Annotated in this window: 67 protein-coding genes, 1 other RNA gene and 1 pseudogene (1 of these 69 cut by a window edge); 8 read left to right on the top strand and 61 right to left on the bottom strand. The window is 58.4% G+C overall.

Annotated features, from left to right (window positions below):
* Positions 1-366 precede the first annotated feature (366 nt).
* Entirely contained in the window at positions 367-1,341 is a 975-nt protein-coding gene (locus AC1Q6I_RS14450; RefSeq protein WP_069076168.1) for a LysR family transcriptional regulator, read from the bottom strand.
* Between the two features lie 183 nt (positions 1,342-1,524).
* On the opposite strand from AC1Q6I_RS14450, the gene AC1Q6I_RS14455 reads away from it, so the two are divergent.
* The 4 genes from AC1Q6I_RS14455 (at position 1,525) to AC1Q6I_RS14470 (ending at position 4,730) form a co-directional block, all read left to right on the top strand.
* Positions 1,525-1,947 (top strand): RidA family protein, encoded by a 423-nt coding sequence (locus AC1Q6I_RS14455; protein WP_024076555.1) that lies wholly within the window; start codon positions 1,525-1,527, stop codon positions 1,945-1,947.
* A complete protein-coding gene (locus AC1Q6I_RS14460; RefSeq protein WP_102623651.1) occupies positions 1,944-2,924 on the top strand; it encodes an NAD(P)H-quinone oxidoreductase in 981 nt (326 codons plus the stop codon). The genes AC1Q6I_RS14455 and AC1Q6I_RS14460 overlap by 4 nt, the downstream gene beginning before the upstream one ends.
* 13 nt (positions 2,925-2,937) lie before the next feature.
* On the top strand, positions 2,938-3,378 hold the full coding sequence (locus AC1Q6I_RS14465) for a type II 3-dehydroquinate dehydratase (RefSeq protein ID WP_024076557.1): 441 nt from the start codon (positions 2,938-2,940) through the stop codon (positions 3,376-3,378).
* 101 nt (positions 3,379-3,479) lie between these two features.
* A complete protein-coding gene (locus AC1Q6I_RS14470; RefSeq protein ID WP_024076558.1) occupies positions 3,480-4,730 on the top strand; it encodes a flavin-containing monooxygenase in 1,251 nt (416 codons plus the stop codon).
* Between the two features lie 94 nt (positions 4,731-4,824).
* Here the strand turns inward: AC1Q6I_RS14470 and AC1Q6I_RS14475 are convergent, their stop codons facing one another.
* The 11 genes from AC1Q6I_RS14475 to AC1Q6I_RS14525 form a co-directional block, all read right to left on the bottom strand.
* Positions 4,825-5,904 (bottom strand): protein-glutamate methylesterase/protein-glutamine glutaminase, encoded by a 1,080-nt coding sequence (locus AC1Q6I_RS14475; protein WP_024076559.1) that lies wholly within the window; start codon positions 5,902-5,904, stop codon positions 4,825-4,827.
* On the bottom strand, positions 5,897-6,400 hold the full coding sequence (gene cheD, locus AC1Q6I_RS14480; RefSeq protein WP_024076560.1) for a chemoreceptor glutamine deamidase CheD: 504 nt from the start codon (positions 6,398-6,400) through the stop codon (positions 5,897-5,899). The genes AC1Q6I_RS14475 and cheD overlap by 8 nt, the downstream gene beginning before the upstream one ends.
* Complete coding sequence (locus AC1Q6I_RS14485; RefSeq protein ID WP_024076561.1) at positions 6,397-7,206, bottom strand: CheR family methyltransferase; 810 nt, start codon at positions 7,204-7,206, stop codon at positions 6,397-6,399. The genes cheD and AC1Q6I_RS14485 overlap by 4 nt, the downstream gene beginning before the upstream one ends.
* A gap of 9 nt (positions 7,207-7,215) precedes the next feature.
* Positions 7,216-7,755, bottom strand: coding sequence for a chemotaxis protein CheW (locus tag AC1Q6I_RS14490; RefSeq protein ID WP_024076562.1), 540 nt, complete (start codon positions 7,753-7,755; stop codon positions 7,216-7,218).
* A 36-nt stretch (positions 7,756-7,791) separates the two neighbouring features.
* Complete coding sequence (locus AC1Q6I_RS14495; RefSeq protein WP_024076563.1) at positions 7,792-9,450, bottom strand: methyl-accepting chemotaxis protein; 1,659 nt, start codon at positions 9,448-9,450, stop codon at positions 7,792-7,794.
* A gap of 29 nt (positions 9,451-9,479) precedes the next feature.
* Positions 9,480-11,513: a chemotaxis protein CheA gene (locus AC1Q6I_RS14500; RefSeq protein ID WP_102623650.1), complete on the bottom strand. Its 2,034-nt coding sequence runs from the start codon at positions 11,511-11,513 to the stop codon at positions 9,480-9,482.
* A gap of 41 nt (positions 11,514-11,554) precedes the next feature.
* Positions 11,555-11,842, bottom strand: a complete 288-nt coding sequence (locus AC1Q6I_RS14505) for an STAS domain-containing protein (protein WP_024076565.1) — start codon at positions 11,840-11,842, stop codon at positions 11,555-11,557.
* A 23-nt stretch (positions 11,843-11,865) separates the two neighbouring features.
* Complete coding sequence (locus tag AC1Q6I_RS14510) at positions 11,866-12,234, bottom strand: response regulator (protein WP_024076566.1); 369 nt, start codon at positions 12,232-12,234, stop codon at positions 11,866-11,868.
* A 9-nt stretch (positions 12,235-12,243) separates the two neighbouring features.
* The gene (locus tag AC1Q6I_RS14515; RefSeq protein ID WP_102623649.1) at positions 12,244-13,458 is read right to left on the bottom strand and encodes a methyl-accepting chemotaxis protein; all 1,215 of its coding nucleotides are present in this window, start codon (positions 13,456-13,458) and stop codon (positions 12,244-12,246) included.
* A 282-nt stretch (positions 13,459-13,740) separates the two neighbouring features.
* Entirely contained in the window at positions 13,741-15,087 is a 1,347-nt protein-coding gene (locus tag AC1Q6I_RS14520) for a hypothetical protein (RefSeq protein ID WP_102623648.1), read from the bottom strand.
* Positions 15,088-15,194: 107 nt separating this feature from the next.
* Positions 15,195-15,701, bottom strand: coding sequence for a hypothetical protein (locus AC1Q6I_RS14525; RefSeq protein ID WP_143036974.1), 507 nt, complete (start codon positions 15,699-15,701; stop codon positions 15,195-15,197).
* A gap of 413 nt (positions 15,702-16,114) precedes the next feature.
* On the opposite strand from AC1Q6I_RS14525, the gene AC1Q6I_RS14530 reads away from it, so the two are divergent.
* Positions 16,115-16,666 (top strand): FIST N-terminal domain-containing protein, encoded by a 552-nt coding sequence (locus AC1Q6I_RS14530; RefSeq protein ID WP_371858342.1) that lies wholly within the window; start codon positions 16,115-16,117, stop codon positions 16,664-16,666.
* 16 nt (positions 16,667-16,682) lie between these two features.
* Here the strand turns inward: AC1Q6I_RS14530 and AC1Q6I_RS14535 are convergent, their stop codons facing one another.
* The 23 genes from AC1Q6I_RS14535 to AC1Q6I_RS14645 form a co-directional block, all read right to left on the bottom strand.
* The gene (locus tag AC1Q6I_RS14535; RefSeq protein ID WP_102623647.1) at positions 16,683-17,423 is read right to left on the bottom strand and encodes a gp53-like domain-containing protein; all 741 of its coding nucleotides are present in this window, start codon (positions 17,421-17,423) and stop codon (positions 16,683-16,685) included.
* 70 nt (positions 17,424-17,493) lie between these two features.
* Positions 17,494-17,748 (bottom strand): hypothetical protein, encoded by a 255-nt coding sequence (locus AC1Q6I_RS14540; protein ID WP_102623646.1) that lies wholly within the window; start codon positions 17,746-17,748, stop codon positions 17,494-17,496.
* Positions 17,749-17,767: 19 nt separating this feature from the next.
* On the bottom strand, positions 17,768-19,609 hold the full coding sequence (locus AC1Q6I_RS14545) for an SGNH/GDSL hydrolase family protein (protein WP_146015747.1): 1,842 nt from the start codon (positions 19,607-19,609) through the stop codon (positions 17,768-17,770).
* The gene (locus tag AC1Q6I_RS14550; protein WP_177429292.1) at positions 19,599-19,757 is read right to left on the bottom strand and encodes a hypothetical protein; all 159 of its coding nucleotides are present in this window, start codon (positions 19,755-19,757) and stop codon (positions 19,599-19,601) included. The genes AC1Q6I_RS14545 and AC1Q6I_RS14550 overlap by 11 nt, the downstream gene beginning before the upstream one ends.
* 1 nt (position 19,758) lies before the next feature.
* Positions 19,759-20,367 carry a putative phage tail protein gene (locus AC1Q6I_RS14555; protein WP_102623644.1) on the bottom strand — a complete coding sequence of 203 codons (609 nt, stop codon included), beginning with the start codon at positions 20,365-20,367 and terminating at the stop codon, positions 19,759-19,761.
* Positions 20,364-21,431 (bottom strand): baseplate J/gp47 family protein, encoded by a 1,068-nt coding sequence (locus AC1Q6I_RS14560; protein WP_102623643.1) that lies wholly within the window; start codon positions 21,429-21,431, stop codon positions 20,364-20,366. Before AC1Q6I_RS14560 ends, AC1Q6I_RS14555 begins: the two co-directional genes overlap by 4 nt.
* Positions 21,431-21,778 (bottom strand): phage GP46 family protein, encoded by a 348-nt coding sequence (locus AC1Q6I_RS14565; protein ID WP_102623642.1) that lies wholly within the window; start codon positions 21,776-21,778, stop codon positions 21,431-21,433. Before AC1Q6I_RS14565 ends, AC1Q6I_RS14560 begins: the two co-directional genes overlap by 1 nt.
* 69 nt (positions 21,779-21,847) lie before the next feature.
* Entirely contained in the window at positions 21,848-22,408 is a 561-nt protein-coding gene (locus tag AC1Q6I_RS14570) for a phage baseplate assembly protein domain-containing protein (RefSeq protein WP_102623641.1), read from the bottom strand.
* A complete protein-coding gene (locus AC1Q6I_RS14575) occupies positions 22,408-23,520 on the bottom strand; it encodes a phage baseplate assembly protein (protein WP_102623640.1) in 1,113 nt (370 codons plus the stop codon). Before AC1Q6I_RS14575 ends, AC1Q6I_RS14570 begins: the two co-directional genes overlap by 1 nt.
* A complete protein-coding gene (locus AC1Q6I_RS14580; protein WP_102623639.1) occupies positions 23,510-24,835 on the bottom strand; it encodes a DNA circularization protein in 1,326 nt (441 codons plus the stop codon). The genes AC1Q6I_RS14575 and AC1Q6I_RS14580 overlap by 11 nt, the downstream gene beginning before the upstream one ends.
* Positions 24,832-27,144 carry a phage tail tape measure protein gene (locus AC1Q6I_RS14585; RefSeq protein ID WP_102623638.1) on the bottom strand — a complete coding sequence of 771 codons (2,313 nt, stop codon included), beginning with the start codon at positions 27,142-27,144 and terminating at the stop codon, positions 24,832-24,834. Before AC1Q6I_RS14585 ends, AC1Q6I_RS14580 begins: the two co-directional genes overlap by 4 nt.
* A 179-nt stretch (positions 27,145-27,323) precedes the next feature.
* Positions 27,324-27,707, bottom strand: a complete 384-nt coding sequence (locus AC1Q6I_RS14590; RefSeq protein ID WP_074846233.1) for a hypothetical protein — start codon at positions 27,705-27,707, stop codon at positions 27,324-27,326.
* A 4-nt stretch (positions 27,708-27,711) separates the two neighbouring features.
* Positions 27,712-28,083 (bottom strand): phage tail protein, encoded by a 372-nt coding sequence (locus tag AC1Q6I_RS14595; protein WP_074846230.1) that lies wholly within the window; start codon positions 28,081-28,083, stop codon positions 27,712-27,714.
* A gap of 13 nt (positions 28,084-28,096) precedes the next feature.
* Positions 28,097-29,194, bottom strand: a complete 1,098-nt coding sequence (locus AC1Q6I_RS14600) for a phage tail sheath C-terminal domain-containing protein (RefSeq protein ID WP_102623637.1) — start codon at positions 29,192-29,194, stop codon at positions 28,097-28,099.
* The gene (locus tag AC1Q6I_RS14605) at positions 29,191-29,382 is read right to left on the bottom strand and encodes a DUF2635 domain-containing protein (RefSeq protein WP_102623636.1); all 192 of its coding nucleotides are present in this window, start codon (positions 29,380-29,382) and stop codon (positions 29,191-29,193) included. The genes AC1Q6I_RS14600 and AC1Q6I_RS14605 overlap by 4 nt, the downstream gene beginning before the upstream one ends.
* A complete protein-coding gene (locus tag AC1Q6I_RS14610) occupies positions 29,382-29,945 on the bottom strand; it encodes a phage protein Gp37 (RefSeq protein WP_074846223.1) in 564 nt (187 codons plus the stop codon). Before AC1Q6I_RS14610 ends, AC1Q6I_RS14605 begins: the two co-directional genes overlap by 1 nt.
* A complete protein-coding gene (locus AC1Q6I_RS14615) occupies positions 29,945-30,436 on the bottom strand; it encodes a phage protein Gp36 family protein (RefSeq protein WP_102623635.1) in 492 nt (163 codons plus the stop codon). The genes AC1Q6I_RS14610 and AC1Q6I_RS14615 overlap by 1 nt, the downstream gene beginning before the upstream one ends.
* Entirely contained in the window at positions 30,436-30,957 is a 522-nt protein-coding gene (locus AC1Q6I_RS14620) for an HI1506-related protein (RefSeq protein ID WP_102623634.1), read from the bottom strand. Before AC1Q6I_RS14620 ends, AC1Q6I_RS14615 begins: the two co-directional genes overlap by 1 nt.
* Positions 30,958-30,966: 9 nt before the next feature.
* Positions 30,967-31,872, bottom strand: coding sequence for a Mu-like prophage major head subunit gpT family protein (locus AC1Q6I_RS14625; protein WP_102623633.1), 906 nt, complete (start codon positions 31,870-31,872; stop codon positions 30,967-30,969).
* Between the two features lie 29 nt (positions 31,873-31,901).
* Positions 31,902-32,297 carry a hypothetical protein gene (locus AC1Q6I_RS14630; protein ID WP_256581255.1) on the bottom strand — a complete coding sequence of 132 codons (396 nt, stop codon included), beginning with the start codon at positions 32,295-32,297 and terminating at the stop codon, positions 31,902-31,904.
* Positions 32,298-32,300: 3 nt separating this feature from the next.
* Entirely contained in the window at positions 32,301-33,287 is a 987-nt protein-coding gene (locus AC1Q6I_RS14635; RefSeq protein ID WP_102623631.1) for a phage protease, read from the bottom strand.
* A gap of 251 nt (positions 33,288-33,538) precedes the next feature.
* Positions 33,539-34,102 (bottom strand): phage virion morphogenesis protein, encoded by a 564-nt coding sequence (locus AC1Q6I_RS14640; RefSeq protein ID WP_102623630.1) that lies wholly within the window; start codon positions 34,100-34,102, stop codon positions 33,539-33,541.
* Between the two features lie 9 nt (positions 34,103-34,111).
* On the bottom strand, positions 34,112-35,374 hold the full coding sequence (locus tag AC1Q6I_RS14645; protein ID WP_102623629.1) for a PBECR2 nuclease fold domain-containing protein: 1,263 nt from the start codon (positions 35,372-35,374) through the stop codon (positions 34,112-34,114).
* 31 nt (positions 35,375-35,405) lie between these two features.
* Here AC1Q6I_RS14645 and AC1Q6I_RS14650 point away from each other — a divergent pair, with 31 nt between their 5' ends.
* Positions 35,406-35,603: a hypothetical protein gene (locus AC1Q6I_RS14650; RefSeq protein WP_102623628.1), complete on the top strand. Its 198-nt coding sequence runs from the start codon at positions 35,406-35,408 to the stop codon at positions 35,601-35,603.
* On the opposite strand, the gene AC1Q6I_RS14655 is transcribed toward AC1Q6I_RS14650, so the two are convergent.
* The 26 genes from AC1Q6I_RS14655 to AC1Q6I_RS14780 all read right to left on the bottom strand — a co-directional run bounded on the left by AC1Q6I_RS14655 (position 35,600) and on the right by AC1Q6I_RS14780 (position 51,597).
* The gene (locus AC1Q6I_RS14655) at positions 35,600-37,156 is read right to left on the bottom strand and encodes a DUF935 domain-containing protein (protein ID WP_102623627.1); all 1,557 of its coding nucleotides are present in this window, start codon (positions 37,154-37,156) and stop codon (positions 35,600-35,602) included. The genes AC1Q6I_RS14650 and AC1Q6I_RS14655 overlap by 4 nt on opposite strands.
* Positions 37,156-38,709, bottom strand: a complete 1,554-nt coding sequence (locus AC1Q6I_RS14660) for a hypothetical protein (protein ID WP_102623626.1) — start codon at positions 38,707-38,709, stop codon at positions 37,156-37,158. The genes AC1Q6I_RS14655 and AC1Q6I_RS14660 overlap by 1 nt, the downstream gene beginning before the upstream one ends.
* Entirely contained in the window at positions 38,706-39,476 is a 771-nt protein-coding gene (locus AC1Q6I_RS14665) for a hypothetical protein (RefSeq protein WP_102623625.1), read from the bottom strand. The genes AC1Q6I_RS14660 and AC1Q6I_RS14665 overlap by 4 nt, the downstream gene beginning before the upstream one ends.
* Positions 39,473-39,985, bottom strand: a complete 513-nt coding sequence (locus tag AC1Q6I_RS14670) for a DUF3486 family protein (RefSeq protein ID WP_102623624.1) — start codon at positions 39,983-39,985, stop codon at positions 39,473-39,475. The genes AC1Q6I_RS14665 and AC1Q6I_RS14670 overlap by 4 nt, the downstream gene beginning before the upstream one ends.
* A gap of 4 nt (positions 39,986-39,989) precedes the next feature.
* The gene (locus AC1Q6I_RS14675; protein ID WP_102623623.1) at positions 39,990-40,301 is read right to left on the bottom strand and encodes a hypothetical protein; all 312 of its coding nucleotides are present in this window, start codon (positions 40,299-40,301) and stop codon (positions 39,990-39,992) included.
* Positions 40,301-40,609, bottom strand: coding sequence for a hypothetical protein (locus AC1Q6I_RS14680; protein WP_074846184.1), 309 nt, complete (start codon positions 40,607-40,609; stop codon positions 40,301-40,303). The genes AC1Q6I_RS14675 and AC1Q6I_RS14680 overlap by 1 nt, the downstream gene beginning before the upstream one ends.
* Complete coding sequence (locus AC1Q6I_RS14685) at positions 40,609-40,827, bottom strand: TraR/DksA C4-type zinc finger protein (RefSeq protein WP_102623622.1); 219 nt, start codon at positions 40,825-40,827, stop codon at positions 40,609-40,611. The genes AC1Q6I_RS14680 and AC1Q6I_RS14685 overlap by 1 nt, the downstream gene beginning before the upstream one ends.
* Positions 40,814-41,455, bottom strand: a complete 642-nt coding sequence (locus AC1Q6I_RS14690; RefSeq protein ID WP_102623621.1) for a DNA-packaging protein — start codon at positions 41,453-41,455, stop codon at positions 40,814-40,816. The genes AC1Q6I_RS14685 and AC1Q6I_RS14690 overlap by 14 nt, the downstream gene beginning before the upstream one ends.
* A complete protein-coding gene (locus AC1Q6I_RS14695) occupies positions 41,452-42,084 on the bottom strand; it encodes a transglycosylase SLT domain-containing protein (RefSeq protein ID WP_102623620.1) in 633 nt (210 codons plus the stop codon). Before AC1Q6I_RS14695 ends, AC1Q6I_RS14690 begins: the two co-directional genes overlap by 4 nt.
* 2 nt (positions 42,085-42,086) lie before the next feature.
* On the bottom strand, positions 42,087-42,380 hold the full coding sequence (locus AC1Q6I_RS14700; RefSeq protein WP_083381358.1) for a putative holin: 294 nt from the start codon (positions 42,378-42,380) through the stop codon (positions 42,087-42,089).
* Entirely contained in the window at positions 42,377-42,718 is a 342-nt protein-coding gene (locus AC1Q6I_RS14705; RefSeq protein ID WP_146015746.1) for a hypothetical protein, read from the bottom strand. Before AC1Q6I_RS14705 ends, AC1Q6I_RS14700 begins: the two co-directional genes overlap by 4 nt.
* Positions 42,719-42,821: 103 nt before the next feature.
* Positions 42,822-43,367: a hypothetical protein gene (locus AC1Q6I_RS14710; RefSeq protein ID WP_102623618.1), complete on the bottom strand. Its 546-nt coding sequence runs from the start codon at positions 43,365-43,367 to the stop codon at positions 42,822-42,824.
* A 23-nt stretch (positions 43,368-43,390) separates the two neighbouring features.
* Positions 43,391-43,828 carry a Mor transcription activator family protein gene (locus AC1Q6I_RS14715; protein ID WP_102623617.1) on the bottom strand — a complete coding sequence of 146 codons (438 nt, stop codon included), beginning with the start codon at positions 43,826-43,828 and terminating at the stop codon, positions 43,391-43,393.
* The gene (locus AC1Q6I_RS14720; RefSeq protein ID WP_102623616.1) at positions 43,825-44,241 is read right to left on the bottom strand and encodes a gp16 family protein; all 417 of its coding nucleotides are present in this window, start codon (positions 44,239-44,241) and stop codon (positions 43,825-43,827) included. The genes AC1Q6I_RS14715 and AC1Q6I_RS14720 overlap by 4 nt, the downstream gene beginning before the upstream one ends.
* 36 nt (positions 44,242-44,277) lie before the next feature.
* A complete protein-coding gene (locus tag AC1Q6I_RS14725; RefSeq protein ID WP_102623615.1) occupies positions 44,278-44,949 on the bottom strand; it encodes a DUF2786 domain-containing protein in 672 nt (223 codons plus the stop codon).
* Positions 44,950-44,954: 5 nt separating this feature from the next.
* Positions 44,955-45,024: hammerhead ribozyme type II (locus AC1Q6I_RS14730), an RNA gene on the bottom strand.
* A 219-nt stretch (positions 45,025-45,243) separates the two neighbouring features.
* Positions 45,244-45,660: a hypothetical protein gene (locus AC1Q6I_RS14735; RefSeq protein WP_074846160.1), complete on the bottom strand. Its 417-nt coding sequence runs from the start codon at positions 45,658-45,660 to the stop codon at positions 45,244-45,246.
* A 2-nt stretch (positions 45,661-45,662) separates the two neighbouring features.
* Positions 45,663-45,932, bottom strand: coding sequence for a host nuclease inhibitor protein (locus AC1Q6I_RS14740; protein WP_102623614.1), 270 nt, complete (start codon positions 45,930-45,932; stop codon positions 45,663-45,665).
* A 1-nt stretch (position 45,933) separates the two neighbouring features.
* Complete coding sequence (locus AC1Q6I_RS14745) at positions 45,934-46,554, bottom strand: DUF3164 family protein (protein WP_102623613.1); 621 nt, start codon at positions 46,552-46,554, stop codon at positions 45,934-45,936.
* A 10-nt stretch (positions 46,555-46,564) separates the two neighbouring features.
* The gene (locus tag AC1Q6I_RS14750) at positions 46,565-46,888 is read right to left on the bottom strand and encodes a hypothetical protein (protein ID WP_074846151.1); all 324 of its coding nucleotides are present in this window, start codon (positions 46,886-46,888) and stop codon (positions 46,565-46,567) included.
* Positions 46,872-47,252, bottom strand: coding sequence for a hypothetical protein (locus AC1Q6I_RS14755; RefSeq protein WP_102623612.1), 381 nt, complete (start codon positions 47,250-47,252; stop codon positions 46,872-46,874). Before AC1Q6I_RS14755 ends, AC1Q6I_RS14750 begins: the two co-directional genes overlap by 17 nt.
* Positions 47,249-47,860: a hypothetical protein gene (locus AC1Q6I_RS14760; RefSeq protein WP_256581256.1), complete on the bottom strand. Its 612-nt coding sequence runs from the start codon at positions 47,858-47,860 to the stop codon at positions 47,249-47,251. Before AC1Q6I_RS14760 ends, AC1Q6I_RS14755 begins: the two co-directional genes overlap by 4 nt.
* 3 nt (positions 47,861-47,863) lie before the next feature.
* Complete coding sequence (locus AC1Q6I_RS14765) at positions 47,864-48,583, bottom strand: AAA family ATPase (RefSeq protein WP_074846143.1); 720 nt, start codon at positions 48,581-48,583, stop codon at positions 47,864-47,866.
* A gap of 24 nt (positions 48,584-48,607) precedes the next feature.
* Positions 48,608-50,662, bottom strand: coding sequence for a Mu transposase C-terminal domain-containing protein (locus AC1Q6I_RS14770; protein ID WP_102623611.1), 2,055 nt, complete (start codon positions 50,660-50,662; stop codon positions 48,608-48,610).
* 156 nt (positions 50,663-50,818) lie between these two features.
* Positions 50,819-51,256 (bottom strand): hypothetical protein, encoded by a 438-nt coding sequence (locus AC1Q6I_RS14775; RefSeq protein ID WP_102623610.1) that lies wholly within the window; start codon positions 51,254-51,256, stop codon positions 50,819-50,821.
* A gap of 2 nt (positions 51,257-51,258) precedes the next feature.
* Complete coding sequence (locus tag AC1Q6I_RS14780) at positions 51,259-51,597, bottom strand: helix-turn-helix domain-containing protein (RefSeq protein WP_102623658.1); 339 nt, start codon at positions 51,595-51,597, stop codon at positions 51,259-51,261.
* Between the two features lie 184 nt (positions 51,598-51,781).
* On the opposite strand from AC1Q6I_RS14780, the gene AC1Q6I_RS14785 reads away from it, so the two are divergent.
* Together AC1Q6I_RS14785 and AC1Q6I_RS14790 are read left to right on the top strand one after the other, a co-directional pair.
* A complete protein-coding gene (locus AC1Q6I_RS14785; protein WP_256581257.1) occupies positions 51,782-52,489 on the top strand; it encodes an XRE family transcriptional regulator in 708 nt (235 codons plus the stop codon).
* 219 nt (positions 52,490-52,708) lie between these two features.
* Positions 52,709-53,317 (top strand): annotated as a pseudogene (locus AC1Q6I_RS14790) (methyl-accepting chemotaxis protein) (its annotated part continues 945 nt past the right edge of the window); the annotation flags it as partial.

The raw sequence follows: 53,317 nt of genomic DNA on the forward strand, positions 1-53,317 counted from the left end.
CCGTTACCGCAGCAACGGATATGTACCCGGTCCAAACCAAAAAAATAGTCGGCCCAGAGGCCGCCATCGGGGGCAAGTCGAATCGTCGCACCGCCCGCTCCCACATTTAGGTCGCGATGCATCAGTTAGATAGTCGTCGGCTCCCGAGCCGTCACGGGAGCAAGCTCCCTCGCCACAGGTTCAGGGCCATGCCAAAAGTTGTGTAGATACCCATGCCCCGATAGCGGTGCATCAGCACCCCATCATCCGGCTGCCCCTCCGCAATCGGGAGCAAGCCCCCTCCTACAGTGAACAGACTGTGTGGTTTGGCTAAAAGGGTGCACGCTGCAATTCAGCGTGCCGCGAACGCCACCTTCTGGTGCATTCTCAGTTCACACTGCTGAGCGAGCGCACCGCATGGGGGTCAAAAAAGCTCGGCGGCGCCATGCCGGGGATGTACTGGTCGGACACAAACATGCGGCAGCGCTCGGCAAATGCCGACACCACGCGCGACAGCTGGGTGTTGCTCGCAGTGGCATAGCCCAGCTTCATCGGCCGATGCGCCCCGGCCAGGCGCAGGCGGATCACCCGCTTGCCGTCCTGGGACATGTTCGATTTGGGCCGCGCATTCGCGAAGGAATAGCCAATGCCATTGCCCACCATCGCCCGCACCGTTTCCAGGTTGGTGGAGCGCATGATGATGTTCGGCGTGGTGCCCGCCTGCATAAACAGGCTGAGGAAATAGTCGCGGCTCCAGGGCGTGTCGAGCAGCACCACCGGGTACGCTTCCAGGTCCTGCATGCTGACCGCCGACAGGCTGGCCAACGGGTGATACTCGCCGACCATCACATAGGGCGGCAGGTGCGCGAGGGGTTGGAAGTCGATGTCCGGGCTGGTTACCAGGTCGTAGGTCAGGGCGATATCCAGCTCGCCGCTGCGCAGTTTTTCCAGCAGTTCCTCATGGTTGCCTTCGGTTTGGGTCAACCGCACGCCGGGAAACGCGCGACCAAAACCAAACACCAATTCGGGCGTGATCATCGGCGCCAGCGACTCCAGGCAGCCCACCCGCAACGGCCCGCGCACCGTGTTCAATGATTCCGAGGCGATGGTATAGAGGTTGCTCATCTGCTCCAGGATCTGCTTGGCCTCTTGCATCACCAAGCGCCCCACGGCGGTCAGGGAAATACCCTGGGCGTGATGACGGATAAACAACTGGATGCCCAGTTCGGCTTCCATATGGGTGATCGCCGCCGAGATCGACGGCGATGACACATGAATGCGCTCAGCGGCCGCACTGATGCTGCCCGCCTCTCCCGACGCCACAAAATACTCCAGTTGACGCTGAGTAATACGACTGAGCATCACACCTGCCCCTCAACAATGACTGTGCAGGCGACGTTGCAGGGTTCGTGCCGGGTCCTGCGCGCGCCGATGACCTGCACGGGCTTCGGATTTTCCTAAGCACTACCCCGCGCAAATGCTGGTTTCGCGAGAACGGAGGCGATGTGAAGCTGAACTCATCCCGCTTGCAATGAGTTGCCTGCTATGCCGACCCACACCCGTATCCGCATGTTCAATACCAAAGAAACCTACCCCAACCAGGCGCTGGACAACGACCTGTGCCAGGCCGTGCGCGCCGGCAATACCATCTATGTGCGCGGCCAGATCGGCACCGACTTCGACGGCAACCTGGTCGGCCTCGGCGACCCGCGCGCCCAGGCCGAACAGGCGATGAAAAACGTCAAGCAACTGTTGGAAGAAGCCGGTTCCGACCTGTCGCACATCGTCAAGACCACCACCTATTTGATCGACCCGCGCTACCGCGAGCCGGTGTACCAGGAGGTTGGCAAATGGCTCAAGGGCGTGTTCCCGATTTCCACCGGGCTGGTGATTTCCGGCCTGGGCCAGCCCGAGTGGCTGATGGAGATCGATGTGATCGCCGTGGTGCCGGACGATTGGACCGTATGAACGCGGTGATCGCCCGCGAGCCCGGTGGGCCAGAGGTGTTGCAGTTAGTGCAACGCCCGGTGCCGTCGCCCCAGCCTGGCGAAGTGCTGATTCGTGTCGCGGCCGCGGGTGTCAACCGCCCGGACCTGATGCAACGCAGCGGCTTGCCGACACCGCCCGGTGTCACCGACGTACTGGGCCTGGAAGCGGCAGGCATCGTGGTTGCACGGGGTTGCGATGTGGACGAATTTGCCGTGGGCGATCGCGTGATGGCGCTGCTCAACGGCGGTGGCTACGCCGAGTACTGTGTGGCCGAGGCGGCGCACTGCCTGCCGGTACCCGTGGGCGTGTCATTGCACCACGCCGCCGGCATACCGGAAGCCGCGTTTACGGTATGGCACCACCTGTTTGAACTGGGGCGCCTGCGCAGTGGCGACAGCGTGCTGATCCACGGCGCCGCCAGTGGCGTCGGCAGCTTCGCCGTGCAGTGCGCCCAGGCTGCCGGTGCGCGGGTGATCGCCACCGCTGGCGGCGCGCAGAAAGTCGCGATGCTGCAAGCGCTCGGCGTTTGGCGCGCGCTCGACCGCCACACGGAAGACTTCGTCCGGGTGGTGCAGGACTGCACCGAAGATCGCGGCGTGGACGTGGTCCTGGATAACGTCGGTGGCCCCTACGTGGCGCGCAACCTGGCGGCGCTGGCGATGGGGGGTCGGCATGTGAGCCTGTCGTTCCTGCAAGGCGCGCACATTGAGCTGGACCTGGGCCTGTTGATGCGCAAAAGCCTGAGCCTCACCTCATCGTCCCTACGCCCTAAAAGCCACGCCGAAAAAGCCCGCCTGGCGGTGTGCATCCGCTCCCGCGTTTTGCCCTGGCTGGCGTCCGGCCTGGTCAGCCCGCAGCTGCATGCGCAAATCCCCCTCGCCCAGGCTGCCGAAGCTCATCGGCTGCTGGAAGCCAACGCCAATGTCGGCAAAGTCGTGCTGAGCGTCGCGCACTAAGCAGGAGAACCCCATGCCCCACACCGTGTATTTCCTCAATGGGCCCAACGCCAACCTGTATGGGTTGGATAGCAACGGCACCTACGGCAATGAGAGTTTTGCCAGCATCGAAGCACGCTGCCAACGCCACGCCGCCGAACTGGGCTTGAGGCTGGACTTTCGCCAGAGCAACCACGAAGGCGTGCTGGTGGACTGGATTCAAGAAGCGCGCCTGCACGCTGACGCCCTTGTGATCAACGCCGCCGGGCTGAGCTACAGCTCGGTGCCGATCCTCGACGCGCTGCTGGCCTTCGACGGCCCGATCATCGAGGCGCACATGAGCAATATCTGGAAGCGCGAACGCTTCCGGCATCACTCCTACCTCTCCAAGGCCGCCACCGGCGTCATCGCCGGGCTCGGGGCGTTGGGTTACGAACTGGCACTTACCGCCGTGGCCGAGTTGCTCAAGCCTTGAATGCGCACTCGAAAACACAGCAGCTCCCCGCGGGCGCTCGACAACGCTCGCATCGGAACGTCGGCGTCGCTGATAAACCTCTCACTTTCCAGGAAACGCACATGTCAGTAGAAACCATCAACACCCTGGTCGTCGGCGCAGGCCAGGCCGGTGTCGCCATGAGCGAACACCTGTCCCTGATGGGCGTGCCGCATATCGTGCTGGAACGCCACCGCATCGCCGAACGTTGGCGTTCGGAGCGCTGGGACTCGCTGGTCGCCAATGGCCCGGCCTGGCACGACCGCTTCCCCGGCCTGACGTTCGAAGGCATTTCCCCCGAAGCCTTCCCGCCCAAGGAGCGCATGGCTGACTACTTCGAAGCGTACGTCGAGCGGTTACAGGCGCCCGTGCGCACCGGCGTAGAAGTGCACCAAGTGGAGCGTCATGTCGGCCGCCCCGGCTTCAAAGTCACCACCTCGGCCGGCGTGATCGAGGCTGCCAACGTGGTGGCCGCCACCGGCCCGTTCCAACGCCCCGCCATCCCGAACATCGTCCCCGCCACCGCACCGCTGCACCAACTGCACTCCTCCACCTATAAAAACCCCGGCCAACTGCCCGAAGGCGCCGTCCTGGTAGTCGGTGCCGGCGCCTCCGGCGCGCAAATCGCCGAAGAACTGCAAAAGGCCGGCAAGACCGTGTACCTCTCGGTCGGCGAACACTACCGCCCTCCCCGCGCCTACCGCGGCCGCGACTACTGCTGGTGGCTCGGCGCCCTAGGCCTGTGGGACGAAGTCAAAATCCAGCCGAAGAAAAAACACGTTGCCTTCGCCGTCAGCGGCTACGAAGGGGGCAAGACCGTCGACTTCCGGCGCCTGGCGCACCAAGGCATCCACCTGGTGGGCGTCACCCAGGGCTGGAACGACGGCATCATGACCTTCCAACCCGGCCTGGCCGAGAACGTGGCCGAAGGGGATCGTGCGTACTTTGACGTCCTGCGTGAGGCGGATGCCTATATCGAGTCGAACGGCCTGGCATTTCCACCGGAACCCGAAGCCTGGAAGCTGCTGCCCGACCCGGCATGCCTGATTAACCCGACCCTCAGCCTGAACCTGGCCGAAGCCGGCGTGACCACGATCCTCTGGGCCACTGGCTTCACGTTTGATTTCGGCTGGTTGAAGGTGGATGCATTCGACGAGAACGGCGAGCCGTTCCACAAACGCGGGATCTCGGCGCAGAGCGGCATCTACTTCCTGGGCCTGCCAAACCTGGTGAACCGCGCATCGTCGTTTATCTATGGGGTTTGGCATGACGCGAAGTACCTGGCCGATCACATCGTGTTGCAGAACGAGTACATGGCCTATAAGAAGCCTTAGCGCCTTGCTCCGTAGCCTGCAGTTGCGTCCAGATCCGCCGGTTTGTGCGCTTGAGTGGGACTCGTCGATGTTTATGACTGGCTGGCGTTCACCTTCACTTGTACAAGATCGCCTGATGAATGTCCTCCAGCGCCATGATGCGCTGGGCGGCGTTGAGCTTGATCGCCTCCTTGGGCATGCCGAACACCACGCAACTGGCCTCGTCCTGGGCCACCGTGGCGGCTCCGGCCTCAAGCATCTCCTTGAGCCCGCGTGCGCCGTCGTCGCCCATGCCGGTCATGATGATGCCGGTGGCATTCCTGCCGGCGAACTTGGCCACCGAGCGAAACAGCACATCCACTGACGGCCGATGCCGGTTGACCAGCGGCCCGTCGATCACCTGGGCGTGATAATAGGCACCACTGCGGGTGACCATCAGGTGCTTGCCGCCAGGCGCGATCAAGGCCAGGCCGGGCAGGATGCGGTCGTTGTTGCGCGCCTCGCGTACCTCGATCTCGCAGACGCTGTTGAGGCGCTCGGCAAAGGAGGCGGTGAATTTCTCGGGCATGTGCTGCACGATCACCATGCCGGGGCACACCCTCGGCAATGCTGTCAGCACCGCCTCCAGTGCCTGGGTACCGCCGGTGGAGGTGCCAATGGCGACGATACGTTCCGTGGTCTGTGCCATGGCGTGGCCATTGGCGGGCAGGATCGCATCCGCACTGAGCTTGCTGGGCGGGGCCAGTGACGGCGCCGGGCTGGCGGCGCGCTTTCCCAGGTTCTTGACGTTGGAGTTCGCCGCGGCACGGATCGCGGCCACCAACTCGGCCGCCGACTCGATCAGGAAACTCTTCAGCCCGGTCGTGGGCTTGGTGATGATTTCCACGGCACCGGCCGACAGCGCTTGCAGGGAGGTCTCCGCGCCTTTCTGGGTCAGCGAGGAACAGATCACCACCGGCGTCGGCCGCTCGCTCATGATTTTCTTCAGAAAGGTGATGCCGTCCATGCGCGGCATTTCCACGTCCAGTACGATCACATCCGGCCATTCCCGGGCGAGTTTGTCCATGGCAAAGATCGGGTCAGAGGCGGCACCCATCACGTGGATATCCGGTGTATCGCTGAGAATCGCCAGCAGCACCTGGCGTACTACGGCCGAGTCATCGACCAGCAGCACACTGATTTTTTTGTTAGGCATTTTGTTGAAGTGTTCCCATTGGTTGGTGCCGAACCCAGACGTTGCCGTTCCACAGGTCGAACATGATCGTGCGGTAACCGGTACTGCCCATGTCCTGGGCCGCCAAGTGCAGGTGATAGCGCTCGGCCAAGGCCAGCGCCGCGCGAATATTCAGGCTGGCCACGTCCTGCGTCGGCCGCTGGCGTTGCTGTTCGGGAAACATCCTGCCGCCACCGAACAGCTTGACCTGGTAATCCTGTGCCTGCGTGCCATTGAGGTGGGCGTGTTGCACCAGCAGTTCCAGGGCCTCATCGGCATACTTGCCGTCCAGGGACTGATGGTTGCGCAAGCGCCCCGGCAGCATGAAGTGGCACATGCCGCCGATCTGCCGTTGCGGGTGCCAAAAGGTGATAGCTACGCAGGAACCGAGCAAAGTGCGCAGGCGCGTCGGCCGCGTCGCAAAGCTGACCTGCCCAGGTGCCAATACCACTTCGGCCACGCCGACAGGCTTTTTCATGGCTTGCGGTAAATCGACGGTGCCACCAGCTTCAAGGTGTCATTCACACCGTGGAGGCTTTCCGAATGACTGATGATGAAGTAACCGCCGGGCTTGAGCAGCGGCAACAGGCGCGCAACCACCTGGCTCTTGGTCGGCTGGTCGAAATAAATCATCACGTTGCGCAGGAAGATCACCTCGAACTCGCCGAGTGCGGGCAGCGCTTCGTTGAGGTTGACCTGGACAAAATTGACCCGGTTACGCAAGGTCTTGTCGATCAGGAAGGTGCCTTCCTGGCGACCAATGCCCTTGAGGCAGTACTTGGTCAGCAGCGGCTGGGGCAGCGTCTCGGTGCGCTCCATGGTGTAATGACCACTGCGCGCCTTGGCCAGCATCTGGGTACTGATGTCCGAACCGACCACTTCCCAGGGGGTGGTGCCCAGGCTCTCGGCCAGGGTCATCGCCAGGCTGTAGGGTTCTTCGCCCGAGGAGCTGGCCGCACTCCACACACGAAACACCTTGCCCGGCACGACCTTGGGCAGCACCTGTTGACGCAGGAAGTCGAAGTGCTTGGGCTCACGGAAAAAATAGGTTTCGTTGGTGGTCAGCAAATCCAGGGCAACCTGCAGTTCGCCCGTGCGTTGGTCATTCATGATCAGCTTGAAATACTCACCATAGCTCTGCAGCTCATAGTGCTTGAGACGCTTGAACAGGCGCCCGGCCACCAGGGCTTTCTTGGCCGGCGACAGGTTGATGCCGGCAGCGCGGTACAGCCAGGATTGGAACTGGCCGAATTCACGATCGTCGATAACGGCGGTGTCTGGCATGGTCGGGCCTCAACGCAGGTCAAGGTCGAGAGCCGGCGCCTGGCCGCCCTCGGCGAGGCTGGACATCTCATCGATGGACAGCACCTTGTCCACCTCCAACACAATCACGAACTTGCCGTCGACCTTGGCCATGCCACTGATGAAATCGGCGCGAATCCGCGCGCCGAAGCTGGGCGGCGGCTCGATCTGCGTGGCGGGGATCTCCTGCACGGCAGACACCGTATCGACCAGCAGCCCGATGTCCTGGGGCTGGCCATCTTCGGTACTCGCCTCGATGATGATCACGCAGGAACGCCGGGTGATCGCCGAATTGGCCCGGCCGAAGCGCGCCGACAAATCGACCACCGGCACTACCGCGCCACGCAGGTTGATCACCCCGCGCACGAAGGCGGGCATCATCGGCACCACGGTCAGGCTGCCGTATTCGATAATTTCCTTGATCCCCAGAATGCCGAGGGCAAACATTTCGCCGCCAAGCATAAAGGTCAGGTATTGCGCGTCCTCGTCCACCGCAACCGCGGCATGCCGAGTCGTCATCACTGCGCCCATGTCATTCTCCCTGTAGGCCCGCATCGATTCTTGTGATCAGAAGCGGGTGAATTCCGATTCGTCCGGGGCACTGGCCATGCTGTAGGCGAAGGCCTTGCGCGGCGCCTGTGGTTTCGGGCGTGGCGGTTGACGGTTGGGCTTGCTGCCAGGGCTGTCCACGCTGCTGCTTTGAACCGCGGCCTTGGGCGTTGAATCCAGCACGAAGAAGCTCATGGCCTGTTGCAGTTGCTCGGCCTGGCTGCTCATTTCTTCGGCGGTGGCGGCCAGTTCCTCGCTGCTTGAAGCATTTTGCTGGGTCACTTGGTTGAGCTGGGTCATCGCCGTATTGATCTGCGCGACACCTGCGGCCTGTTCCTCGGACGCGGCGCTGATTTCCTGCACGAGGTCGGAAGTCTTGTTGATCGAGGGCACCATTTCGTCAAGCAACTTGCCGGCCTTCTCGGCCATGTCCACGCTGCTGGAGGACAGTTCGCCAATTTCCTGGGCGGCGACCTGGCTGCGTTCGGCCAGCTTGCGCACTTCGGCCGCCACCACGGCGAACCCCTTGCCATGCTCACCGGCCCGAGCGGCCTCGATGGCGGCATTGAGGGCGAGCAGGTTGGTCTGGTAGGCGATGTCATCGATGATGCTGATGCGCTGGGCGATTTTCTTCATCGCGACCACCGTCTGCTGTACCGATTCGCCGCCCTCGGTGGCTTCCTTGGCGGCCTTGCTGGCCATGCCGTCGGTGACCTTGGCGTTTTCAGTGTTCTGGTTGATGCTGGCGCTCATCTGCTCGACCGATGCACTGGTTTCCTCGACGCTGGCGGCCTGTTCACTGGTGGCCTGGCTCATCGATTGCGCAGTGGCGCTGACCTCCTCGGAAGCGCTGGCCAGGTTATCGGCGGCGTTGCGTACTTCACCGATGATATGTGCCAGCTTGCCGACCATGTTGCGCATGGCGTTGAGCACCATGCCGGTTTCATCTTTGGCACCCGGCTCGATGTGGGCGTTGAGGTTGCCTTCGGCCAATTGCTCGGCGGCAGTCGCGGCTTGCTTCAACGGACGGGAAATGATCCGCGCAATGAACATCGCCAGGCCCAGGCCAATCAACAAGGCGGCGATCAGCACCGCGATGATCGACACGCGTGCGCTTTCGTACAGCGCCGCGCCCTTGTCACCCGCAATGGTCGCCCCGCCGTCGTTGAGCTCGACCATTTTCTGCAAGCGGCTGGTCACTTCATCGAAATGCTCCTTGGACTCGCCCCTGAGCAAACCGCGCGCCTGGGCTTCCTGATTCTGCCGGGACAGCTCGAGCAACTGCTTGCTGGTCGCCAGGTAGGAGGCCCAGGCGCTTTTCACGCTGGCCAGGAGCTGACGGTCTTCATCGTTGGACAACAACTGCTCATAGGTCCCGAGGCGGGTTTCGAACTGTTGGCGCGAGTCCACGGCCTCACGTTCAGCCTGGGCCTTTTCCTCGGCAATCTCGGTACCGATGTGGCGGTTTTCTTTCAAGCGGTAGTTGGCGGCAAAAAAACGCATGCCGGCCGCTGCGCGCATGGAGGGCATCCAGTTGCCCTTGATGTCCTGGGCCGCCTGGTTGACCGCACCGAGCTGGTGGATGGCGAAGCCGCCCATGGCGGCGGTAAGCGCCAGGACCACCAGGAACGAGCTGATCAACTTGGTGGAAATCTTAAGATCGTAGAACCATTTCATCGGGGAACCTCCATGGAGTTGCGAATACGTCAGCGAGCGACGGCCGGTGGCGATTGAGGCACCTGGGTCGTGCGGGCTTCCAGTTGTACGATTTGGTTGAGCAGTGCCGGTATATCCAGGATCAGGGCCACCGCGCCGCTGCCCAATATGGTCGAGCCGCTGATGCCGCGCAGTGCGCCAAACAACTTGCCCAGGGGTTTGATCACGGTCTGGAACTCCCCGAGCAGCTCATCGACCACCAGCCCGGCCTTGTGCTCGGCGTAGCGCACCACCACCACATTCTGGCGGCGCGAGGCGGGGCCTTCGTGGCTGAAGTGGTCGCGCAGGTCCACCAGCGGCAACACTTCGCCACGCAGGTCCAGGTAGCCCTTGTCGCGGCTGGACTGGCGCTGGCGCTCATCCAGTTCGATGCATTCCTGGACCATGTCCAGCGGAATCACATAAGTGGACTGGTCGATGCCCACCAGGAACCCATTGATGATCGCCAACGTCAGCGGCAGGCGGATGCGCACCACGGTGCCCTGGCCGGGGCGGCTGTCCAGGTCGACGGTGCCGCGCAACAGGGTGATATTGCGCTTGACCACGTCCATGCCCACGCCACGCCCGGACAGATTGGTCACGGCCTCGGCGGTGGAGAAACCCGCTTCGAAGATCAGGTTGTAGATCTCCTGGTCGGTGAGCACCGCACCGCTGGCCACCAGCCCGCGCTCCTGGGCTTTGGCCAGGATGCGTTCACGGTGGAGCCCGGCGCCATCGTCGGCGATTTCAATGACGATGCTCCCCGAGTCATGGTACGCATTGAGGCTCAAATGGCCTTTGGCCGACTTACCGGCCGCACGCCGGGCATCGGCGCTTTCGATACCGTGGTCCATGGCGTTGCGCAGCAGGTGCATCAGTGGGTCGCCGATTTTCTCGACAACCGTCTTGTCCAGTTCGGTTTCCGCGCCGCTGATGATCAGTTCGATGTCCTTGCCCAGCTCCTGGCTGATATCGCGCACCACGCGGCGGAAGCGGTTGAACGTGTCGCCGATGGGGATCATGCGCAAGTGCAGGGCGCCATCGAGGATCTCTTCCACCAACCCCGATACCGTCGAGGTGGCCTCTTGCAGAGGGTCGTTGTTACAGGAGCGGGCCAGCAGGCTCGCGCCGGCACTGGCAATCACCAGCTCGCCGACCAGGTTGATCAACTCGTCGAGCTTGTCGGCATTGACCCGCACGTAATTACCGTCCCGGGGTTTCGCCTCGCTGGCTGCCGGCTGGCGCTGCGCCGAAGCCGTCATGGCGCCTTGCTCTGCCGGCGTGACCTGTTCGCTGCCCAGGTCGCTGTCGGGCGTGGGATCGACGGCAACGATGTGCACTTCACAATCGTCACGCACGAAGTCGAACACTTCGTTGAGGGTGGCGTGGCTGGCTGTCGAGCGCAGGTCGATCTCGAAACCCAGGTAGCAGCTCTCCGGGTCCCAGCTTTCCAAGGCCGGGATGCTATCGGTGAGGATCGTGACCTGCATCATCTGCCCCAAGGTCTCGAGGTAACGCAGAAACGACAGCGGGTCCATGCCATTGCGGAACACATCCGCGCCGAAGCGCAGGGAGATGTGCCACAGCACGTCGGTGGGAGTGCCTGTGCAGGCCGCGGCGGTTTCGACGCGTTGGGCCGGGGTGCCAGGTGCCTGATACGTGCTCAGCGCCTCGCGCAATGCCGCTTCACGTTCCAGGGCCTCGGGCTGCAACGTTTCGCCCCGATGGGCGACGACGTCGATCAACTCGAGCATATGGTCGCCGCACTTGAGCAACATCGCGATCAGCGTGGCATCGACCGCCACACTGCCGTCGCGCAGGCGGTCGAGTACGTCCTCGACAATATGCGTAAAACTCACGACAGGCTCCAGGCCGAACAGGCCGGCGGAACCCTTGATGGTGTGGGCAGCACGGAAAATCGCGCCAATGGCATCCTGGTCGCCGGGCTCGCTTTCCAGTTGCAGCAAGGATTGCTCCATGGCTTGCAACAGCTCGCGCGCCTCGACGATGAATGTCTGCTGTGCCTGATCGAGATTGATGCTCACCTGAACTTTCCTTGTCGATCAATGAACGTGGATGGCGCTGACTACAAGACCGCGCCGCGACACAGTTGGAGTGCCTGCGTGACCGCCTGGCTCTGGCCGATCACGCTCAAGGCTGTGCCGGCGATGCCGGCTTCACGCTGGATGACCGCGAGCAATTGCAGGCCGGCGCCATCCAGTTCCGTGACCTGCGACAGGTCCAGTGCCATGCGTGGCGTCGCGCCCAGCTGCGGCAGCAGCGCGCCCGCCAGCTCGGCGACGGTGTAGATCGTCAGTTCGCCGTCAATGCACACGCGGGTGGTGTCATCGAACGTTTCATGGGTGATGGGCATGGGAGCCTCCCTGGCGCCGGGTGTCAGGGCAGAATCAGTTTTGAGACCGCTGCCAGCATCTGTGCCGGCTGGAACGGCTTGACCACCCACGCCTTGGCGCCAGCGGCCTGGCCCTCGGCCTTCTTCGATTCCTGGGACTCGGTGGTCAGCATGATGATCGGGGTGAACTTGTAGTTGGCCAGCTTCTTGACCTCCTTGACGAAGGTGATGCCGTCCATGTTGGGCATGTTTACGTCGCTGATGATCAGGTGCACCTTCTGCCCGGTGAGCTTGCCCAGGGCATCCCGGCCGTCGCACGCTTCGATCACGTCGTAACCGGCGCTTTTCAAGGCAATGCCGACCACTTGCCGCACACTGCTGGAGTCGTCGACCACTAATACATTCTTCGCCATGAGGTGCTCCTAAAAGAAGGTAATGTCTTGAGAATTCTGCTGCACGGCCGCTTCGCCATGATGGATGCGCCGTTGCTCGTCGGTGGCATAAGTGGCTTCCATGCGCGCCAGCCACTGCCGGGCGTCGACGGCGATCGCCTGGTCAGGGGCCTGGCTGGCCTGCAGGAGGTGGTCATGCAAGGCGTGCATGTTGTCTCGCACGTGACTGAGGATCTGGCTGACCCGGTCCTGGAATTGCAGGTTGACCAGCACCTCGGTCATCTCATCACGAATGCCGTAGCTTTCCTGCTTGAGCAGGTCGGCGGACTCGGCCAGGCGCCCGGTGATGTTCTGGAAGCGCTCGAGCACCACTTGAATGCTGTTTTCGGACGCCGCCACCGAGTGGCTGTCCTGGTCGGCGCTGCTGGACGCGGCCTGTACCAGTTGGGTAATGGCGTTATTGATGATGTCGACCTTGGCCGACATCTGTTGGCCGGTTTCACTGGATTTGCTCGACAGGCTGCGCACCGCATCGGCCACCACGGCGAAGCCACGACCGGCTTCGCCAGCCCGCGCCGCCTCGATGGCCGCGTTGAGCGCCAGCAGGTTGGTTTGCGCGGCAATCGCCGCCACGTCGGCGGCCATGGTGCGCAGTTCACCGGTATAGGCGGTGAGGCTACGGACCTGGGCCAGGGTTTGGTCACGGCTGCTTTGGGTCGCCTTGAGCGAATTGATCACCTGGCTCAGCTCACTGTCGCTGCGCGCCAGCACCTCAAGCGCGCCGTCGGCGGCCTGGCCATCCAGCTCACCCGCAGCGTGCTGCGAGGCTTGTACCGTTTCCTGCAACCGTGCGGCAATGCCGGTAAAACGGTTGGCCAGGCTCACAATGGCTTCTTCGGTCTGATGGCGCGAGCTTTCCACCTGCTTGGCCCAGATCGGCATGGCGCCCAGCAACACTTCATCAAGCTGTGCCCGCGCGGCCATGCCGTTATGTGCCGCGTCCGCGTCGGCCTGATCCGCCTGCGCACGCGCAATGGCTCGCCGCGTGGCGTCACGCTGCGAACCCGCGCTCCAGGCACAGGCACCGAAGCCGATCAACACCAGTACCGCGCAGGCCGCCAGGTTGGCCGCAGAAGTTGATTGCACCAATATCCACACGACGGCGGGCAGGACCGGGATGAAAGCAAACCAGCGAAAACGCGGATGACCGGTAGGGGAAATGCGGCTGGCTTGACGCTGGGTCATGAGTTCGATCCTTGAACGTTGTTGCGGATATAAACGACATAGGGTTTATCTGCGCAGTACAGAACAACTTTAGACACCTTATGTGCCTTCCGTCTGATTTATGACCAACGGATGAACGTCCACGGTGTTCAGTCCCGCTGAAGCTGCGCCTTTCGAATCGCTGCCGTTAACGTCCGCTCATGACGTTGAGAAGCCTCGGGGGCTGGCTACGCCGCGCTCTTGCGCCATTGCCCCCCAACCGGCGGTGATAGAGGACCGCCCTTGACCGTCTTCACCCAAGCCTCAAGGTTTGAACCCCCTCATCAACTTGAACAGATGGCCGGGCCAGATCCATCGTGCGTTGGGCTGGTCGCGGGTGTCTGCGAGGGTGTCGAAGGCATTGCGATTGAGCGCCGTATCCACAGGGGCATTCAGGGTAGAGGACGGCGACGCTTGATCATCAGGGGCGTTGGCTGGCTTGCTCATCCGGCCGGTGACCGGGTCGATGCTATAGCCAGCCGCCTTGCCTTTTTCGGTCAGGCCCCATACGCCATTAACGATACCCGAGAGTGCTTCGGAGGGCGGCAGCCTTATGGACTTGTCCGTGGTGCGAACAATGTGATCCTCGATCCGGACTCGCGTGTAGGTGGCGAACTCGCTGCCCAGCGGCGGTTGCTGATCGCCCTCGCTGGAGAACTTGTTCACCATCTTCTCCAGGAACGGTATCCCCCCGATGTTCATGAACGCTCCATGGTCTGGATGCAGGATGTATCGCAAAAAACCCTGGTCGATACGGGTACTGTTGATCGCCGAACCATTGAGGACGCGTGAGGCGATTGCAGCATCTTCCGGCTTGAAATCGAAAGTCACTCGATACCGCTCCGCGTCATAGCCGGTGTTGCCCCCCAAGAGCTGGCGGCCATCGCTGTGATGACGATAGGTGCCGAGTGTCATGGCCAATGCATCGACATAAACCAAATCCACTCCCTGCGCCTGCGCATAAGCATACATATCCGCGAACAAGGCACGATCCTCGCGGTTAAGGAAAAGGTTAGGGTTTAGGGTGCCATTGAAGCGGGTAAACGGTGGCTTGGCGACCGGTGGCTCGGTGTTGCTACCAAACAGGCGCGAAATCATGAGGTCACGGTGGGAATTGGACTTGGCCGGCGCCGGAGGCTCCATCGATCGCAGCTCTTCCCATGCGGCACGTCGCTCATTGAGGGTGAAAGGCCCGCCGTCGTCGTGGGCAATCAGCTGGAGTTGATCGCGCGTGAGGCCCTTGAACGGGTTGGTATCAGAACCGTTGACGAAGCCGGTCGCTTGTCGAGCCCGTGCCAGGAGATCCGGGTTATCGGTAGAGGGGACCTGCGCGTCGTGCTGCGCTTGGTTGACGAAGTACTGATCGCCGGTAATCGAGTCGAGCAGGCTGGTATCGTTTTGGCCGATGCGGGTTTCGGCACGCGTTGCGGCTTCACTCAATTGCTGAGCCAGGATTGAGACTGAGCTGAAGGTGCCACTATCGGTTGCTGAACCATAGGTATCGGGTTTGACTTCATCGCCTGGCGACACCGAAGAGCGAGGCGTGGCGTTGACTGAGCTGTTTGCCACGGGGTTGTAAGCCGACGATGCGGCAGGATTGATAATGACCATGAGCATTCACCTTGGCTTGGGAAAACAGCAACGGTGCGATGAAAAGTCTATTGTCAAATCTGGAAAGCAACCCGCAGCCAAATAGGCTGCGAGTACTTTTTGTTTTATTAATATCGATATCGGAATGTCACTGAGTCGGTGCCGGCAGGATTTACATAACGTGGCGTACCGCCAAATACACGATGGTAGATCACGACTCGTGAGCCATGCCCGAAAGCCTGAGCATTAAAGTCTGACAATGTCCCGGATGAATTTGGATAGATTTCCCTACAGTCCTCTTGAGAGCTGAACGGCCGGGAGTAACACAGCTGTACCACTTCTCTAATGCCCTGAGGATAATAAGTTGTATTCCATTGAATCTCTAACAACTGTTTGGGGTCAATGAGTGTACCTTGGGGAATATCCGCAGCCAAAACATTGAAACTCGCAAGCCCGACGCCTGGCTGGGTGTCAGAGTTAGATAAAACAAGAACGGGGTTGGGCGCTGCTGTTTTAGTAATAGCGTTTTCTGCCGCAAAAGCAGTCCCATGAGTAGACGTTACAAAAACCGCTAACAAAGCGAGCAACGTTCGTCTTTGAGTAATACCGCGCGCCCATACAATCGTGCCTTTCATAATCATCACCCTAGCGTCAGTTATTAACATGTCAGGTTCAAATCAATCCAGCTGTAAGCATCACGCCCCTACCATTGCACGATTTAATTACCGTAGAAAGCCAAGTACTTCCTAAAAACACGAAGGACAGCACTGTCATACATGAAAGTAGGAATTCGTAAGTAACTTCCTAGTCCCGCCAGTATTACCGCTCGCAACCCCTTAACCCATCTTCCCGCGAATGGCCGCTCACATCACCTGAATGATGAGCCGGTTATTTCTTGTCTTTCTGACTGACAAACCCAAAGAGGGAGTGCCCTGCGCTCATTCGTCGCATCTTTGCGTCCTCCCCTCCAGCCCTCACCGAACCCGCCGATAACCCTACTAACCGCATGCCTATGACCTGCGCCCCTCCACCCGTTCGAGCCAGCCCTATGAACCCACTTTCCCTTCTAAAAAAAGCCCGGGCCGATCGTCAAGGCACCACCACCCTCACCTGCACCGCCAATGAATTGGAGTCCTCATTGGCCACCCTGCGCATCACACCCACCCTGATCACCGGTTTCATCTCCCCTCACCTGGACATCGACCAGGTCGCCGTCAAGCTCAAGCGCCGCTTTCCGCAAACCGCCATCAGCCTGTGCACCACCTCCGGTGAGTTGTGCAACGCCGCCCATTCGCTGTATTGCGCGACCGGCGAGCGCTGGGACCGGATGGTGTTGCAGCTGTTTGATGACAGTGTGATTGCCTCTGCCGAGGTGGTGATGGTGCCGTTGGAGTGTGAGGACATTCGCAGCGGCGGCAAGCGCTTGGGGATGCAGGAGCGGATCGCCAAGTTGGTGGCCAATATCAAGCGGGTGCAGGTGCACACCTCGATCGATCACCGCGATACCTTGGCGTACGTGGTTGTAAGCGCGCGTCGGATTTGGCACCACTTGACGCATCACTTGGCACCAGCGAGGCCTACCAGAACCCCTAACATTTAGCGGGAGATTTGGCACTTCAGTAGCCTGGCGCCTTTCCAATCGCTCGCCAGTGAACCGTTACCCCATAGTTCACCGTATCGTTAAACAGCCTGTATTGCGTATTGCTTACCGCATAAGCACCCGCCGAGTTGCCATCACCGTCTGTGGCATTAGGAGATATTTTGTTGCCGAAGCAGTTGTAGACCTCCGCAAATGGCGTTGGAAAGTCTATTGGGGCACTCACGCCGTCGGCACCTACGCCGCCTTGCCCCCACTGCTCCAAAAGCCCCGTAGCGCTATCCAGCTTCCACCCATTGGTGCTCAACAACGCTGTGTTCTTGTTTTGTTTTGCAGAGTCAAGAGCGTCCAGCGCTGCCTGAATAGTCTGATGCAGTGAATTCAGAAGTGAATCGGTTGCTGTCTTGGTGTAGGCATCGCCGATGCCATAACCGGCGAGAGTGATAGCATTGTTTGCTTTCCCGGACAGTAGAAAGTCAGTCTGATTTTTCGTGTACGCATCGATAATGCCGTACCCGGCCAATGACGTTGCCTTCACCGCATAGCTAGCAACCGCTGCCCGAATCGCCTTTAACACCTGAGTGTTGTCCTCAGCATCTAGGGCAGGAAGATAAGCAAGGATGAAATGACACAGCTCTTCCTGGACCAGGTTGAGCCATTCGGCTTTGACTGGAGTGGGAGCGACTCCGCCCACGTTAGTGCCATATCGAAAGGCTCCGCCAGGCGTCGTTAGGTCTGTGAAAGCAGATATTCTATCCATCAAGCAAAACTCCTACGGCCCCGAGATTCGCCCCGTGCGCGCAAATGCGGGTATTGATCAGTTACTTGTTTCAGCAGTCGGCGGCGCCTTCGAACTCAGGCAGCGTTTTTAAGTACTCGTACGCCTGCTTGAATGGGTTTTCACCGTCCATGTCGTAGCGTGTCGTGTGGTACACATACGTCAAGGGGTCGCCGTTAGCCTGGGCGCAGGTCTGAACGCTGAAGTTCATTTCCGCCTTATCTGCACCCAAGGTGACCACTGCCACAGTGACATAAGCGCCCTTGACCTCTACGTTTTTGTAAATCAAATCCAGTGTAAGTGCCATGCTGGTCGCCTCTTGAAGTTTAGATCGCGGAATTGCCGGCCACTGTGACCCAGTCCTGCGCGTTGGTGCCTCTCGCATAGACCCATTGAGCACCACCGGTGCAGTCCGAGCAAAATGCCAGTGCCCCGGTGTTGCTCGCCGCACTGAGAGCCAATAGCTGTGCGCGCGTAAAGCTGTTGAAGTACAGCCCCGCGCGTAGATGTTGCATGCCGCCTGGGTTGTCGGTTTTTACGAGCTGGGTGATCTCAATCCCTGTCGACGTGACCACGTTGCGCTTGCGCACGTTCGCGGGTGTGTCGAAGTCAGTGGCCATGGGCTCGACGTTGGAAACCACACCGGGTTGCGACGATGTCCTGCGAAGAACCACCCCGGTGGAGCTGGCAAATGCAAAAGAGCGAGTCATGGTCAGCGTAAAATCCGACCCCGAGGAGGCGTCCCCTGTGATCGAAATTTCCCTGCCTGGGCGGTCACCAATGGTTGTACCGCGCGCAAGCCTGGATGGGGTTCCCCGGTCATTGACTGCCCGAGAAACGAACCCTAAGTTGAATCCGTTAAGCCCCAGAAACTCCCAGAGCATCTCAGCGGCATAGGCCTGGACTGCGGCCACCGGGTGGACGCCATCGTCAGCCCCGAAGATGGTGTTCATCTCGGCATGCGTTCCCAGGAGGTGGTAGCTGTCGAAGTACAGATACGACGCCCCTTTGTTGCCGCAGAAGCCCTTCAGGTAATGCCCGGACCTCATCTTGAGCGAGTCGTTTAGGGTTCTCGGTGTTGACCCAATGAACAGCTTGTCCGCATATGGACTGGACGCATCAAGAATACCTATCAGATAGTTGAGCGATGCATCAGCGGCCGCCCCATCCCCGAAGTCGTCGTCCATCTCAAAGGTGATGAGGTCCGCGTTGATGTCAGTCAGGGCCGCCTGCCAAATCGCGCGCCCTTGCGCGGAGGCCGTTGCATCGGCCAGCAACAGGCCACCTCGGTTCATGGTTTGATGCAGGTCAAGACCGGACACGGTGGTGTTGCGGGTATGCACAAGGACAACACGTACCGGCCCGCCAGATACGGTGGTCAGCACAGCAGCAGTAGCGGCTGCTTGCGTGTAGGACAAAACGCCAAGACCAGTAACACCAGCGGCAGCGGAGACGGTTGCCACGACGGTACCGCCGACGGAAAGACTTAGCGTACCGGCTGAGGGCTCTTTGATGTAATACACCTTCACATCAGTAAAGGTTGGCGAAGATCCCGAACGCACCCAAAGTGCTGACGCGCCATCGTTAAGACGGCTGACGAGCCCAGTAGGCCAATATTGATACTGAAAAGTTTCCGCCGTCACGAGCGAAGCGGTGCTAAGCGAAAGGTCATAACCGCCAGTGGGCGGCCCGTCACCAGAGCCTGTGCCAGCACTGTTGACGCCACTCATGTTAACCCCGCCCATCCTGCGATCCAGTGAGGCGTTGAGCTGAAGCATTTTGGCCCCGGCCAAACTGTCACCAAGAATGACCACTCGCAGATGGCTGATAGCCGATGCAGCCGCAAAAAGCTTGCTGAACACTTTCCTCGGTTTTCGCAGATTCAGCGCTAGGGCCGCGCTGACAGTAGTCCCCTTGTCGCCGATTAAATTCGCGCCTTTGGTGGCATCGTCTGCGCTGGCAAGTTCCAGCTCTAGACCCGCCGATTGCTCCAGAGACAAGCGGGCTTGCTTTGCAATTGTCGGCACCGGCCCTGACTCAGTAACAACATCGGTCGCGGCATCGCCATGAATATATTGATGCTGTTTTTCCGCCGCCCCACGCGAGCGCTGCGCCGCTTCCGACAACTGCCCGGCGTAGCTCTCCAGCGCTGCTATATCAGTCATCATCTTTCTCCATTGGCCCGAAGAGCTGCATAGCCTTGGGCAACTGCGTACTAGCCTTTAGTGACGTTGGCGCCACTTCACCGGCAGCGATGCCGTAGCGAAACAACTCCAGGACCGAGACAAAATCGGCCTGGCTCGAAATTCTTTGCAAGCTAATGGTCCTCGATGCCGATCACGGCGGCGGGCACCACGTAATGGACGACATTGAACAGTTGGTCCACTTTATCGGCGATGCCGTCGACGACTTCTTTGCCGTAGCCAAACACCACGTCTGTATTTGCTGGTCGCCGACCGGTAATCCGAGACTCCATTGCCGCATTAGTGAATGCCAAAAGCGGCGCATTCACGCGCCAGGTGAAGGGCCAGTCGCCTGAGTAGATCGGGTCGCCTGTATTCAATAGGCCAACGACTGGAGTTCTGAAGCTCTCGACAGTGGCCTCTACGCCTAACAGGGAAGCCATCCGAATGAAGTAAGGAATAGACTGACCGCCCAGGTCAGCCATGGCGGCCTCAACGGCCTGTACACGGTCATCCATGGTGGCATCGGTCGCAGCTGTGAGGTTGTACACCCGCTCCCAGTCAGAGAGATAGGTTGCGGCCGAGGCCGGAAAGATCGCCGCCCCGACTGCCTCCAACGCCGTCAGCGCGTCGCCGAGGGCTACGCTTTCAGCTGTTAGCTGAGCCAGAAGTACTTCGCCCTTTGGGTCATAAGAGACAGGCGGGAGTAATGCCTGGAGCTGCTCTATAAGTAGATCGCTCATGTCATGGGCTCCAGGGTGACGGTACCAAGACGGATCCACTTGACCATCGACGAGTCACTGGACGCCGATACGTTGGCCGCAGGCGTAACCAGGTCGAAGTCCAGGACACCGGCTAGGCTGCTGATTGCTGCTGTAAGGCGAATACGATAAAGGGTCTCCAACGGTGCGAGCGGATCGATGACACCAGCAGCCGCCGACTCGACAGGGCTTTGCAGATCCGCCAGTACGTAACCGACTGCCGGTGCCAAACGTAGCGTCAAGTCCACACTGAGCACGGCAGGAGTAAACACCCAAATATCAGCCCCAGCCGGAGCCACGCTATCGATATAGGCCTGGCATGCGGCGATGATACCCGCTGACGAAGGTCCGCCTGCCGAGGTGATCACCACATCAATAGAGTTACCACCACGGCGCTTGGGAATGACCAGCACCGTGGATACACCGTCCACCGACAACGCCCAGCGCCGGTAGTCGGCCATGTTTCCGCCGCTCGGCGGGTTGCGGAGCACGTCCAGGTAACGGGCTAAGAGGCTCTCTTGTTTCTCATCGTCCGTACCGCCCTTGAGCGCTGCCAGGGTGCAGGCACTGTCCACACCTAGTGGCGGGCTGGTCAGCGTCGCTGCACCGTCCAAGCCGTTGAGCGCTGCGCCGGTTTCGGTTGTGGTTACGGGCGCAACGGCAGTGCCATCGGCTCCAAAGGTAATCGTAGCCGTGGTAGTGACCACGGTGCCGCTAGCATTATGACGGGCCTGAGAGGCAACTGGGAGTGTGCGCCCGGCTGTGCCAGTGAGAGCGATAGTGCTACCTGCCACCGTCGCCGACTTCGGATACACGTCGCGAGTGGCGGCGTGTTTCTTGAGTTCGCCGAAGTCCGCGCTATCAGGAAAGATCTGCCTGGCAGTCCATGCGCTTTGCTGGTGGATACCTTCTGCCACTGCCGAAACCGAACTGGCGCGCACGTAGTTATCGCTGTCGCTGGTGATGTCGGCGTCCGGTAACTGCGACCGTATATCCCGCAATGCGCGAGTCCGAATGGTTTCGAATGAGGGAGCGGTATAAGGCATCAAATCACGCTCACGAGATGTTCAAAAGTTTGACGACCTGCCGGGGCTTCGACTTCGATCAACAATCGCAACCAACCATCGTGCTTCTGCTCGACGGTCACATCAATAGAGGTAGCCCTGCCGTCATCGATCAGGCCCTTAAGCGCCTGCTGGGAATACTGCAGGGCGAAATTACCTACGCGGGCTTTGTCTTTTTCCCGGCGCAGTTCATGAAGTCGCGAGCCCAGTAACGGATCGGCCCAGTAACTGCCCAAAGGCGTTCTAAGACGCAGGTACACGGCGTTTGCCAGCGTTGAAATTCGCTGGCCTGTCAAATCGCCTGTAGTTGGGTTTATGCCTGCGTCCATGGGGAAGCAGAATGCCTCGCGTGCGTGTGAAGCGGCGTTTCGTGGCGGCGTAAGAGCCGTTGGATAGACTTACTGTTGCTGAGAGGGTGTTGGGCTGTTGCCATGCTGGTGGCCGTTATAGATCTCGCGGTCATCCTGCATGCTTCGGGTATGGTCTATGACTTCACCTGCAGACTGGATGTTGCCCTCTGCTTGAACTTCGCCAGTGGTCTCAATCAAGGGCGTTTCGAACCGAACCTTGGTACCGGCTTTGACCAGGAGCGTTTCTGTCACGACCTCGATCACGCGGCCGCGCTTGAGGTGCACGTGGTCGCCCTCATCGGAGTAGATGGCCACCTCACCATCCTGCAGCGTAATGCGGTACCGGGCGTCTTCACTGGCGATCACGACCGTGTGTTTGCTGTTTCCACCCACTGGAACGGCGATGTATTCCGCACCTGGTAAAGGCGCCGAAGTGAAACCGTAGTGCTGGAACAGCTCACCCGCAACTGACTCGTCAGCCAAGCCTTGCATCTCCACACCGATCAGCTTGCCATGTGTATTGCGAGCGGCCACAGCACGGAACGCCTGGCGATAGTTCACTCGCTCGTTTTTGGCTTGCTCACGCATCATTCGCCCCATGCCGCGCATCAGCCTCTCCTTATTTCTTCAATGAAAGCAGCGTCTTGGTTGACCTTGCCCTTGTGTTTCTTCAGGGGGTTACCGTCGAGAATCCACATTTTGTCTTCGCGAAGTCGCAGTTCTGTAATTGCGCCTTGTCGGGTCAGTCGTAACGTCCTGGACATCAAGAAAAACACTGCGTCCAGGTTATGCGGCTCGCTGCTGACGATCACGCGCTGGCCAGGTGTCCATACTCGGCCGTTGCCCGCCCGGTGACCTTTGACCACGGCACGGATCTCGAAACCCTCCAGCTTGCTGTCAGCGAGAACCTTGCGGGCACGGGTGGTGGCCATGTCCTGACTTTCGCTTGAACTGTCGATCACTACCTTGGGGCGAAAGATCCCACGGCGGGCCAGACTTTCGTCCTGAACTACAGAGCGCAGGTGCGAGCGGGTAGTGTCGAGCCCGTCATTATCGTATTGCCCGTGCTGGCCGAGGACAGTCACCTGGCTGAATCGACCGGCGATAGATCGGCGTACAGAAAGGCGCTCTGTGTTGTTGCCCTGACCATCGAGACGCAGGATCAGAGTGCCAACAGGAGCCGACGTATAGTCAGGACCACCGACGACGAGTAAGCCGTCGGGCTCGACCCAAGGCCATAAGCCGTTGGCTTCGGCCACCTGCAGGAGAGCCTCCCATGCGGTTTGACCCGGCTCGATTTGGACGCGGCGCCTGATTTTTGCGTTAGCCGCTCGAATCTCAACACGGGTGATACCCAGCGGCGTTACAACCTGTTTGATGATGTCGGCTAGCGAGGCCTCTCGCATTGAGACAAACGGCGTTGAGCAATCCACCAGCACAGCAGCTTTGTCCCGGCCGGTGACTCGGATCGCGATACCTCGGCGCGAAATGTCGTGCTCGAACTCATCAATCTGACCGGTCAATACGCGATCCCGACCCAGGGTCAGTTCACAGCTAGCGCCTTCAACCAGTACGCTGGGCAATTGGATTGTGTCGCGGGTGAACAACTCCAATTCAAATGCGTCGGACGGGGTAAGCAGGTCGGACTCTACCGACCAACTGTCCCAAGTCTCATTGGTAAGGCCCCCAATGGAAAGCCGGATAGATTCTTCAGTTTGCATAGGCCTTCAGAACCGTTCCGGCCGCTATCCCATAAGGCGTGCGCAATGTTGGATTGAGGCGCAGCAGCTCGGCAGCGCGAGAGTTATCCCCGTACCACCGATGGGCGAGTAAGCGCAGGCTTACCGTGGTATCGACAGTACGAGCGATCAACGGCGGATGCTGCAGGATTACCTGGCGCGCTCGGATCTGGATTAATGCAGCTATCGTTCGAAGACCCTCAATGACCGGAAGCGCGGCCTCAATGTCGTACAGGCGACGGTGGAGAAGGATTGCGGCCTGGATCAAACTGCGTACCAGGTTAACCAGTCGCTCCAGTTCCTCAGGACTCAGCGTCAACTGGTCAGACTCTGCCTCAATCACTACGCCCACAGCTTCTGCGTAGCTCAGTGCAAGCTCCGTGATCACCAAGACAACCAGACCAAAACCAACCGCTTCAATGGGGTCCGTAGGCATCGAGTTCGGCACCGAGTCCTCGTCTGGCTCTTCACCTTGGCGAGCCTTGACTAGCAATGCTGATGCGATTCGAGCCACGTCGGCGGGAAGCGAAGTTGCACCAGGTATCGTCGATGGCATGCCTGACCTGGCTAACAGTTCAGTGGATGAGCTAGGAGTACTTCCCTGAATGGCTGCACGGATCTCGGTGGGTGTGCGAGTCAAATCAGTCAACGGGTCGAACGCAGTTGATGTGCTTTTGGCCATGGATGCGACCCCAGCCACTACGCCCAGGATCTGAGAGCGCATTTGCTGCAGACGCAATGTAATGCCCGGCAGGCCAAGCGCTTTTTCAATCAGCCCCGTCCAGCCGCCACCAATCCATGACTGAATTTCAGACACCAACGAGTCGAGTCGCCCGAACAAATCGAGGACGCCGTCCTGCCAACTGGCTTCATCTGCCATCTCAAGCGTGGCCACGTCGACGAATTCAAACTGTTGAGCGAAGAAAGCCTGACCTGGCGTGTGCTCTAGGAACTGCATCGCGACTTCGGCGTAGTCGGGTCGCTCCGCACGATGGCTCACCTGGTAGGTGGCATTAACAACAGCCACACTGCCATAAATAGGGTGGATCAGCTCAGCACTACCACGAGTGTCTAGCGCTCGAAGTAGGGTCTGCAGTTCAAGCAAATAGTTCTCGCCGAAGATCACCGCCTGTAATGCAAACTGGCGAGGACCGCGCCCTAGGTCTTCGACATCATCACCGTCAACATAGGGCACTCCGTGCTGGCCAAGAGAGCGTTGCCCAGTCAGATCCTCTGCCATGACATTGAACGGTACGCCGCGATAAGAGGCGTCCAGTAAGTCTTTCGCCCAGGTCATTGGCCGCGCCTCAACTGTACGTCAAGACGGCGCTCCAACTCCGCGAAAATATAGTTCGAGTCAGTCCGTATCTCGATTACTAACGGCTTACCCATCAGTTCGTTTAGCTTTTGAGCGGCTGCGATGGTGGCCATGCCGGAGTCCACCGCTCGGCCGGCCACACCTGCCGCCCAACTGTTTGCGCCTGATACCGAACCACCTGCTGCTGTCAGGCCGGTTTCATTCTGTGCCAGGCGCCGGGCCTGCTCTGATGCCCAGTTGGATGATTGGCCGGGATTCTGTTCCAAGAGGGATATGCGATTGCGATAAAACGCTGTTTGGTAAGTGCGCTGGCCATCGTCGATAAGTTTATTGCGCGAAACCATGGCCAAGCGGTCTTCGTCGGTATTGAGACCTGTAGAGTTTTTAAGTTGAGAAAACGCATAAATCAAACGCGGACCGCCCGATAGCAACAATGGAAGATATGAGAGAGCATCACTAGACCCCGTCCCCATCGCCGCGCCCATCACCATTCCTAAGCCCATGCTCGCTCCCTTTCCTGGCAGCCCTCCTTTGCCTGGTCCCTTCTTGCCTGAACCAAGGTCTGGGGCGATACCACCCACATTCAAGCCGGGCCCCGGCCAGTTGGTTACAAACACCGATGTAACGCCAGTGGCTTCCTCCAACACCTTCCCTACGGCGATATTTTTTATGGTTTCCGGGCCACCAAGAAACTTGTTCAGCAAGGCTCCTGCGCCAGCTTTGGCACCACGCCCCGCGTAATAACCGCCGACACCAAGAGCAGCGCCACCCGCTAGCATCTGCTCACCTGACAGGTTCAAATCGTCCAGGAGGTAACTTCCAAAGTCAGCAAAACCCTTATTCAAGGGTATGGCCATGCGGTCAATCGCTTGGCCAAGAGTGGCTTTCATCCTGGAGGCTGTACCGCTGGCGCTCCCGACGTTTTCCTTTAAGTCCTGATTATATATAGGGCCAGCTTTATCAAGCGTTTTCGACCCAGACTTGAAGTCGTCCAGTCGCTCACCTGTCAGCATACTTCGCCATCCGCGAACAGTATCCTGATCCATTCCTTTGAAAACTACGCCCATAAACCGGGCTCGTTTCTCATCGGTTTTCATCGTTTCGTACTTGCGTTTTACGTCGCTGAATACTTGCTCCGGGTTACGGGTGCTCTGATCTTCGTTAAAAAACGGAACCCCGGTAGTTTTAGTAACTTGGTCTCGATACTGCTTGTTATCAAACACTCGCAAAGTTGACTGCACCAGAGTGCCCAGTCTCTCCGGTTGCGCTTCCACTTTTGACAAGCTCTCGGTAAATGCAAGGGCTTGGGACAATGACATGCCGGCAGCCTTTGCACTCGAACCGATTACTGGAAAAAGACTGGAAAGGTTTTCTAACTCCGCGCTGCCTAAGCGACCGGCAACTGTCATCTTTTGAAGGAAATCCAGAGCAGCGCCTTTCTTGCTTAAGTCAATATCGAATGCGGAACCACCTGTCATCAATGCTTCACCGAGGACTGCGGGATTCGCACCTGTAACAGCAGCCGCTTGGCCAATAGCGTCACCGCCATCTTTGGCAGCTTCATAGTTAAGGCCCGACGCGATCAGTGTATTAAAGCCGGTGTCTACCTCTTCGCGGCTCACGCCGTATGCCTTTGCAATACGCCAACCTTCGTTTCTCCATTCGTCTTTTTGAGCCAGGGTCATTCCCGCAGTCTGCTGAGTTCTTATCAACTGGCGATCACGCTGCGCGCTACCCGTTAAACCTGAAATCACTCCCACGCCCACACCCAAACCAGCCAGTTGGCCCTGTGCAGTCGACCCCAATCCTTTGATGCGGTCGAATTCTCGCCGAACACCCGCTGCCACTGTCTTCAGCATGCGCAGGTTGCGGCCTCCGTTTTGGGCAAGGCGACGAAAGCTATCGTCAGTGCGTTCAACGCTACGGCGCAGTGGTTCGGTGCCTTCCTTCGCGGTGCGCACCAACTCTGTCTTGGTTTCTCGTGCGGCCTGGCGGCCGATCTGACCCATCTGTTTGAGGTCAGCCTGTGTTTGGATTACACCTTGGCGAAAGACGTTTGAGCCCTGGGAGGAAGTGTCCCGCATGGCCTGGCGGATAATCTTGTAACTGGCCGCACCGACTTGGCCAGTTTTGCTCAGTGCAGTGGACGCTTTGTTGCTGTCGTCAGCTAGAGCTTTGGCACCATCTTTACCTGCCTTGCGCAGGTCACGCTCAAGTGCCTGAACCTCACGTCGGCTATTGCCTGAGTTGGCCTGGATGCGTAACGCGACGCGCAGATCGGAACTCATCTAAGTTACTCCAGGTATAGAATTACGTATGCATGAGAGGCCCATAGTTGGGCCTCACTTGCTGTCGACTTGGCTTTTGTTCTTCAACCGCTTACTGACGTAGCGTTTGCCTTTGCGCTTACCTATCACCAGATCGATGCGGTTCTCGACCTCTGCTTTCGACATGCGCCGGATTTCCTCTAATCGGTATCCGTGCCGGACGAGGACGTGCTCGATGCGTCGCCAGTCGGCGATGCCGCGCTCGGCGGCATGAGCTTTTTTTCCAGTTCTTCATCCGCTTCAGCGATCAACGCCAGATCCGATTCGGCCAGCGACTCGCGCAGCAGATCGGTGGTCAGTGCCTCAATAGGAATGTCACCAACCGACAAGAGCTGATTACGGTAGACCTCCAGTGTCACCAACTGAAGCGGCCCGTTGGGGTGCTGCTCCTGGGCCTTGATCAGGTCGCCGGTCATGCCTACACGCAGCGTGAACGCTTTATGAAAAGTGCCTGCGTAAAACACACCGATACCCAATGCCTTCGTGATGGTCAGGCCTTCCCATTTTTTTTCGATCTGACTCACAGCATCACTCCTCGTAGTAGTTCAAAGCGCTGACAGTCAGGTCGCGAGTGGCTTCGCCTTCGACCTGGTACTTGCTACCCATCTCGACCAAGGAGCAACCAGTCCAGGTCTCGCGCTTTCCACCACCTTCCTGCGGATAGATAGTGATTTTCGCGTCAACCAGGGCACGCCAATTGGGCTCCCCAGTTTTCGGAATGGCTACGGAGATACGCAGATCGTGTTCCTCCATACCCTTGGCCGTGCCCAGCGGTTTACCGGTACGGTTCATCGTTTTGACGATGGTGCGACCGGTTTTGAGCGTGGGCTCCAGGCTGGTTACTTCGTAATCGGTGCCGTTCAGCTCCATTACGATTAACCCTACATAGGTATCAGACATCTAATGTCACCTCTTACAAGATCAAGTCGATACGGCCAGCGAACACGTGCAGACCGTTGACGACATCGGCGGGGATGCTGGAGTTGAGGCGGCTTGCGCTTTGAGTTGAACGCTCGACTACCAAACCTGGGGCATTGGCGTCGACCTCTTCGACGATCTCCAGCTCTTCCAGCTTTTTGAGAACGTCCAGCAGCTCGCCACGAACAGCCGGCGGGGTCTTGCTGGAAAGTTTCGAGCGAGGGTATCGGAGTCTGATACGTGTCCGGCATGCGGTGCGCACGTAGTAAAAGGTGCGCATGGTGGTCAGATCGAGCATCGACTCGTCATAGGCCCCTGCAGCCGACTTCGTGTAAGTGCTGATCGCTCGAACAATCTGAACGACATCACCAGCGGCCACTTCCAGCGGGGTTACACCGTTAGCCAGTGCGGTTTCCTGCTCGGTGCGGCCGAGGCGGCTATTAATCGCCGGGGCGTTGATACCAGTCAAAACTAAAGTGTTAAGTGGCCGTGCCGGGTCTTCCTCGGATGCGATGACTGCGGCGTATGCCGCTGCAACCTGGCGTGCGGTTGAAGTGGTTCCTGGCAATAGTGCGACGCTGATCGCTCCCGCATTAAGTGCGGCAGCCAGTGCAATCGACGATGACAGGGTCGAAACCACCGCGCCAACACCAATAATGCTTTGTTGCTCAATGGAGTCTGTGTAGGTGTCGATGTGAGTCCTAAGAGCCGTCATTGCTGTTGCACTGAACCACGCCGGTACTAGGATGGTGAATCCACCCAGGGCCGTAGCATCCAACGCAAGCGCAATGTCGGGCTCCGCATCACCTTGGACGACGACACCGACTATCGAGATAGCCACATAGCGGTAGGCCTTGATGGCGGCATCCACCATTTCGGCGGCGACCGCCCCGGCCAAGGTTTTGGCCTCGGCCGCACTGTAGACCTGAGTTGGAACATTGGCTGCAAGGGTGGCGCCAGCGCCCAGCGGCACGATCAAACAAATGCTTTGCGCGTTGGTTGGCAGGCTCCTGACGGCCAGGCTGGTGTTGAACTCAAAATAAGCGCCCGGCTTACGGATAGAGGCTGGGATAGTGTCGAAGGCAATGCTCATTCGGCAGGCTCCTGTGTGGTCTTTTTGGCACTGCTGCGGCCCTTGCTGAGTAACAGCTCGCCTGCGGCAATGCGACGACGGTAGTAAGAGGTGTTCAGCACCTCGACGGGATCTTGGCCTGGCTCGATGTGTTTACGGGGATCACCCTCTATCGGGACCATGTGGCCGGGTGCGGCGGTGACGAGCATTACAGTCCCTCCAGATTAATGATGTCGCTGGCAACCGGTTCAGGTTGACCAGGTTGTACGTAAACCATGTCGATGCCTTCCAGGTCCGGCAGGTCCTGCTCTGGCTTGGTCCAATCCAACTCAATCGAAAACGATTGCCCCAGGACCGACATGTAATCGCTTTGAAACTTGCCGTTAACCAGGTTGGATAACTCCGTTGGCTCAATGCGTGCTCGATCCGGCCAGGGTTGCCAGTCCACAAGCTGGTGCATGCAGGCCTCCCAAAGCGCATAGCTGCCAATGTCTGTGGCAGTTGTCCCGCGCCTGGTCTCCCGTTCACCGCGTGGATGACGCGTAACGATCACCAGGCGAAACGTGATCGGAACGCCGTAACGGCTTTGACTGCGCTTACGAAACACGGCCCTTGGCACCATCAGCAGCACGGCCGGGCAGCGCTTGAGTAAGCCGTCTAGCAAGTCCGGGTCGCCCAGTTCACCGCCGTAGCTGTCAACGGTAAGGCGGTGGACCTTCGGAACCAGCTCCCTCAGGCGAGCCACAATCAAGTCCTCCAGCTCGCCCAGCATTACAAGTTCCTCAACGTGGTACGGCTCATCAGACGAGGCTGGTGGCTGATCTGCAGGCGAGACTCGCCGCCGTCAGAAGCTCCACGTTCCTTGTCCTCTGCGGCCAATGTTTCCAGCCGCTTAAGCACGTCTTTGTAGAGCACGCGCACGGTCGACTCTTCCTTGCCCGCATCGTCGTACAGGTGATAGCGGGCGACCTCGGCCAGATCGGCAGTCACCCATTCAGGGGCATCCTCACCGGCCGGGCGAAACCGCAGGTAAAACGACACCTCACTACGTGCCCGCGTTACGGCGTCGGCGATCCTGGCCAGCGTCGCAACGGCGATGGCCACGTCCTCAGGCTGCCATTCGTCCAAAGGCTCGCCAGCAGCAGCGGCCACGAGTAGCGCCGGTTCGATAACACGCTCGGTGTCCGGGACAGCCACTTCCGTGATGTCGCGGGCGCCAAAGCGGACAAGTAGCTGGCTGGCGGATGGCAGTGAGAGGTTCACTATTTACCTGCCTTGGCTCTGCGAGGTTTCGCGGGCGGTTTCTCTGCCAGTGTCTTGGACGCTTCACGCTCCTGATCTTCTTTCAGGGCGTCTTCCCAGAGAGAATCAAGTTCGCCGTCCGGCGCTTCTATCGCCTTGGCTAGTTCATATGCCCGATCCTCCATGAGGGCATCTTCCCAGAGGGCATCAAGTCCGACATTGCCCGCACCTGGGGCGACGGACAGAAGCACTCCATCACCCAGAGTTGCAGTGTTTGCTTCAAGCGTCTGCGACTGAACGTTTTGTGCGGTGTTGGACGCTTCCGGTAGCGCGGTGGACGACGTAAGTGCATGGCGCGGCTCCCACTCTGGCTCCAGATCTACTTCCACGCAGGTGACAATCAACTGAGGCTCTTTGACCAGGGCATGCCATTGCTCAGACGTGAAGTCGCCCGGTTGCCAGGTAATCGGCTGGTCGGAGTGGCCGACGCCGCAGCGACGAAAGCCATTTCGCCTGGCCGTAATAACGATGACAGTCGTCATGACGCCCCCTTAGGCCTCGCCAGTCGAACCGAATGCCAGTTGCCAGAAGCCATAACCACCGGCCGCCCGTGCTTCTGCCCCGAACTTGAATTTCTTGCGGTTGAAGACATCATCCGCTTCCGGATCAGTCTGCTGAACAAAGACTGGCGCTTTACGCTCTTGGTAGATGAAGGGGCGAACGGGCTTGCTGGCATCCAGCAGGAACCAAGCCGTGTCGGAGGTAATGCGAGTCGAGACAACCAGCTCAGCGGTGCCCTTGTAGAGGTTAACCTTGCCGTCTTCCAGGCGATCAGCAGTCAGCAGCGCCTTGGCCGTGTCCTCCAGACCAGGCCCAACCAAGAGGATGTTAGGGTTTACGTCCAGAGGGCGTCCCTCATCGTCCTTGAACTTACGCATGGCTGTACGTGCAGCACCGTAACTGGCCTTTGCTGCTGCCTGCGTGGCGATTGAGAGCACGGCAGTGCCCTTATTGCTCACACTGCCAGCGCCGACAGGATGATCGGTATCAAAGAAATACTGCCCGTCATAGCACAGGTTGCTAAAGCTACCGTTTACCAGCTCAAAGACGATTTCATCGGGCAACTGCTTGGCTGAAAACCCTGCCATCTGCGCCTGAGGCGTGTAGATGCCCAACTGATCGTCTTCAATGTGGTTGCGGTCGACCTCGACAGTGGCTTCGAAGTCTTCGTTTTCCACGGTGTAGCTGAATGCTTTGAGGCTTTTAACAAACTTCTCGCCGACCCAGCGGCGCATTCTTGGAAACGCCGACAACCAGGCGTAAATGTTACTGCCGGTGGAGCTTGGCACCTTCATGGCGATCTTTTCCCAATTGCTGGGCGCCGCCGCAAAGGCATTGTTAAACAGGGTTTTCAGGGCAACGAAGGCCATCTGAATCGAGGCTTTGTTAACTAACATGCGCAATGCGCTCCTATATATAGAGGGAGTTACTCAACCCATACGCCGTCGGCATCAATACCGACGATGCGTCCAGCGGCAGATCGGGTGCCGCCTGCATCAGCAGCCGCAACGGTTTCGTCGTCGACGATGTAAGCGGGCTTGAACAGGTGTGCCTGGGTGACGGTGCCGTCATTGGCCCAAAGGAATGCTTTGCCATGGCGGATCTCGACCTGAGTAGCACCAGCGGCGCCGCCTCGGTTGTCGACAAACTCCTCGGCGCGGCCCAGGTAGGACAACCCGAGGGCAGTCGAACCAGGTGCGGCAAAGCCGGTGGCCGATGCGACCACCAGAGAGCCAGCGAAGATGCGGACGTTGGCGGCGACGGGCACCACCAGCACTTCGGTGGCCTTCATCGGCGTATTACGATCTTGAGTCAGCGGCACGGGTTACACCTCGCTCTGCTTGGTTTTGGCGAACTCGACCGGATCAACACCCAGCTGGCGGCACATGGCTTGTTCTTCGGAGTTGAGTGCGGTGTTGATGTTTTCGGGTTTACGGCCACCCAGGTCAGTGGGGTCAGCAACAACCGGCGCGGCATCCACGAAGTCTTTGAAACGAGTCAAGCCCGCTTCGTCCTGGCACATGGCGCGGTGGTAATCCACGGTCGCCGGGGTGATCTTCCCGGCCTGAGTGGCAGCAGTAATGACCGCGTCGACGGCCTTGGAGTGTTCTGTTTTCTTGTGCTCGGCGAGTGCCTGTTCGGCATTCAGTGCGCGAGACTCCACCGCGTTGTAATCAGCGCGAGGCACGAACCGCTCCAGGTTGCCCGACTCGGTGTTGAGTGCCTGGTTAGTAGCGTTCAGTTTGGCGGTGGTGGCCGTAAAGACCTGTTCTGCGGTCGCCGTCTCAGGCAAACCAAGCAGCTTTAAAAGCTCTGGTGAGGGTTTCACAGGGACATTCTCCAATTGCTCTTGGTTGAGAGCGGTCATGACGAGGTTGGGGATGTTGGTGAGGGCGGCGCTGACCATGCGCACGATGCGCTTGGTCTCATCGTCGTAATCAAAAACAGGGGAAAGGAAGCGGTACTCTTTGTTTTCAACCTGGAGTTCGCCGCGTGGCGTCCATTCGGCCAGGCCCCACAAAGCACCGTCGCGTATCTCCAACTGTTTGATCCATGCACCGGCCGGTGCTTCCTGGCCAAGAGGGGCGCGGCGCTGGGTGGCATGCTCCCAGTCGATGGGCAAATCAATTGCCCGGCTGGAAAAGTTGGTTTGCACGAACTGATGGGCCACGTCGTCGAACAACCAAGTGCGGCCGTCACGGCCAACAACGGTTGGGCCTGCGGGAATGAGTTCGACCCACTCGGGCGCCTTCCCATCGGAAAGCTCGACGGAGCTGTAGATCTCGGAGTTAACGGCGAGTTGAGTTTTCATGCCGCCAGTGTCGGCGGGCTATCGAAGGCGGGGAGTTTCGGCGCGGCGTAAGGTTTTAATCCGTGTTGCACCCCTGGGGGGATACACCGTCAGCCCATTCTATACGTAGAGAATGGGGAATCGTGTCTCACGGGCGCGTTGCGGTTGGCATTCTGAGCCAATCTAACGCGGGTCTAACGGTTGTTGCTAACCCTATCGGCGGCGGATGTACCGCGAACAGCTCAGCGCGCCGCAAAAACGATTACAGGCGATCAACCTGTAAAGCCTTCTGTGAGGTAATCGCCCACGATGGCCAGGATCTCGGTTTCATCCTCCGAAGACAGGCCAAGATATGGCCGGGCCTGCATTTCCGTAGAGCTTGCACCTCGGGTTGCCCACTGGGAAAAGTTGGATTTGTTCTTTTTCACAAAGCGATTGCCCACCGATCCATCTTTCCCCTGACGGAAGTAGACCTGCTGTGACCTGGCTGCATGCTCGATCTTGCCGCCCAACTGGTGGATAGCGCCGTATACACGATCAGTGCCAAACGCCAGTTCGTTGTTGCTGACGTTGTGGCGCAGGGTGTCCTGCAGCGTGCCTTTCTCACGCAGGATGCGACCACCTTTCTTGCGGGCCAGGGTCGACGGCGCAAGCGGCGCCCAGGGCGAGCCGTCCGGGGCGACCTGCTGGCGAAAGCGGTCATCCGTGGATTGGTGCAGGTATTCGGCTATGTCGTTGAGTGGCGTCGTCAGATCGTCCAAGCGCTCGATCAGGTCATCCAGGCTCTTGCCCACCGACGTTGTATCAACGGATACCTCAAGCATTGAACCGGCCATGTGTTGCTCCTATTCGGTACGCCGATAAAGCAGAACGCCCAGGCGCAACGCCTCAAGGTACTGCTCACTGTCATCTACAAACCCGGTGACACCGGTCCAGCCGTCCGCGCCCTGATCGAACACGGCCACGGCAGGCTCGGCCTTACCCTTTACATGGACGTGCGCCAGGAAGCGGCGGCGTAGTACCGCCTTGCCCTGGTCGGATTGCCATTCCAGCCGTGCCCAGATCTCGTCGGGCGTCTTGATGGCTTCGGCCAACAAGAGGAGTTCGCGTGCTTTGATTTGCTGAGGCAACGCTATTGCGCCGGTTTTGGCACCGCTGAACATCTCCCGGCCGATGACCAGGGCATCACCCGTCACATCGCGGAATACTGCAGGTGTCGCATCGGCGGCGCCAAACTCGCCCAGGAACTGGGTTACAGCATTCGCTGCAGGCACTTTGGCAGGGAGCAGGCGCTTTGCTGGTACCGGGCGAGGTTGCGGTAAAGGGCCACTCGGCTGGCGGTTGGGCAACCCTTGCCCAGGGGCCGGAACTGCTGACGGCGCAGGCACAAGGTCACGGGTGCGGAGCTGGGGCACGGAGTTCGCCAATCGGGACTGTCCTGGTGAGTATTCGAAGCCTGGATCAATCCCCTTAGGTACTCGTACAGTGCGCGGGCCGTTGGGGCTATTCGTGCCAATAACCCGATCCTCCCACTCAACGGTGGGCGCCGGGCCAATCGTCAGGCCCTGGCGCTCCACGTCCCTGGCCGAGAGCATGAACTTCTTGCACTTGCAGCCCCAGCCGTTTTGCGGCGTATGGGTTTCCCACCAAGGATCATCGAGCGGCAGTGTGATGCCATTCCAGGACAAGTGCATAGGGCGTGGGTGGGCGCTGTCGCCATGGCGGTAAACCGCGTAGGGGCGGCGCTTGCGCAATTCCGGGTCTGCCATCTGGACTTCGCGCCCAGCGTTGTAGGACTGGCGCAGATTGGTTTCCCAGATGACATTGGTACGCCAACCGCGCTCGCCCTGGTACTGCCAACCATGTTTGCCAACGACCTGGTCAAAGTCTTTGCGGAACTGCTCCAGGGTGGTCCCGCTGGCGATGGACCTTTCCACCGCCCCGCGTAGATCGGTCAGCAGATCGCGTTTTACCGCACCGGCCACGACAAAGGCGTAGTCATGCTCAGCGGCGTAAACGTCCGTCCAGGCGCGGGTTGGCAGGTCGACCTTGCTACGGAAGTAGTCGATCTGTTCCTGGAACGCGAGAGAACCATGTGATACTGCCATGCTATCTATCCAACGCCAAAGGAGCGAAATGATGGTTAAAGCGATTTGGTACCGCTTTGAACAATGCCAGTGCCTCGACATTAGGGGAGTGATGCAAAATATCCCGGAAGGCATTCACGCCGTAGCAGAGCTATCTGCTGTAAATGTCATTATTGGTACTAAAAATCTTGAACTGAATAAGAATGCCTTTAACCAGTTGAAGGCAGATGGGAAAGCACGCAGAACCTAAAGCCCTCTCAAAATGTCATCCCGCCCAGCCAAGCTGGCAGCCGCTAGGCCATCAGCAATGGCATCGGCTAATTGGCTAGTCGTCATCGCCGGGTAGGCTTCAATCAACCGGTCGCGAAATTCCTCCAGGCTATGGACCGTGTCGAGTAGTTCTTTGAGCTGCTCGACCATGTCATCCATGTACACCCCCACCGCTCGCTCCATCGTCCGCACCTGGTTATCCACGATGTCCGGCGCTACCTTTGGCTTGGCGGGCGCCTGCTCACTGTTAGCCGCCTGAGCCAATACCTTAGAAGGCACAGCCGAAGGTGCCCCCAGCACCTCGGCACCTGCAGCCGGAGCTGGGAGATTGAGCTTGTCGCGAATGACCGACTGTTCGACCTTCAACCCTAGCGGGACCAGCTTCTCCAGGGCAGAGATTAGAATTTTTATATCTTCGGGCTGAGGCACATCAATAATCAGCCTTGGATAATTTCGACCTGGTGCAAAGTTCAGGTCGCACCAGGGCCGCACAAAGTAGCGGTTCAGCGTATTTGATTCGGCTTTGGCATCAGCCTGCAGCAGATCGAGCCGTACTTCGTTGTGGATTGTCGCCTGGGCCTGGCTGGAGCCATCGTCAGTGGACATCGTCTGCCCGACGACCGCCTTGCTGACCTGCTTATCCCACCACTCAGCCAGGCCTTTGAAAAAGTCCCCGGCACCGGCGACATTGGCCGCTTGGGTGAAGTCGATACGCATACTGTCCGGGATCACAGCTGCAGCATCGCTGCCGAGGTTGGCCACCGCCGACATGAGGGTCGCAATATCGTCCTTGCTGGCACCTGGTCCGTATCGCCCAACGCGCATGGGCATGCCGAAGATGTCGGCGAAGCCCATCCAATCTTTCCAGGTCCAGGCTTTGCACATGTAGCCCACGGCTGCCAGGCGTGCCAGGCCGCCCCGGATCGGAAGGCCAGAACGGATGCGCGGCAGGTGGACAATGAACTTGTAAGGCGCCAAGGCCACGCCGTTGACCATGTCAGCCTCATCAAGCAGGCGCAGCTCCCGGCCGGTGTCGCGGTCGAACTGGAAGAAGCGTTGGTCCCTTGGTTCAAAGCGCGCAGGATTCCAGGTCTTGCCGCTGCGGTCCCACATGATTTCGGAGACGGCATAGGCTTTACCCATGGCGTCGGTCAGGTCGGCCTGCAGTTCACCGAACTCCGGAGAGTCGACTATTTCCTTGAGCTGGTCAGCCCGGCGCACGTCCTCTGCGTCGTCGCTAGCGGCTTCGACACGAATGGCCAAGCCAGATATTGCCAGTTTGCGGGTACCTAACACCGAGGCGTAATGCAGATCTTTTTCTTCCATTTCCTCGGCAAGGGTCAAGTAATCGTGGGCGTTGCCCTCGGCGGCGCCCTGCAGGATGGCGGCGAGCCGTCCAGGCGTTAGGCCGCTGGCCACCGACTGATGCCAAACCTGACGTATGCCGGTGGTTTGGGCAGCGGCCAACTCCTCGGTGAGCTTGTCGTACTGGATCGGTCGACCGTATTGGTCGACGATTTTGGATTCAGCCATTACCAAATGCCTTTTTTGGAGCGCCAACCGGCGCCGATCTGGATCTCGCGATCATGCTGGGATGCGGGTTGGACTCGGTGATATTCGATGATCTCGACTTCCTGGCGGGACGCGTAGTCGGCCAGGACTGCAGCGATACCAGCGTCGCCGTGACGTTTAGGTCCGGCCTTTTCGCCTTTCTCGTTGGTCCGCTTTTCCGGGATGCGGGCCACGCCCCTGACCATGCGAAAGGCGCGCACGTCGCTGGCCACGTCTTTGTCGGCCGGGATGTCGTAGAAGGTGTCGTCTTCCAGGGATGCCTTGAACGGGGGCATGTTGTCGCGATACCAGCCCTCGGTGAGCATCACCCGCTCAATGCGGTTGAACCCAAACTCAATGGCTGTTTCCTCCGACAACTGCGAGCCGTTGCCCCCGGCATCGTCGGCGCCCTTGAGGAAATTGGGTAAGCGACGAATGATGTAGAACTTGATTTGGGCCTGTTGCTTGAACGGGACATTGCGCAACTCGACCACAAAGGGTGTGCGTTTGCGTAGGTTCTGCTCTTTAAGCAGTGGCCAGAAGACCGAGAGGTCACCGGAGCGAGCGAAGTCCATGCCATAAAAACTCTGAACATCCAGAGGGATCGCCGATAGCAGCGGGAGCAAATGCTCCTCGCACCACTCCAGTGATTCGGCAAGGCGCAGGTGCTCGGCAATAGTTTCGTAACCCTGCGGATACGCCAGACGCAGCACCGGCACGTGGCGGTTACTGCGCTTTTCGACCAGGGCCATACTGAGAAAGGCGCCACCGCCCTGTGAGGGAACGCAGTCAAGTTCTTCCTCAGCAGCTTCGCCGTAGAAGTCATATACATCCTGAACCCAGGCCGCTTCTTCGTCAGGCTTGTACTCAATGCCTTTACGCAGGCAAACCCGGTGGTAAAGGCCATCGGCCACAGCTTCACGAAACGAACAGCGGAACAGCTTGCCCTTGCGCTTGCCTGCTCGAATATCGTTGATCAGTTCGTTGAAGGCGTTTTCCGTACCATCGTGGGTGCTGATTACATGCACTTCGCCGCCCCAGATCAACAGCGCCAGGGCAGCTTTTAGCAATTCGGCCAAGTCCTGATGGAACGCGGCTTCGTCGATCACGACAACACCCTGACGGCCTCGCAGGTTGGATGGGCGACTGGTCAGCGCGACGATGCGGTGCCCGCTGGGAAAACCGATGGTGTAAGTCTTGATGTGCTTGTCTGGATCGCTGTCGGGCCAGATGCCTTCTTCGATTTGTTCAGCGGCATAGTTGTAAGCTCGCGCCCACATGGCGCACGCCTGAATGTACTCCACGGTCATGTCCTGGTTGTAACCCAGGTAGTAGACGGTCTGACCTCCCGCCGACTTTTCGGATGCTGCGACCAAGACGTTATCTGCCGCCTCGGCCCAGGTGAGACCAATACGCCGAGATTTCTCACCGACCTTGAGTGGGGCACGGATGCCGATCCACTCTTTTTGGTAGTCGAGAAGCACCGCTGGGGCAACCAGGGTGGCAGTGCTGTCCAGAATAAGAGGGACGCTCATTGCTCGCCACCGCTGATGTCAGCCTCAGCCATTTCGCAAAAAAACGAGCAGGCCGGTAGAGTCTCGTTTCGACGGGGCTCACCTGGTGGGAGATCGCGCAGCGAGTAACGGATGCCCGTTTTCCGGTTGCGGTGCAGGTATGAGCCCGAGCCCAGCTCCTCCTGAACCTGGCATAGCACCTCGAATTGGTCAGGAAAGTCTTCGCGAATGGCACGGAAATAGCCTTCGCCGCCCTTCACACAGCCGATGCAGTTCGCGTTGTCATAACCCATGCGATACATAAGGGGCAGCTCAATTCCAGCCCTGAGGATCATTGCCTTGCAGTCTTCTTTGCTCAACCCAGCGTCAATCAGTGGCGCGAGGACGGGGCGATCAGGGTTTCGGTCGCGGAAGTCCTCCAACCGATCCGCCTCTTCTACGGTGTAGCCAAACACCATGACATCGCCGGGATGCTTCCAGGCATCGAGAAGTCGCCGTTTGAGTAGTTTGGTGCAGGGAGCGCCGCTGCGGCCCTTCATGAATCGCTCGCGGCGAAACACCTGGATGATGTCGGCGCTATATTTCTCATCCCTTAATTGGATGATTTCTTGGCCGAACCATACCTGACAATCCTCCAGAAACCGCCGATTATCTTCGTGCTCATTGGCCAAAAAGGCGTTAATAATTTGCACGTTGTGAGTGGCGCTGTACTGGGTCAACGCTAGTTTCGTGGCCACTGCAGACGCTGCGCCGCAACTGAACTGGCAGACAATACGTTGACTGTTCATGAGGCCATCCCAAGGATTTCGCGCCGGATCTCATCAGCCGTCGACTGAGTCATGCCGCCTTTCTTAGCGATTTTGTCAACGCGAGCCGCCGCTATTTCGACCTTCTCCCGCCACTCGGCCTGCCATTTCTTCTGCACCACCGAGGCCTTGCCCAGTTCCGCGACGGCCTTGGCCACCTTGGGCAAGTCCATTTGATCGCCATCACTCATCAACAGCTTGAACAGGTGTTCCTGGACCAGACGCATCAACGCTTCATTGACGGCACCTTCTTCATCTGGGGCAGCGGCCACCACAGCGCGGGCCTGCTCGCTGGCCATCTTCAAAGCGGAAAGCTTGGACTCGAAGTCCTGACCGTAACGATGCAGTGCCGACTTGCTGATCGAAAAACCCTGGTTCGACAGCTCGTTGGCCAGGGCTTCGTAGTCGCTGAAATTGTTTTCAGCCAACGCCTTATCGAGCCAGTTTTTTACCGCCTTGGGCAGGCTGGCGACTTTGCTGCGCGGGGGCATGGCGTCAGCTCCAGTATTTTTCTGGTCGTGCGATACCTGGATTACAGGGAATGGTGTACTCGGCAATGTCGACGCCGTAGTGGGTCAGGCCGCAAATCCATACGCCGATTGGCTGCTTGTTCAGCGTGACCAACTGGCGGTCGGCCAGATAGTCCAGTTCGCGCCGTAGCTCCAAGCTGGTGGCGTCGGGGAAAATGCCCTGGATAGTCGACAGCACCACAGCTTCATGGGGATCAACGGGCCGAGACGTGTTGAGGGTGAGAATGATGTACCAACGCAGGGATTCCCGGCGCACCTTGGCTGGATCGATGTTCATCAACGTAGTCCTTTGAGCTGTACGTTTTCTAACTTGAGTGCCAGGCCGTCGAGCTTGGCTTCGATAATGGATTGGTTGCGTACCCAATCCTCGCGGCGGACGTAGTTCAAAGGCATTTCTCCGCGCAGGCGTTCTAGCCCGATCTCAACCTGACGCAGCCGTTCACTGTCCTTGTCGACCACGGCAAACCGTTGATCTAGGCGCCGCTCCATTTGCACCAGGAGCATTTTCATCACACCGACAAAGGCGCCGAGAATGGTCACAGCGATACTGATCATCTGCCACACAGGCATTTCAAAGGTCGCCATCAAGCCTTGCTCCTTTCGCGACGTGTTTGGCACAGCGCGCAACGTTGCACACCAGGTATGGCCTGGCGCCTTTCTTCTGGGATCGGCATGTCGCAATCAGCCACTTGGCAAAACTCGGCCGAGGGGCCTGTTAAAACTTCTTGCTGTGCCAAATGAGTCGCTAAAGCGCTTTCGTTGTGCAGAGCTTCGAGTACGCTCGCGTAGTCACTTGCTTTCATTGCGTGTCCAATTGATCAGGCTTGTGAGCTGCGCCCGGCAAACGCCATGCAGCTCGGCGTTACGCACCTGGTTGGTCAGGAGTCGTTCCTGGGTGAGGCCTGAGTCGAGGTCATCAGTGGTTCCGGTTCCGCTGGCAGGCGCAGGAGTTCGGCTGGAGCTGTTCGGGGTTTGCACTGGGGGAGTGGCGGCAATTCCGTTGGCTGTGTTCCACACGCGGACAAAGCCAGTGGTGAACACAGCAACAGGCAGCGGCTCAGGTTTCGCATCCAGGGCGCGACGGTAGAGTGTGGTAACACGGGCAATATCTCCTTTGAGTCGGTCGGTGGTTTTGCGCAGACTTTCTTTCGTGTCGGAGAGCTGGACAGCCAATTGGTCATTCCTGGCCTGCTCTTTAAGAAGATCTGCATTGGCCTGTTGCGCGGCACTGGTCGCCGCTTCGGCGGCGCTCTGCTTTTCCTCTGCACGCGCTTGTTCTGCCTTCGCAAGTGCCCTGTCTCCCTCAGACTTTGCTAAGGCATAACCGGCGTCGTATCTGGACTGGCCAAAGTCATCGAGCACTTTAATTGCCATGCCAAGGACGAAAAGAATGGCCAGGATCGGCAGGGATTTCAGGAACAGGCTTTTCATAGGCAGATACCTTTTCCCCAGCCTGCGTCTTCATACAGCCGTTCCCACCGCAACAGGATCAGACGGGGGTATTGACGGTTCTCCTTGAAGGCAGCGGCCGAGCGGCCGTTGTTGAACCGCTCGACAGAATTGAACCAAGTCAGCGGATCGGCGCCCTTAGCCGATGCCAACTTGCGGTCTTTAATCACCCAGCCCAGACCGCCGTTGTATGCAGAAAGCATCATGGCGCCCTGATCACAGGGCGTACGTGCCTGGACCCGATCCGCCAGCCAGCGGTCATAACTGACCAGTGCTTGCATAGACCAAACCGGGTTATACGGTTCAACCTTGGCGAGAGCTTTGGGGAATAACTTGGCTAGCCAAGTGGCGGTCGAGGGCATCACCTGGCCCAAGCCTTGCGCACCGACAGGCGATTTCGCGTCGAACTTCCAGCGGCTTTCCTGGTGGATCTGCGCGGCAAACGTGGCCACGGGAGCATCTAGGCCCCACTCGGCCTGGGCGATACGCGTCAAATCACGGCGGTAATGCTCTGCCTCGGCAGGGATTTCGGCACGCGCAAAAGTGGATAAGGCAAGCCCGACAATCGTGGCCAGGCATCCAGCGCCTATATATAGAAGAACTCTGCGCATATTCAGAGCCCCAAGGTCAGGCCGAGGACGCAGGCCAGCACGACCAATGCGCGGCGGATACCGGCCAGCGGTTGTGCGGTGCGCATTACTCTGTTCGGACGGGCATAGGGGAACAACGCCCGGTCAATCCAGTAGCCGAGAACACCGCCCAGGGTTACCAGGCCAGCCTTATAGAGGACTACCGGAAGTTTTGTCGGAGCCACCAATGCCAAACCGATCAACAGAATCAGTGTGATGATGGTCCAGTCGGTCATACGTGGCGCACGGGGACGCCGCTTCAAGAAATAAGGAGTCATGGGTTCGCTCGTGAGGAATTGAGGGATGCACGCAAAGCATTCAGGTGCCGTGCGGCGATAACAGCATTGCCAGGGATATGCGCAGGTTCGCGGTAGTCGGCGATGGCTGGACCAGCGAGAGTTACAGAAGGGCGAAGTTTCTCTTGCTCGAGCACGTGCTGCTGGATATGCGCTTCACCCTGGGAAACATGCGCCTGCACCAATTCCAGCCAGTCGGCGGGGACTTTGCTAAGGAGGACATCACGAGCAAGGTCATCCCCAGCAGCAAGGATGAGCCGTGCATATTGGCGCGGCCGGTTGGGCCGGAAGGCTTTTGGGGAAGCGGGATCTGTGCGCATGGTGCGAGCCTGCCGTCTTGGGGAACGGGGCTAGCTTCGCGCGTAGAGGGAAGTACTGGCGTTTCGTCGATACGTAAGACGGCCTGTTAAAGGCAGGCCTATTTTAAAGCAGCCTAATTGAATAATAGGCCAAGAGGCCGGGCACTTCAGAGGAAAGCCCTACGCTTAGCTCTGTCGTACCGTAATCGAACATCTGAACCACCCGCTGGGGTTTCCCGCCAACTAAAATGATTGATTGTTGTCGTTGAATCTCCTGAGAGAAAAAGTTATTTACTTCTCTAAATGCTGTAGCGTCACCAACCGCCTCCTGAAATATCACCTCTCGCAAAGCTTGAACATGTTCGTAGTCCTGCTCCCCCGCGTCAGGAGTAAACACGAGAGTGACGGATAAACCCGTGATCCTGTCTTTATCCTTTCCAGCGTACTGGATAGTTGCTTTTGCACCTCCCACAGGAACAGTGGCGTTCCATTGCTTTGTTCCGTCATTGAGAGTCACTTCAGAAAGTCGGCTATACAAGCTAGGAAGGTCAGCCAGCATCTGATCAAGGTTACGTTCAAATAGGTGTTCAATGGGCGGACTTGTTGCGTCTGCCGAAGCAGCGAAGCCAATAATTAAACATATGATTATCCTTTGGATGTAGGGTTTCACGAAAAATGGTCCTTGCGCCTGCGTTAGTGGACTGTTTCGTCGTCGAATCCGAAGAGGTCAGGTTCGCGTCTGCGATGCAAAGCTCGCTGCTTGGCGATGATGTCATATATGGTTTGATTCACGAGCCGATACTTCCTGGCTAATTCTAACGGTTGGAGTCCTTTTTCTTTCCAGTCATGAAAGATCGCGGCGTCCCGCATTCCCCGCTTCAACGAGTCGCCCCGAGGCAGGTAAATTACGGAGCCGCCCAGGGCATCGCAGATCGCAAACACTACGTGCCGTGCCAGTTCAGCAGCCGTAGCACCTTCTTTCATCTCCCCGTTTAGCTTGGCTTCGGCGATTTCTACCATCTCTCTCAGCGTCCCTTCCCAGCGGTTCAGGACTGTTGGATCTTGCATGTGAGCCAGTACTTTGTTCGGGTCGAGCTTATCGGAGTCATCCGGGAACAGTTGGTCAGTCATTGCGTCGGTCTCCCGTGCCGTTTGGCATCGTATGTTAGGGCAGCAACCAGTTTTCTAAGTTGCTCTGAATCCAGCCAATCGACACGCTCTACCTTGAACATGCGTAATGCCATGCCGTCCGCATAGGCCCAGGTACGTTTGGCCTCAGCCAGAAAAGCGCCAACCTTACTCATCAGTTTCTGGCGATCAACTGGCGTAACGGGTGCCTTACGACCAGCCTTGCTGGCGCGTTTGGGCTTCCATCCAAGCCGCTGCAGCTCAGCCAGCACGGCCCCGATCTGCAAAGGCTTCAAGTCTTTCGCCGATTGAACACCACTAATCCGGTCCAGCAACGCACGGTAGGTTTCGTCGTCCAGGCCGAGGTCTTTTTTAGCGATATGAATTTTGCTGAGCTGGGTGTTTCGTGTGTTCATTGTGTCCCCCTTCACTAACAGGGCGCTCGCTGAGCGCTAGTTGAGTGCAAGCTGTTCTTGTCCGGTGACCCCATGGTTCAGACGCACATCACCTGCTGCGAGGATGCCGTGCATCGCATCGGTTAACGAACGTACGCCGTTGCCCTTGCTGGCATTGCGGTCTCGTCCGCTGGACTGCACAGTTTCGGGGTGATGTTTGAGCATGTACTCCACTGCGGCTGGTGATGGTTCATCGTTACCGGCAAAGGCCATAACCTGCTGGCGAACACCCCATACCCAGGCTCCGCAGAACACATCAGCGCGCTTGGTCTTGGTCGCGGCCTTGCATCGCTTCAACTGAGTGTTGATAAAGTCGCGTCGGGACTGGCGCACCTGGCGCATTAACAGCGTCATGGTGTAGCTGGCCAGCTCTGCCAGTTCACCGATAAAGCGCCATTCACCGATGCCCGCCATGAACAGCACTTTGCAGGCATAAGCCTTAGTGACCGCGCTGGCCAGGTTGGCTTCCCATTGCGTTGGTTTGATCTTCGAGCCGCTACGGGCTGCACACTCGTACACCTCGGAGAGCTGTATGTCTGACTCCTCAAAGCGGTACTTTTCCATCAAGGCACGAGCTTGCCGCATGGCTGCTGCAGCTTCGTGCGGGTTGTCGCTCGCTGCCAGACGCAGGAGTTTCTTGATTTTTTCCAAGGCTTTGCTGTGATCCATATTTTCCTCGGCTGCTCATCAGTACCGGACCACCACGTCCGGCAGACCAACCCGGCAAGCCGGGTGGTTTCGCATCAGTGAATCGTAGGTTTGTCATCCGAAAGCTCACGGGCGGCACGGCATTTTTCGCAGTCACAAGGCGCTCCGCGAATGAGCCTCGGTGCAAGGGTTACTAACCCAAGAGCAAGGCGTGCCGCTGGGCCTTCTAAGCCTGACGGGCCAGAGAGATTTACGGCGATGCCAAAGTCATCGTCATCTTTGATTGTGATGGTGTACTCAGCCATGGGTGTCTCCTCAGCGTTGCTTGTGAAATGTGATGTGGTAATCGCGGGCAATTTGGCGCACGTACTTCTCGCTCATGTGGTGCTTACGGGCTATCCACCTGGGGGAGTTACCCATGGCTGCATCAGCCATAATCAGTCCCGCATGCTTGTCGGCATCGACTGGCGGGGCTTCGGGCTCTTTAGGTACGACGACCTCCGGGCTTACCGCAGGGGCGGTCGGTGCAAATAGATGGGCATAGACCGGGGAGCGCTCCGGGTTGATGGTGAAGGTCGCCGGGGCGCTGCTCATCTTGTGGCCGACTTCTTGAATCTTGCCGCCACGCACCACGAACTCCGCTGTCAGGCGTTCAAGGTTGGCGCGCTCGATCTCGTGTTGCGCCGAGTGGATCGGCAGCGGATCGCTCCGGGTATCGTGATAGCGCTCCATGATCAGACCCCCAGCGCACGAAAGCCGGATTGATTGTTTTCGCCTAAGAGCTGTATGAACTGCGCGATGGCGGTAATGCCCTCACGTTGCCCGTGGGCGTTGCGTACACCAGGAACAAACATTGTTTTCTTTTCCCAGTCAGCATTGGTCGCTAGGATCTGGCGGACAGTCTTGTCCTCACCCTCGGCCAAGCCAAATGCCCCTTCTGGGACATAGCCCCCAAAATCGATGTGGCCGGAAATGAAGCAATAAGCGGTGACGGTCTTTTTCATTTTAAACTCCCGCAATATCAAGGCTGATCGCTTCGTATTGGTCGGTATCACCGACACGCTGGTACACGCGGATGTAGGACTTGGAACCAATGACCTGGCACGCGTCGCCAATAGCCTGCATCGCCCGCTGCCAGCGTTCGTCGGTGATTTCGAGGCGACGTAGCGCCAACACGCGAGCTGTGCGGATGTCACCTTTCTGGTCAGTACGAAAGGCGTCATTTACCAGCGTGACTACCTCGGGACGTGCCCCGGCGGTCCAGTCGCGTAGGCATTCGTCGATCAACGCTCTTGCAGCCTGTAAGCGCTCGTCGAAGGCGATGCTTTCCTGGACTGCACGCATGATCTTGTAACGACCGTCAAAGCTGATCAGGCTGACATTGCCCTTCTTGCCGCCGATCTGGGCCCCGTACTGCTCGGCACTGAGTTCCACGAACGCCTCAATATCGCCAAACGCCGCAGCCTTAAACTTTGCCAGTACCGAGTTGGCGCTCCGGGCTTGCTCAACCAAGGCGAGTACCAGGGCGTCCCGTTCCAAGTCGATAGGCTTGATCATCGCTTCGGGGATCAGGCGTTTTTGCGCGTCAACCCGGTAGCCTTCGGGAATGGTTTGTTGTTGGGTCATTGTCAGTTCCTCAATGGACGGTGCTGTGGGCCCAGTCTTCTGGGCGGGTGGCGCTGATGGGCTCGCGCCATTCCAGGGTCACGCCCTGGAACTGCACGACGTAACGGGTGCTACCGGCGCTGGGGTGCCGTTGGTAGCCGGTGACTGGTTGAGTGCCGACAATCTTGAATCCGGCAGCAGGTTCGATAGTCAGGCTGTTCTCCATAGGCTCAATGCGTAGCAGGCGAACGCCCATCTGTTGCAACGTCCGTGCGCACTGATTGAACACCCGCAGGCGGTCGGCCAGGCGCGGGGTCAAGACTTTCAATGGAGTACAACTAGTGGAGGCGAGCATGGGCATTCTCCTGGTTGCAGCAATCGGGGTTGATCGGGCAATGCTGGCAGGCACGCCAGCGCTGCATGGCCTGTGGGTTGTGTGTCGGTGCCGGTTTTTCGCGATAGATTTGGCACTGATCGCTGGTGACGCTGTCATCGAGGGCGACACATTCAATGCGGCCCAGGGTTTCCATTACCCGCCGCTCAACGCCAGCAGTACTGGGTGATGAATAGCGGTTGGATAGAACCAGGCTGACAGCTGTACGGCTCATGCCGATGCGCTGACTGGCCTTGGTCTTGTTGGTGGCGGCAACTTCGGCGGCAAGTAGGCGCACGAACAACGGCGCGTCCTGGCCCCAGGCGGTGAGATTGACTTGGTTCATTCGGTCACCACCTGGTCAGCCTTACGCCACACCACCTGATCTAGGTTCGGGTCGTAGACCTGGTCGAAGTCACGCTGGTAGATGGGATGTTTGGGGCCGGTATACCGCGACCGCACCAGACAAAAGCGCGTTTTAACGCCTGGTGTTCCGCCTGTTCGAGTCACGTAGCCAGCCTTTGCCAGGCCCGACAAATAAACCTGAGCGCCAAATTCGCTTATGGATACGCCGTTAACGCTGGCAGCGACTGCGGCCTCCGCTGCGGTGAACTCGCCAAGGATGCGCAACGCTCGCCAGATGTTTTCTACACCACCTGCGTGGGTCGAACGCTTGCCGTGATGGTTGACCCGTGGAGCTTCGACGCCTTCGTCTTTGAGTAGCGTCCATTCGGAATCGCGGCGGTCGATGTTGCGGATTTTGCTGACAATCCCGGCCTTTTCCATATCTCGGAAATAGGCACGTACGGCCTGATCGTCTTGGTTAGATTTGCGCGCAACAGTGTAGATAGTCAGTGCTTTAGGTCCGGCGTTGACAGCGCGGATAGCTTCCCAAATGTATTGGCGAGGGGACTTACCGCCCACCATCACCAAATCGGCTCTGATCCTTGGCATCCCTCAGGCCCTCCGCGACGGCGCTTCGCCGGTAAACCAGCCGCGTGTGCCCCATCCGGCAAGATCAATGCTGTCGATGGCCTGCGCTTGAGTTTCGCTGTAGACCTTGTAGAGGTTGACAGCAACACGGCGCAGGCATCCGCTGACCTTAACTCGCAGATCCTCTAGCAAATCGTCGGAAAAACGCAGCTTCGGATAGCTGGCCTGGGCCAAAGCACGTAGATCGTCGAGGGTGGCGCGCTGCGCGGGTACCCATTCCAACACTCGGTTGTGCAGGCGCTCCAACTTGGCCAGGCTGGCGGGCACGCGCTCTTCACCGATCAGAACGATGGTGCCTTCGCTGGCGTTGTAGATGTCGGTCAGAACGTTGGCAACTGCCTTCTCGAGCAGGTATTGCACGTCGTCAATCAACAGCGGGCGACCGCTCCGGGATAATTGCTCAGAGACCTGGTCAACCATCACCGATAAAGTGGTACCCGGTACGATGCCCATTTCGCGCAAGATAGCTTGAAGAAAAGCCTTCTTACTCCAGGTGTCGCGGCATTCTACGTAATACGCACGATGCTGGTTTGCAGCGAAAGCGGCACCAACGCTTTTGCCCAGGCCGCTTGCGCCGTACATGACCACAAGCCCAGGTAACCCTTGGGGGCGATTATGGGTGCGGGAAATAGCAGCGGATAAGAGTCCGACGTTGGTCAAAGGTACGATCTTATTAACACTCATAATTCGACTCCTGGAGGTTTCGGGTTAAGCGCGGGCTTGGTCGGCGAAAGCAAACATCTGCTGAATCGACGTGAAGTCCGAGTGTTGCGGGTAACGTGAATGCCACTGGCTTTCTTCGGGCGTCAGTGATTCGCCGCTGGTGAGGCGAGCGTCGAGTTGCTGCCAGAATCGGTAGCGGGCGATGGGGTCGCCTGGTAGTTCGAAGGTCGGCGCCTGCGGTGCCGACAGTTGGGCAAATCGCTGGGCCTCGGCGAGTTGCTCAGGTGACAGGTCGTACTGGTTTGAATGGCCGGGGATAACGCGCATTTCGACGTCTTGCCCGGTAATGGTTTTGGCTTTTTTAACCAGACGGCTCAGTTGGCCGCGCTCGCGTTTGTCGCTGGCTTTTTCCAGCATAGTTTTCGGCATGGCCGGGCTAGCGTTGCCATCGAGCAGCGCTTCGCCGATCAGATCGCCCTCAAGGGAGTGGACCCAAACACGGCTAGCGTCACGGAAGTCATAGGCGACGCGGACCTGTTCCCCATGGAAACCGTCCAGGTCTTTGAGAAAGTAGGTACCGCTGTTCCATTGCACCTGGCAACGGTGAACCGTGCGTTCAACTTGAGGCCGGGTCAGGCTTTCAACGATGTCGGCACTCGCTAACAACGGCTCCCAGCCTTCAGCCTCTGCTGCTTTCCAGGCTTCCATGGGGCTTTGATGGCGCTTACGCATGGTCTGGAGGTCACGAAACCTCGGCAACCCACGATGTGGGCGACGGTTGTAGTCGTCGAGCGCTTGTTGCAATGCAGCAAAGAACACCGAAAATTCCGGCACGACCGTTGGCGCCATGCCCAGTGCAAGCTGTTTGCGGGAGAGTTTGTGGGTTTTGGTGGCGGCCTCTTTATCCATGTCGGCGCCGATGTAGCTGTCGAAGGTTTTTGCGAGCCTGACCAGGATGGTTTTGTGAGGCCGCTCGATCACGCCACGCGCCTGAGAGTTGTAGGGCAATGAGTGTGTAATGGTGCCGCCAAGGCGGTCGTTTACTTCGTAGACAACGGCGTTGTCAAAGCCGCTGCCGTTGTCGACGTAGAACACTTTGTACATGCCGCACCGACTTACACCGTCGCGCAAGGTATCCAATGTGGCCAAAGTCGACTCGGCCAAGTTGACGGAGAAGCCGACGATGCGTCGAGTCCCCCAGTCAATGACCATGGTGATTTCGGGGCGGAAGATTTGCCCTGTCAGTGGGTTCATGACTTCCGCGTCAAAGGTGTGACCGTCAGCCACCCATACGTCATTAGGCCAGAGCATGTCGGCTTGGCGACGGTTGTACGCTTTTAGAGCGTTCAGTTCGTGCGGCCCCATACGGCCACGTTCACGGACTGACGGACTGAGCTTTTTCAGCCAGCGGCGCACGGCATGAATACTGGGGCAAACGCTGGACTGGATGCCCTGGTGTACCTGTTTGAACTGTTCGTATGCCGCCTCGACACTCGGCTTTTGCGGACGCTGGTAGTGCTTGAGGAATTCCTCCGCCCAGGTTGGAACGCTCATGTCTTTTTGACGGCGGGCGGGGGCCAGGCCTATTTCTCCATGGGCGCGGTAGTCGGCCAACCAGCGTTTGAGCGTGCGCTCCGACAGCGTGCGGTCTTCTGTCTTGCGGTCGTTGGCGCGGATGACTCGGTCATTCAGGTAGGGGCTGAGTTCGCCGCTTTTCGCCAGTTCGACCAAGGTTAATATGGCGCGGTTTTGGCTTACGACCTTGCTCATGCGTTCGATTTCACGCACGAATGAAAGACGGGCACTCATCACAGAAGACTGTGAATCGTTCAAGCGTGAAGGCCTTTCTAAGCCGGGTCCTGTATTAATTACATGTTGCTGAGTGATGTGTTCCGGGCTTTCGTTGATGACAGCTGAGGCTATTAGGGCCGACTGCGTCAGCTTCGGAAGCATTGAAAAGGCATATTCGCGGCCTCCACCTTGGCCGAGACGTAGTTGACACTCCCAGCGTTCACGCCTTGCGCGGTGGTTGATGCCCTGAACCGTTCCAGGCAGCCCCGGCAGGCCTATAAGTTCCTGAGCTGAATACCAATTACGCATGGTTGTTACCCTCTGCGCTCGACGCTCGTCGAGCACAAGAAGCAATACCTGAGCAATGCTGAATGTCAGGCACCCGGGCAATACGATTGGCACGCTCCATTGTTTGAAGCGTTTGCCGTTTTTGTGCTTTATATCTTGAGGTAGGGAGACCAACGTTCATTTTGGCTCTCCGAGCATGCGCTTCAGCTCTCTGGCCTTGCGGGTAGCGTCGGCGGCTACGCGTTCCCAACGACCTAACTCGGTATCCAACGCTTCGCGCCCATAGGCGACACGCCCCCCACGCAGGTGTACCAGCCAATTGGTTAGTGTGTGGCTGGCGCATACCTCTTCGAGTAACGGTGCTCGATATAAGGGAAGGTTGTGATCAATGCGGGCAGGGCTAGACCAAGCGTCAAGCATGTTTTTGCTCACCTCATCGCCAGATAATCGAGACATGCGAGCGGCGATCTCGTAACGATCTAACTCAGAATGCTTGAGGATCTCGCTGACCAGCTCACTGACGGCGACGGCATAATTGCCGTGGCCAGGTATCGACAGTACGGGCTGAGGAACGGCGAAAATGTCTAACGTTCGGTCATCTTTGACTTTGCGCATGTCTATCCCCTCGTACCGCTTTTACGATGCCGAAGGTCATAGACTGAGTTATGATCTTTTGTGCTTGAGGCGTTTTTCTCTGCACGATTTGGGCGAGAACGATGCGGTGAGTCACTGTTAGCCCAGCGCTCCGGCCAAATTGCGGCAGGCTTCAAGCCTAAAGCTGCAGCAATAGCTCTCTCCATACGTGGATAGGCGGTGCGCTTGACGTTTTTGACTGCCGTGTCAGAAACTTTGAGGGCACGCGCCAACTTGGCCAGCGACGTGCCACGGGTGCGAAGCTGGTATTTGATCCATTCCCAACGAAGCCCTGGATCAGATGGTATTTCGGGTTTGTTCATGTCGGCGTCCACTTTCAACCACCTGACGGGGTGGTTTTTTTGGGTTGTCTAACGTCTCTTACGACATAAACATAGAACCCTGGAGCTTGAAAATCAACACTAAAGAGCTTTTTTCAGCTTCCGATACTCTCTCTGTAGTGCGATTCGTGAGGAATGTATAGTGAATTCAAAGACTTGGTGAAACTTGAAAGCTGAAAAAAATAAACCCGAATTACTTTCAAGTTCGATTTCAGGACTTGAAAACGGAAAATTCAGCGAGCGCCTGAAGCAGGCCATCGCTGGTCGGTCGGTTTTGGGGTTCTCAAAAGACTGTGGTATCAGCGACAGCTTGATTAGGAAGTACCTTGCTGGCTCTCTCCCTGGTACTGACAACCTTGTTGCGATGGCTCGCGCAGCTAATGTGAGTATTGGATGGTTGGCCGCTGGTGAGGAGCCGATGCACCCTCAAGCAAGCTCGGCGGTCGACACAGCGAACGGCGTATATGCTTACGTACCTCTATACGATGCTCGTTGTAGCGCTGGACATGGCTCATGGACCGAGGGTGCAACGGTTCTAACTATGCTTGCCTTTACTGCCTATTCGCTCCGAAAGCATGGATTAGCTCCATCAAGGCTCTCAGCAATTCGGGTTGTCGGGGACTCGATGGAGCCACTTCTGACTGATGGGGATACTGTAATGATTGACCATAGTCGCCAATCTCTGGAAGGCGAAGGTGTCTATGTGGTGCATCTGGACGGGCACCTTTACGCCAAACGTCTGCAGCGACAGTTCGACGGTTCAATACAAATCATCAGTCAGAATAAGGAATACAAAAGTATGGTGGTCCCCAAGGATCGGTTAGACGAGCTAAGCATCATCGGACGTGTAGTCTGGGCTGGCGGCTGGATTTAGTCTTTGCGTAGCTGATGCCAAAAAGCCCGCTAAATGCGGGCTTTTCGCTCAAAGTAGGCCTGTTTTGGTTTTGCAGCTATTTGGCATCAGTTTGTCGCTTGCCACTAGCTGAAGCTGGCCGCAACACCCCGGTTTGTCTGGCTTGTCACGTGTTGTCCTGATTAATCCCGCCTCTTCCCACCAGATTCCCCTCGGTGCCAAAGCTGTCACTAACTCACAGTGGTGTTCGATGGGTTGTCGGCGTCGGAATCGTTTTTCATGGAGGCGCTGTATGAGTCCGGGCGTTTTCCATGCTTGTTCGTAGGCGGGTCGGCCGGGGGTAAGTCGGATTTCCAGAAAACGCTGATCCACGATGGCCAGCGCAGTTATCAGAACCATGCACAGATTGTGTTCCTCAAGACCGCGGCCCATGTGCGCTTTGGCGTGTTTAAAAGCCAAAACTTCAAGGCCGCGGATTTGACCTTCAGTGTGCTGACCGCCTCGGTGGAAGACCGCACGATTGACCAGGTGATCGACAGCAGCGGCAATATCAAGAGCATGGTGCAGGCGCTGTGTGACGCGTTCAATTGCGCCCCCCAGGCACTGGAGTCGAAGCTGGCGGATTACTCGTTCGCGATTCGGGTGGGCAGTGAGTTGTTTGTGCGCTCCATCGCACGCATCGACTATGAACAGCAGATCGTGCAGCTGTTTTGCGACGTAGCGCCGGGCGAAGAGCTGGTGATGGTGCGGCGTACGCCATTGCGTGAGGCCACACGCCTGGACTACGAGCAGTTTTTGCGCGGCAAGGGCGGCCAGCCGGTGGCGGGGATTTTGAATGACTGCATTTTG

The sequence above is a fragment of the Pseudomonas sp. MPR-R2A5 genome (assembly GCF_058793055.1).

Bases quoted from the DNA above. Each gene is read 5' to 3' on its own strand.
- AC1Q6I_RS14680 (WP_074846184.1), bottom strand. From the start codon at position 40,609: ATGGCGACCTTTGAAATGCCTGTGTGGCAGATGATCAGTATCGCTGTG.
- AC1Q6I_RS14605 (WP_102623636.1), bottom strand. From the start codon at position 29,382: ATGCTCGTCACCGCCGCACCCGGCCACATGGTCCCGATAGAGGGTGAT.
- AC1Q6I_RS14515 (WP_102623649.1), bottom strand. From the start codon at position 13,458: ATGACCCAGCGTCAAGCCAGCCGCATTTCCCCTACCGGTCATCCGCGT.
- AC1Q6I_RS14525 (WP_143036974.1), bottom strand. From the start codon at position 15,701: ATGAAAGGCACGATTGTATGGGCGCGCGGTATTACTCAAAGACGAACG.
- AC1Q6I_RS14570 (WP_102623641.1), bottom strand. From the start codon at position 22,408: ATGCGCGGCATGGGGCGAATGATGCGTGAGCAAGCCAAAAACGAGCGA.
- AC1Q6I_RS14520 (WP_102623648.1), bottom strand. From the start codon at position 15,087: ATGGTCATTATCAATCCTGCCGCATCGTCGGCTTACAACCCCGTGGCA.
- cheD (WP_024076560.1), bottom strand. From the start codon at position 6,400: ATGAAAAAGCCTGTCGGCGTGGCCGAAGTGGTATTGGCACCTGGGCAG.
- AC1Q6I_RS14460 (WP_102623651.1), top strand. From the start codon at position 1,944: ATGAACGCGGTGATCGCCCGCGAGCCCGGTGGGCCAGAGGTGTTGCAG.
- AC1Q6I_RS14735 (WP_074846160.1), bottom strand. From the start codon at position 45,660: ATGGAGCGCTATCACGATACCCGGAGCGATCCGCTGCCGATCCACTCG.
- AC1Q6I_RS14700 (WP_083381358.1), bottom strand. From the start codon at position 42,380: ATGACTCCTTATTTCTTGAAGCGGCGTCCCCGTGCGCCACGTATGACC.
- AC1Q6I_RS14670 (WP_102623624.1), bottom strand. From the start codon at position 39,985: ATGCCCCCGCGCAGCAAAGTCGCCAGCCTGCCCAAGGCGGTAAAAAAC.
- AC1Q6I_RS14635 (WP_102623631.1), bottom strand. From the start codon at position 33,287: ATGAAAACTCAACTCGCCGTTAACTCCGAGATCTACAGCTCCGTCGAG.
- AC1Q6I_RS14475 (WP_024076559.1), bottom strand. From the start codon at position 5,904: ATGCCTAACAAAAAAATCAGTGTGCTGCTGGTCGATGACTCGGCCGTA.
- AC1Q6I_RS14545 (WP_146015747.1), bottom strand. From the start codon at position 19,609: ATGATGACTGATATAGCAGCGCTGGAGAGCTACGCCGGGCAGTTGTCG.
- AC1Q6I_RS14675 (WP_102623623.1), bottom strand. From the start codon at position 40,301: ATGAACATCGATCCAGCCAAGGTGCGCCGGGAATCCCTGCGTTGGTAC.
- AC1Q6I_RS14530 (WP_371858342.1), top strand. From the start codon at position 16,115: ATGAACCCACTTTCCCTTCTAAAAAAAGCCCGGGCCGATCGTCAAGGC.
- AC1Q6I_RS14510 (WP_024076566.1), bottom strand. From the start codon at position 12,234: ATGGCGAAGAATGTATTAGTGGTCGACGACTCCAGCAGTGTGCGGCAA.
- AC1Q6I_RS14780 (WP_102623658.1), bottom strand. From the start codon at position 51,597: ATGAACAAACCCGAAATACCATCTGATCCAGGGCTTCGTTGGGAATGG.
- AC1Q6I_RS14665 (WP_102623625.1), bottom strand. From the start codon at position 39,476: ATGAACAGTCAACGTATTGTCTGCCAGTTCAGTTGCGGCGCAGCGTCT.
- AC1Q6I_RS14595 (WP_074846230.1), bottom strand. From the start codon at position 28,083: ATGTCTGATACCTATGTAGGGTTAATCGTAATGGAGCTGAACGGCACC.
- AC1Q6I_RS14760 (WP_256581256.1), bottom strand. From the start codon at position 47,860: ATGCCAAGGATCAGAGCCGATTTGGTGATGGTGGGCGGTAAGTCCCCT.
- AC1Q6I_RS14770 (WP_102623611.1), bottom strand. From the start codon at position 50,662: ATGCGTAATTGGTATTCAGCTCAGGAACTTATAGGCCTGCCGGGGCTG.
- AC1Q6I_RS14470 (WP_024076558.1), top strand. From the start codon at position 3,480: ATGTCAGTAGAAACCATCAACACCCTGGTCGTCGGCGCAGGCCAGGCC.
- AC1Q6I_RS14450 (WP_069076168.1), bottom strand. From the start codon at position 1,341: ATGCTCAGTCGTATTACTCAGCGTCAACTGGAGTATTTTGTGGCGTCG.
- AC1Q6I_RS14490 (WP_024076562.1), bottom strand. From the start codon at position 7,755: ATGGGCGCAGTGATGACGACTCGGCATGCCGCGGTTGCGGTGGACGAG.
- AC1Q6I_RS14705 (WP_146015746.1), bottom strand. From the start codon at position 42,718: ATGCGCACAGATCCCGCTTCCCCAAAAGCCTTCCGGCCCAACCGGCCG.
- AC1Q6I_RS14600 (WP_102623637.1), bottom strand. From the start codon at position 29,194: ATGAGCATTGCCTTCGACACTATCCCAGCCTCTATCCGTAAGCCGGGC.
- AC1Q6I_RS14555 (WP_102623644.1), bottom strand. From the start codon at position 20,367: ATGAGCGATCTACTTATAGAGCAGCTCCAGGCATTACTCCCGCCTGTC.
- AC1Q6I_RS14650 (WP_102623628.1), top strand. From the start codon at position 35,406: ATGGTTAAAGCGATTTGGTACCGCTTTGAACAATGCCAGTGCCTCGAC.
- AC1Q6I_RS14625 (WP_102623633.1), bottom strand. From the start codon at position 31,872: ATGTTAGTTAACAAAGCCTCGATTCAGATGGCCTTCGTTGCCCTGAAA.
- AC1Q6I_RS14535 (WP_102623647.1), bottom strand. From the start codon at position 17,423: ATGGATAGAATATCTGCTTTCACAGACCTAACGACGCCTGGCGGAGCC.
- AC1Q6I_RS14720 (WP_102623616.1), bottom strand. From the start codon at position 44,241: ATGAACACACGAAACACCCAGCTCAGCAAAATTCATATCGCTAAAAAA.
- AC1Q6I_RS14620 (WP_102623634.1), bottom strand. From the start codon at position 30,957: ATGACGACTGTCATCGTTATTACGGCCAGGCGAAATGGCTTTCGTCGC.
- AC1Q6I_RS14690 (WP_102623621.1), bottom strand. From the start codon at position 41,455: ATGAAAAGCCTGTTCCTGAAATCCCTGCCGATCCTGGCCATTCTTTTC.
- AC1Q6I_RS14645 (WP_102623629.1), bottom strand. From the start codon at position 35,374: ATGGCAGTATCACATGGTTCTCTCGCGTTCCAGGAACAGATCGACTAC.
- AC1Q6I_RS14640 (WP_102623630.1), bottom strand. From the start codon at position 34,102: ATGGCCGGTTCAATGCTTGAGGTATCCGTTGATACAACGTCGGTGGGC.
- AC1Q6I_RS14465 (WP_024076557.1), top strand. From the start codon at position 2,938: ATGCCCCACACCGTGTATTTCCTCAATGGGCCCAACGCCAACCTGTAT.
- AC1Q6I_RS14655 (WP_102623627.1), bottom strand. From the start codon at position 37,156: ATGGCTGAATCCAAAATCGTCGACCAATACGGTCGACCGATCCAGTAC.
- AC1Q6I_RS14715 (WP_102623617.1), bottom strand. From the start codon at position 43,828: ATGACTGACCAACTGTTCCCGGATGACTCCGATAAGCTCGACCCGAAC.
- AC1Q6I_RS14750 (WP_074846151.1), bottom strand. From the start codon at position 46,888: ATGCTCGCCTCCACTAGTTGTACTCCATTGAAAGTCTTGACCCCGCGC.
- AC1Q6I_RS14660 (WP_102623626.1), bottom strand. From the start codon at position 38,709: ATGAGCGTCCCTCTTATTCTGGACAGCACTGCCACCCTGGTTGCCCCA.
- AC1Q6I_RS14745 (WP_102623613.1), bottom strand. From the start codon at position 46,554: ATGACCCAACAACAAACCATTCCCGAAGGCTACCGGGTTGACGCGCAA.
- AC1Q6I_RS14575 (WP_102623640.1), bottom strand. From the start codon at position 23,520: ATGCAAACTGAAGAATCTATCCGGCTTTCCATTGGGGGCCTTACCAAT.
- AC1Q6I_RS14585 (WP_102623638.1), bottom strand. From the start codon at position 27,144: ATGAGTTCCGATCTGCGCGTCGCGTTACGCATCCAGGCCAACTCAGGC.
- AC1Q6I_RS14765 (WP_074846143.1), bottom strand. From the start codon at position 48,583: ATGAGTGTTAATAAGATCGTACCTTTGACCAACGTCGGACTCTTATCC.
- AC1Q6I_RS14505 (WP_024076565.1), bottom strand. From the start codon at position 11,842: ATGCCCATCACCCATGAAACGTTCGATGACACCACCCGCGTGTGCATT.
- AC1Q6I_RS14580 (WP_102623639.1), bottom strand. From the start codon at position 24,835: ATGACCTGGGCGAAAGACTTACTGGACGCCTCTTATCGCGGCGTACCG.
- AC1Q6I_RS14455 (WP_024076555.1), top strand. From the start codon at position 1,525: ATGCCGACCCACACCCGTATCCGCATGTTCAATACCAAAGAAACCTAC.
- AC1Q6I_RS14775 (WP_102623610.1), bottom strand. From the start codon at position 51,256: ATGCGCAAAGTCAAAGATGACCGAACGTTAGACATTTTCGCCGTTCCT.
- AC1Q6I_RS14565 (WP_102623642.1), bottom strand. From the start codon at position 21,778: ATGGACGCAGGCATAAACCCAACTACAGGCGATTTGACAGGCCAGCGA.
- AC1Q6I_RS14560 (WP_102623643.1), bottom strand. From the start codon at position 21,431: ATGCCTTATACCGCTCCCTCATTCGAAACCATTCGGACTCGCGCATTG.
- AC1Q6I_RS14755 (WP_102623612.1), bottom strand. From the start codon at position 47,252: ATGAACCAAGTCAATCTCACCGCCTGGGGCCAGGACGCGCCGTTGTTC.
- AC1Q6I_RS14695 (WP_102623620.1), bottom strand. From the start codon at position 42,084: ATGCGCAGAGTTCTTCTATATATAGGCGCTGGATGCCTGGCCACGATT.
- AC1Q6I_RS14495 (WP_024076563.1), bottom strand. From the start codon at position 9,450: ATGAAATGGTTCTACGATCTTAAGATTTCCACCAAGTTGATCAGCTCG.
- AC1Q6I_RS14610 (WP_074846223.1), bottom strand. From the start codon at position 29,945: ATGCTGGGCGAGCTGGAGGACTTGATTGTGGCTCGCCTGAGGGAGCTG.
- AC1Q6I_RS14485 (WP_024076561.1), bottom strand. From the start codon at position 7,206: ATGCCAGACACCGCCGTTATCGACGATCGTGAATTCGGCCAGTTCCAA.
- AC1Q6I_RS14725 (WP_102623615.1), bottom strand. From the start codon at position 44,949: ATGGATCACAGCAAAGCCTTGGAAAAAATCAAGAAACTCCTGCGTCTG.
- AC1Q6I_RS14540 (WP_102623646.1), bottom strand. From the start codon at position 17,748: ATGGCACTTACACTGGATTTGATTTACAAAAACGTAGAGGTCAAGGGC.
- AC1Q6I_RS14685 (WP_102623622.1), bottom strand. From the start codon at position 40,827: ATGAAAGCAAGTGACTACGCGAGCGTACTCGAAGCTCTGCACAACGAA.
- AC1Q6I_RS14740 (WP_102623614.1), bottom strand. From the start codon at position 45,932: ATGAAAAAGACCGTCACCGCTTATTGCTTCATTTCCGGCCACATCGAT.